Source organism: Mesorhizobium sp. FG116, from assembly GCF_057809835.1.
In genome coordinates this window covers 57,672-113,800 of record NZ_JBMDKS010000018.1, presented here as the reverse complement: position 1 = coordinate 113,800, position 56,129 = coordinate 57,672, and the positions used below count along the sequence as shown (strand labels likewise).

Here is a 56,129-nt window from a genome sequence, read left to right as displayed (position 1 = left end):
AGCGACCCGGCGTTCGCTGGCCTTTCATCATGCCACCGGCATGATGAATTCGCTTCGCGAACCGGCTGCTCACCCCCGTAAACGGGGAGAGGAGCGCAGCTTCCGCGCCCACGCTACATACCCCCCATCCGAGCCGCAAACGGACCACCTAAAATCCCCTCTCCGTTACCTCGATAACGCAAACTTCCACAGGATCGATAAAATTCGACCGATCCCCCGAAATCTTCCCTAATGTCTGTGTGCCATGCATTGAGCCATGAACGCACGGCCTACTCTTGAACTGGTGAAGCAGATCGAAAGCAGCGGTGAGATTCCGCCGCCGCAACTGCGCCGCCTGCAGGTCGAGCCGCCGCCGCTGGCACCGAAACTGCCGCGCTTCCTTCCAGATGCCCTGCCGCTGTTGACCTATGCCGTCATTCTCGTTCTGGCGGGCGTCGGCCACCTGAGCGGCGCGCCGCGCTATGTCACGTTGAGCCTTCTTGTAACGGTTGCTTGCGGCCTGGCGATGCACTGGCGCATCCGCCACACCGAGAACAAGGCCAACCGCATCCGCGACACCAACGTGGCCCGCAGCCGCGCCGAGGTCGAGACGCTGGCCGACCGCATGTGGGAGATGCAGGAAAGCGAGGAACGCTTCCGCGGCCTGATCGATGCGCTGGGCGACCTCGTCGTGCATCGCGACCGGCAAGGCAACATCGTCTACACCAACAAGGTCTTCGCCGATCTGGTCGGCGTCGATGCGCACGACCTGCCCGGCATGACGCTGGCCGAACTCGGCATCGACATCGGCATCGTTCCCGACGCCGCCTTTTCAGACCATGACTGCCTGAGCTCCACCGATGTCGGCATCCGCACGCCGAACGGCCAGCGCTGGTTCTCGTGGATCGAGCTTTCCGTGCGCGACAAGGAAAGCGGCTCGGTATCGCACCGCGCCATTGCCCGCGACATTACCGACCGCAAGCGCGCCGAATCGTCGCTCATCACGGCGCGCGAGCGGGCCGAGTTCGCCAGCCAGGCCAAGTCCCGCTTCCTCGCCACGGTGAGCCACGAAATCCGCACGCCGATGAACGGCATCATGGGCATGGCGAAACTTCTGGCCGACACCGATCTGTCGCCCGAACAGCGCACTTATGTCGGCGCGGTTTCCACCTCGGCCAGCGCGCTTCTGGCGCTGATCGAGGACCTGCTCGACTATTCCAAGATCGAGGCCGGCCGCTTCGACCCCGAGCCGCAGACGATGTCGGTGCGCGAACTGGCCGACAACATCGTCGAGCTCTTGGCCTCGCGCGCTTATTCCAAGGGCATCGGCCTCGGCTGCCACGTCGCGCCGAACGTACCGCAGACGATCAGCGCCGATCCGGGCCGGGTGCGGCAGGTGATGCTGAACCTGATCGGCAACGCCATCAAATTTACCGACAGCGGCGGCGTATTCCTGAGCATCACGCGCCAGTTGACCGACGGGGCCGACCGCATCCGCTTCACCGTGACCGATACCGGGCCCGGCATGCGGCAGGTGGACCTTGAGCGCATCTTCGAGGAATTCGAGCAGGTCGATGGCACGTCGACGCGCAGGCATGGCGGCGCGGGGCTGGGGCTCGCCATTTCCAAGCGGCTGGTAACGGCCATGGACGGCACGATTTCGGTGTCGAGCACCATCGGCAAGGGCGCGGAGTTCGTCTTCGAAATCCCCGCCACTGAGGCGACCGAACCGCCGCACAATCGCGACAATATGCTGGCCGGGCGCAGCGTGGTGATCGTGTCCAGGAACACGGTAGAGGCAGAGGCGATTGCCAGCACCATCCGCGCCTATGGCGGCACGGTCACCCTTGCCGAAACGCCGGCAAGGGCGAGCGCGCTGGCCAACGGCTCCAACGTTCTGATGGTTGACGCAGCAATCGAGGAAAGCGACGGGCGCGTGCTGAAGCAGTTGCGCCAGACGGGCTTTGCATCGAGCGAAGCCGTGACGCTGATCGCGCCGACCGATCGCGGCCGGTTGGGCGAATATCGCGCCAACGGCTACGCCAGTTTCCTGGCGCGGCCGGTGCGCGGCGAAACCCTTTTGCGCGTGCTGGTTGCCGGCCAGACGGCGGTGGTGGCGGCCGCCAATCCGCAGAAACGCGGCACCACGCGCGGCAAGGCCCCGGCCAAGCGCGGCCCCGGCCTGTCTGTGCTGATCGCCGAGGACAACGAGATCAACGCCATGCTTGCCCGCGCGACCTTGCTGAAGGCGGGCCACCGGGTGGACGTGGTCGGCAACGGCAAGGAAGCCGTCGAGGCGCTGGTCAGCATTGGCCGCCGCAACCGCTACGATGTCGTGCTTATGGACCTGCACATGCCGGTGATGGACGGCATGGATGCCATCGCCATCATCCGCCGGCACGAGGAAGAACAGGGCCTGCCGCCGATCCCGATCATGGTTCTGTCCGCCGACAGTCAGGAAAAGACCCGCCATGCGGTGCTGGCGCACGGGGCTTCGGGTTTCGTCACCAAGCCGCTCGACCCGCAGGCGCTGGTGGACGCCATTCAGGAACAGCTCACGGCCTGAGCGTTTTTCCGCTCGGTGCCGGTGCCGATCCTGAGCCGGCTTGGCCTGTTCATTTCCCGGCCAATCATTGCCCATCACACAGTATCACGCTACTGTCACAATCCTGTTGCACCACCATCGTATCCCCGCGCCAAGAGGGATGGCTCGAAGGAGAATCACTCGTGCAGTCAGCGATTCGGCAAGGTGATGCCAAGCCCGAAGCCGGCCCGGCCCTGGTATCGGCGCAGAAGTCCACACCCTTCGTGCCGGGCGCGCCGCTTGGCCGTATCGGCAATCTGGAAGTGCGGCTGGCCCGCAACGACGCGGAGATCGCAGCCGCGCAGGAAATCCGCTACCGCGTATTCTACGATGAACTGGGCGCCGGCAAGGGCCGGCTCCATCTGCTCGACCAGCGCGACATCGATCATTTCGATCCGCTGTGCGACCACCTTCTGGTATTCGACACCAGCCTTCCCGGCCCCGAACATCGCCGCATCGTCGGCACCTATCGCCTGTTGCGGCAGGAAGCGGCGGTTGCTGCCGGCGGCTTCTACTCCGAAGGCGAGTTCGAGCTGACGCGTCTGGTGGCGCGCCATCCGGGCCAGCGCTTCCTTGAGCTTGGCCGCTCCTGCGTTTTGCCGGACTATCGCTCCAAGCGCACCATCGAGGCGTTGTGGCAGGGCATCTGGGCCTACATCAACCACTACGAGATCGGCGTGATGACCGGCTGCGCGTCCTTCCACGGCACGGTGCCGGCGGCGCACGCCGAGGCGCTGACCTATCTCGCCCACCACTGCCGCACGGACGCTGCCTGGGACGTGCGCGCCTTGCCGCACCGTTACTGCCCGATGGATCTGATGCCGATCGAGGCGGTGAACGCCAAGGCGGCAATCGCCGCCATGCCGCCGCTGGTGAAGGGCTACCTGCGCGTTGGCGCACGCATCGGCGACGGCTGCGTCATCGATCATGATTTCTCGACAGTCGATGTGCTGGTGGTGATGCCGGTGAAGGAAATCGGCGCGCGCTACGTCAACTACTATGGCGGCGATGGCCAGCGCTTCGCGGCCTGAATTTTTCGAGCGCTACGGAATGTCTTCGGGATTGCGGCCGGGCCGGCTCTTGTAAGCCGGGAACGACCAGCCGAATTTCAGCGCGCCTCCACGCACGATGAAGGCTGCCAGGAATCCGCCGATCTCCGACAGGAGCGGCGGTAGGCCGGCAAGATCGCCGAGCGTATAGGCAGCGGCCCCCACAAGCGCCGCCGTCACGTAGACCTCGGGCTTGAGCAGCACCGACGGTTCGCCGGCCAGAAGATCGCGCAATATGCCGCCGAAAGTCGCCGTCAGCATGCCGGTTATGATTGCGACCAGCGGCGAGCCGGTGATGGCCAATCCCTTGGCAGCGCCCATGACCGCGAAGGCGGCAAGGCCGATGGCGTCGAGCCAAAGCAACAGCTTGTAGCGGGACTCGACCCGGTGCGCGGTGAAGAAGACAAGCACCGCGACCGCCGCACAGATCAGCACATAGTCTCGGTTGCTGACCCAGAACACCGGCACATTGAGGATGAGGTCGCGGAAGGTGCCGCCGCCGATGCCGGTGACGCTGGCCAGGAACAGGAAGCCGATGATGTCGAGTTGCTTGCGCGAGGCGGCAAGCGCCCCTGTCGCCGCGAACACGGCAACGCCTGAATAATCGAAGAGCGTGATGGCGTTCATGGGACGCGGTTCAAGAGGGCAGTAGGGCAGTAGGGCAGTAGGGCAGTCAGAATTTACCGGATCGCGCTAGGGCGCAAGGCCCTGCCGCCCTCCCCTTACGCGTCCTTTTCGGCCTGCTCGTTGACCGGGCCCGGTTCAGCGGTGCTGGCTGCGGGCTTGGGGCCACCCTTGGAAACGCCCACCATGGCCGGGCGCAGCACGCGGTCACCAATCGAATAGCCGGGCTGGACGACCTCGACCACCGTACCTGTGGCGATTTCCGGATTTGGCACTTCGAACATGGCCTGGTGGAAATTCGGATCGAACTTCTCGCCCTTCGGTTCGAGCTTTTTGACGCCATGGCGCTCGAGCGTGCCGATCATGCCGCGCGCGGTGATATCGACGCCTTCGATCAACGCCTTGAACCCGGCGTCGCCCGACGCCTTGGCTTCGGCCGGAATGGCATCAAGCGCGCGCTGCAGGTTGTCGGCCACCTGAAGCATGTCGCGCGCGAAATTGGCGATCGCATAGGCGCGCGCATCCTGCACGTCGCGCGCTGTGCGACGGCGCAGGTTCTCCATTTCGGCAGCGGCGCGCAGCGCCCGGTCCTTCAGTTCCTCGTTTTCCTTCAAAAGCCGCATCAAGGCTTCGTAGTCGCCTTCGACGCCACCTTCGGTGCGTTCGACAGCGTCTTGCGTGGCCTCGGTCTCGTCGGGCGCGCGTTCGTCTTTTGCCTGGTCGCTCATCGCGTTTTCCATCATCTCAACGGTTTGGAAGTTGCGCCCGATATCGAGGTTCGGCAGCCAAAAATCAAGGGGTGCGCTGTCTTGTGCAGGCCTATCGGGCCCCTATCGGGCATTGAACTCGACCTGCTGGGACAATGTTCCAGATTAAATCAAATTTTACCCTGTTGACGGCTAGCGTTTGCATTCGTGCTGCAATGCGGGAACCATCTGCGACAACAGGGAGTTTCGAAGCCAGTAAAGGATTTGAAACGATGACCCGCACAGCCAGCAAGACAAGTGCCAGCGAGAAGCTGGGCGAACTGGCCCGCACGATCAGGAAGCAAGCCGCAATGCCGACGACGCGGCGGCAATTGCGCGAAATGCCTGCCTTCAAAGTGGTCAACGATATTCCCCAGCATCTGCAAGCCCTCCTCGACGAGCTGAAGGACGCGGAGAGGAAAGCCGGCATCTAGAGTTCGAAACCGGGCCGGTACCGGGCACGGATTTCGCATACGTGACAATAAGACCATTTGCCGACCCCGTTTCATCTTGTCGGGCAGAAGCTGGCTGTCTAAGTTTTCTGATGAACATGATTTCCCCCGAAGCGGTTGCAAGCAGCAAACGCGCCTGGATCAAGATTTTGGCGCGCTACAAGAAGCCTGACCGGCGTCGCAGCGCCCTTGAACTCGCCATCACCTTCTTCCCGTTTGCAGCCATCTGGGCCTTGACGTGGGCGGCCTACGCCTATGGCTACTGGTGGGGCCTCGTGCTGATCATTCCGGCTGCCGGCTTTCTCGTGCGCCTGTTCATGATCCAGCATGACTGCGGCCATGGCTCCTTCTTCGCCAACCGCCATGCGGACGACTGGACCGGCCGGGTGCTCGGCGTCCTGACGCTCACGCCCTATGACTACTGGCGGCGCGCGCATGCGGTTCACCACGCCAGTGCCGGCAACCTCGACCAGCGCGGCATGGGCGACATCAAGACGCTGACCGTCGGTGAATATCGCGCGCTGCCGCTGCGCCGCCGGATCGCCTACCGGCTCTACCGGCACCCGCTCGTGATGTTCGGCATCGGCCCGACCTGGCTGTTCGTGTTTGAGCAGAGACTGCCGGTGGGCATGATGAAGGATGGCATGACGCCCTGGGTTTCCACCATGGCCACCAACGTCGCCATCGCGTTTGCCGTTGCCTTCACCGCCTGGTTCGTCGGGCTCGGCGCATTCCTCGTCGTCCATCTGCCGATCGTCATTCTCGCCGGGTCAATCGGCATATGGCTGTTCTACGTGCAGCACCAGTTCGAGGAAACGGAGTGGGCAAGGGAGCCGGACTGGGAGTTCCAGCACGCGGCCTTGTACGGATCGTCCTATTACGACCTGCCGGCCCTGCTGAGCTGGTTTACCGGCAATATCGGCATCCACCATGTGCACCATCTGTCCGCCAAGGTGCCTCACTACCGGCTGCCCGAGGTGTTGCGCGATCATCCGGAACTGAAAACCATCGGCCGCATCACGCTGATCGACAGCTTTCGTTTCGTGAAACTGGCGCTGTGGGACGAAACGCGCGGCAAACTAGTGACCTTCCGCGAAGCGCACGCGGCAGGCTGAGCCTGTTCGATAGAGGCTTACGGCAAAGTCACGTGCCGGGCGTGCGCCGCCACGAATATGTGCTGCCGGGCGAGGCCGGCTTGGCGGCAGGCTGGTAGTAGAGCGGCAAGCCGCCGACATCGCCGCTTTCAAGCCGCTTCAAAAGCACCGGGTTGGAAATCTCGAACTCGGTGAAGCCGACGCGCAGCATATGCGGCAACTGGTCGACCAGAACCTTGCCGATGGCGCGCACCGCGCCCGCAAAGCCATGGCGGCTGCGCAACAGCTCAGCCTTTGAAAAGCTGCGTCCATCGGTGAAGGCCGGGAACGCCAGCGCCACCAGCGAAAGCGTGTCGAGCAGGCCGGCAATGGCCTCCAACTGGTCGCCCGGCTGCAAGACGACGCCGAGCCGCTCCTTGGCGAGTTCCCGCTCCTTCGGATCGAGGTCGAGGAACGCCTGCAAGGGCAGGATGAAGCGGCCATTGCCTGAAAGTGCTTCCGCACTTTCGGCATGGGTCCACTCGTCCTCGCGAAAACCCTGCGGGGTCCAGAGGCGGACTTCTGTCTCTGGCGTCTGATCAGTCATGCAGGCGCATCCTAAGGGTTACTTGAGCGTGATCCAGTACGAAAACCGGTGCCCACTTTTCGGGATCATGCTGCGTATTTGTTTGAGCATGATCTTGTCCGAAAACCGGTACCCACTTTTCGGGATCATGCCGCGTATTTGTTTGAGCATGATCCTGTCCGAAAACCGGTACCCACTTTTCGGGATCATGCTTTAGAGAGAAGCGTCGGTCAGCGAATTTTCCAATCCGGAGAGATGAATACCGCATTCGGTCTTGGCATGACCAGCCCAGCGGCCGCTGCGCGCATCCTGCCCCTCTTCGACGGGCTTCGTGCATGGGAAGCAGCCGATCGAAAGATAGCCATAGGCGACCAGCGGGTTCGACCGCAAGGCATGCGCGCGCATATAGTCCGCCTGATCCGACGTTGTCCAATGCGCCAGCGGATTGATGCGGATGCGCGGCCCGACGGCCTCGAAGACCGGCAGCGCGGCGCGCGTCGACGCCTGATGACGCTTGCGGCCCGTGAACCATGCCCGGAACGGCTCGACGCCGCGCGCCATCGGCTCCACCTTGCGCACATCGCAGCAGGCATCGACGTTGGTTTCGTGTAGGCGCCCGGTCGGATCGATGCGCGCCAGCGCCGCCTCGTCCGGGGTGACGACGCGAATGTCGGTCAACCCGAAATCGGCGGCGAGCGCGTCGCGGTAGGAAAGCGTTTCCTCGAAATGCTTGCCGGTATCGAGAAAGACGATCGGCAGGCTGCGGTCCACCTGCGCAATCAGGTGCAGCAGGACCGCCGAATCCGCGCCGAACGAGGAGACCGCAGCTATCTTTCCGCCAAACAACTCCGAGACCGCGCGTTCGATGATCTCGGCCGCAGAGAGGTGGCCATAGAGCGCATCAAGACCCGCTGCCTCGGCAGCGACACCGCTTTCTGCTTGGGCAACGCCATCAAGCGGCCCTGGCTTCTGCTCCATAGAGAACCTCCTTGAACGGCGCCGGACCAACCCGGCGGTAGACGTCGAGGAAGCGTTCCGTTTGATCGTTGCGAATGGACAGATAGGTTTCGACCAGCGTTTCGACCGCATCGACGATCTCGTCAGGGCCGAAGCCGCGGCCGATGATCTCGCCGACCGTGGTGTTCTCGTCGGCGGAGCCGCCGAGCGTGATCTGGTAAAGCTCGGCGCCCTTCTTCTCGACGCCGAGAATGCCGATATGGCCGACATGGTGATGGCCGCAGGCATTGATGCAGCCGGAAATCTTGAGCTTCAGCTCACCGATCTCGCGCTGCCGTTCGAGCGAGGAAAACCGCCTTGCGATCTGCTGCGCCACCGGAATGGAGCGGGCATTGGCCAGCGCGCAATAGTCAAGGCCGGGGCAAGCGATGATGTCGCTGATGAGGCCGGCATTGGCGGTGGCGAGGCCGATTTCCACCAGCCCGTCATAGACCGCCTTGAGGTCGGCGCGCGCGACATGCGGCAGGACGAGGTTCTGCTCATGGGTGACGCGCACCTCGTCATTGGCGTAGCGCTCGGCAAGGTCGGCAACGGCTTCCATCTGGCTGTCGCTGATGTCGCCGGGGGTCTCGCCGATGCTCTTCAGCGAAATCGTTACCGCTGCGTAATCGGGATTGCGATGCGTGGTGACGTTCTGGCCGAGCCATTCGCCAAAGGCGCGGGAATCAAGCTTTGCCAAGCGCACAATTTCGTCGCCCTCGGGACGCGGCGCAAGCTGCGGCGGCGCGAAGTAGGACTGGATGGCGGCGACATCCTGTTCAGGCAGCTTCAGCTCGCCATCCTTCAGCGCCTGCCATTCGGCCTCGACCCAGCTTGCCAGCTCTTCCGTGCCGGTTTCGTGGACGAGGATCTTGATGCGCGCCTTGTACTTGTTGTCGCGGCGGCCATGCAGGTTGTAAACGCGCAGGATGGCCGTGACGTAGGACAACAGGTGTTCCTGCGGCAGGAAATCGCGAAGCTTCTTGGCAACGATGGGCGTGCGGCCAAGCCCGCCGCCGACATAGACGGCAAAGCCAAGCTCGCCCTGTTCGTTCTTCTTCAGGTGCAGGCCGATGTCGTGCGTCTTGATAGCGGCGCGGTCGCGCTCGGCACCCGTCACCGCGATCTTGAACTTGCGCGGAAGGTAGGAAAACTCCGGATGGACCGACGACCATTGACGCAGGATTTCCGCGTAGGGACGCGGATCGGCAACCTCGTCGGCGGCCGCACCGGCGAAATGATCGGCGGTGACATTGCGGATGCAATTGCCGCTGGTCTGGATGGCGTGCATCTCGACGGTGGCGAGATCGGCAAGGATAGCCGGCACATCCGACAGCGCCGGCCAATGGAACTGGATGTTCTGGCGCGTGGTAAAGTGGCCATAGCCCTTGTCGTATTTGCGGGCGATGTGGGCCAGCATGCGCAACTGGCGCGGATGCAGCGTGCCGTAGGGAATGGCGATGCGCAGCATGTAGGCGTGCAGCTGCAGGTAGACGCCGTTCATCAGCCGCAGCGGACGGAACTCGTCCTCGGTGATTTCGCCAGCCATGCGGCGCTCGACCTGGTCGCCGAACTGCGCGACGCGGGCCTTAACAAAATCGTGGTCGAACTCATCATAGCGATACATGGTCGTGGTTCCGTTGGCCGTTTGTTTGCTGCGTTTCCCGAGCATGACCTTGTCCGAAAACCGGGGCCACTTTTCGGGGTCATGCTCTAGGCGGCTTGTGGGATGCGGGCCTGCTTGCCGAGGTCGTTGCGAATGGTCGGGCCCGCGGCGCGGATACGCTCGCGCAGCCGGGTTGGGTGGATCGTGCCGTCGATGACCTCGATGTCGATGAGGTTGACGTCGACGACAAGATTGTCTGCGAGCGCCTTGTTGCCGATGGCTTCGAGCGCTTCGGCACTTTCCTTGTCATGGGCAATCAGCGCCTCGGCGATGGTCTCGACCCAGACGCCGTCGGCGTACCAGACGGCCTCGCCGTCGCTCAGCCGGTTCGCGGTCAGAAGCTTCATGCGTTCACTCCTTCGATGGCGGGGCGAGCGTGGAGAGCCTTGCCGACGGCAAGCGCTTCGGAGTTGGCAAAATTGGCACCGGCAACGGCGTCGCCGATGATGGTCATGACGGGACCGTCGAGATCGTCGCGCACCTGCAGCGACGGCAGGTCGGCCAGCGTGCCGTGGAACTTGCGGCGAATGCCGAGGCTGGCATTTTCGACCACGGCGACAGCGGTGTCGGATGCGAGGCCGGCATCGATCAGGCGGCCCGCGACTTCGGCAGCAACGGAGCGACCCATATAGACGGCGACGGTGGCACCCGAGATGGCAAGCTTGGCCCAGTCAGGCAGCGAATTGCCCTTGAGGTCGTGGCCGGTGGTGAACACCATCGAGGAGGTGACGCCGCGCAGCGTCAGCGGCAGTTCGAAATCGGCGGCAGCGGCGAAGGCCGCGGTGACGCCCGGCACGACCTCGTAGGAGATGCCGGCATCGCGCAACGCCGCCATTTCCTCACCGGCCCGGCCGAAAACCAGCGGATCGCCGCTCTTGAGACGAACGACGCGCTTGCCCTCGCGGCCGAGCTCGACCAGCAGGGAATTGATTTCGGCCTGCGTCTTGGAGTGGCAGCCCTTGCGCTTGCCGACCGACACGCGCTCGGCATCGCGGCGGCCCATGGCGACGACGGCTTCCGGCACCAGCGCGTCATAGAGGATGACGTCGGCTTCCATCAAAAGGCGCTGCGCACGAAGCGTCAGAAGGTCTTCCGCGCCGGGGCCTGCGCCGACCAGCGCGATATGACCCGATGAACGGCCGGAGGTGACGAGCAGATGCGAGGCGGCCTCATGCGCCTCGACAAGACGACCTGCGGCAAGCGCCTGCGCCGGCGCACCGGTGAAGAACTCGCTCCAGAAGCGGCGGCGGGCAGCGCCTTTCGGCAACAGCTTTTCGGCGGCGTGACGGAAGGAAACGGCAAGCGAGGCAACCGCGCCGAGCGAAGGCGACAGCATCTGGTCGATGCGGGCGCGGATCATCTGGGCAAGCACAGGCCCCGCCCCTTCGGTGCCGATGGCGATGGCGACGGGCGCGCGGTTGACCAGCGCAGGCGTGAAGAAATCGCACAGTTCAGGACGGTCTACGGCGTTGACCGCGATGCCGAGGCGGCGCGCATCTTCCGCAACGCGGCGGTCGAGGATTTCTTCGCCGCTGGCGGCAAAGACCACGACCGCGCCTTCGAGATGGGAAGGCTCATAGGGTGCTGCGACATGGGTCGCGCCGTTGGCCGCGATCCAACCGGCCAGTTCGGCAGAGGCGTGTTCGGCAATGATGCGAAGCTCAGCCGACGACTGGCCAAGCAGCCTTGCCTTGGCAAGCGCTTCCTCGCCGTCGCCGACGATGGCGACGGTTTTCCCTTCGACCCGCAGGAACACGGGGAAAGCATTCAGCTTGGGTGTGTCATGCGGCATTGCGGTAAAGTCCTGAACAGGCTGGCATTTTTAGCCGTGTGCAGGAAAGAGCAGAAGAAACGCACTCGCGCGCCGCTTGAATGAATGCAATCTGTTTTCTGAAAGCGGCGAAGGGCGAAGAATAAATTTCCCATATGGCGCGAAAGCGCCCTGCCCGGCCCGCGACGGAGGCCCGTTATTGCTGCATAAAACAGGAAGGCGGCCAACCGCGCAAAGGCGATTTTTCTAAATTCTACCTTTTTTGTAGAATTAAGCCCGGTCCTTGATTTGAGGCTCGCGCGCTGCGCCTAGACGTGCTGGCCGCCGTTGATGTGGATTTCCGAGCCGGTGACGTAGGACGACTGGCCGGAGCACAGGAAGAAGATGATGTCGGCCACTTCCGCCGTGGTGCCGAGCCGGCGCAGCGGGATTGTCTCGACGATCTTTTCGGTGCCCGGTGACAGGATTGCCGTGTCGATTTCGCCCGGCGCGATAGCATTGACGCGGATGCCGTGCGGACCGAAATCATGCGCCATCTCGCGCGTCAGCGAACCGAGCGCGGCCTTGGAGGTGGCATAGGCTGTGCCGGCGAACGGATGCACGCGGCTGCCGGCAATCGAGGTGACGTTGACGATCGAGCCCTTTGCCGTCGAAAGCTCCTTGAACAGGCCGCGCGCCAGCATGATCGGCGCGAAGAAATTGACCTGGAAAACGTCGCGCCAGACATGCATCGGCGTATCGATCGAGTTCATGCGGGTGCCGCCCGATATCTTCGGCGAGATGCCGGCATTGTTGACCAGCGCGTGCAACTGGCCGCCATGCGATTCGAGCCGGTGGCGGATTTCCGCAACGGCGACGCCGACATCTTCCTGGTCGGCAAGATCGACCTTGATGTGGTCTTCAGGTCCGGCCGGCCACGGGCAATCCTCGGCAAACGCCTGCCGCGAGCAGGTTATGACGCGCCATCCTTCGCGCGAGAAGCGCTTGACGGTGGCGTGGCCGATGCCGCGGCTGGCACCGGTCAAAACAATGGTCTTTCGTGCGTCCATATCGGCCATGCGTTGTTCTCCGGCGCACACATGTAGCCGAACCGATCCGCGCTGGCGAGGGGGTGGCAGCGCTGCCCCAGCGGACAAGCGGGGCTGGCTTGGAAAGGTGCTTGGAAAAACTGGCGGCTGTTAGAAAAGGGTTGGCGGTGGCCGCCGCCTCACATCTGCCTGTCGCCACCTTCTCCCCGAAAACGGGGAGAAGAACCAAAGGTCAGCCGCCGGTCAAAAGGTCCAGGATCGAGCCGTTGCCCTTTTTCGTCGGGCCGCCGACATCGCCGGGCGGCACCGGGCGCTTGATCGAAGCGGTAGAGCCGTTGTCGCTCGGCATTGCCAGTTTGCCGCCATTGTCAGCCACCGGCACGTTGCGGGCTGGCTTGTTGGCGGGAACCAGCGGAGCGGGGTCTGCGCCCACATCGACGGACGGAACCTTGCGGACCGACCCACCATCGACGATTGCATCGGACGGCTTCGACTTCCATGTGCCGGGCAAGGGCGCGACCGGCACGCCTTCATGCGCGGCGACCATGAACTCGTGCCACGCCTGCGCCGGAAGCGCGCCGCCGGTGACCTTCTTCATCGGATGGCCGTCGTCGTTGCCGAACCAGACACCGGTGGTGAGATTGGCGGTGTAGCCGACGAACCAGGCATCGCGCGAATTCTGACTGGTGCCAGTCTTGCCGGCCGACGGCCAGGCAAACGCAGCCTTGCGCGCGGTGCCTGTCTCGACCGTTCCGGTCATCATCGCATTCATCATGCCGACGATCTCCGGCTTGATGACGCGCGGCGCGCTGCCGCCGGAATTCTCGTAAAGCACCTTGCCCTTGGCGGTGGTGACGCGGCGGACGAAATGCACCGGCGGGCGGTAGCCGCCATTGGCGAACGGCACATAGGCGGCGGTCAATTCAAGCGGCGTGACCTCGGACGTGCCGAGCGAAATGGTGACGTTGTTCTGCAGGTCGGACTGGATGCCCATGCGCCGGGCAGCCTCGACCACAGCGTCGGGGCCGACTTCCATGGTAAGCTGCGCCGCGACGGAATTCAGCGACTTGGCCAAAGCCGTCGCCAGCGTGACCTTGCCGTAGTACTTGCCGCCGTAGTTCTCGGGCTTCCACTTGCCGATGCGGATCGGCGCGTCGTTGCGCACGCTGTCCGGCGTACGTCCGGATTCCAGCGCGGCCATGTAGACGAACGGCTTGAAGGCCGAGCCCGGCTGGCGACGCGCCTCCGAAGCACGGTCGAACTGGCTGGTCGAATAGTCGTAGCCGCCGACCATCGCCCTGACCGCACCGGAATTGTCGATGGAGACGAGCGCGCCCTGGCTGACGTCGAGCTTCTTGCCATTGGCGTCGATCAACTGGCGGATCGACTTTTCGGCAAGCCTCTGCAGATTGAGGTCGATGGTGGTATCGACGATGATATCGCCCTCCACCTCTCCGATCAGATCCGGCAACTCTTCCATGACCGTGTCGGCGACGTAGTTTTCCGAGCCCGTCCAATAGGACGGCGAGCGCGTGGCCGGCGCACTCATGGCAAAGGTGTATTCCTTGCCAGAGATCATGCCTTCGTCACGCATCGAGGCAAGCACCAGTTGCGCCCGCTCTTCGGCAGCCTTGGGATCGCGCGCGGGCGAAAGTCTGGACGGGGCCTTGAGCAGGCCGGCAAGCAACGCCGCCTCGGAAAGCGAGACATCACGCGCGCCCTTGCCGAAATAGCGGCGCGAAGCCGCCTCCACGCCATAGGCGCCCGAACCGAAATAGACCCGGTTGAGATACATGGCGAGGATCTGGTCCTTGGTGTGCTTGTGCTCCAGCCAGAGCGCCAGAAGCACTTCCTGCACCTTGCGCTCAATCGTGCGGTCGGGCTTGAGGAAGAGGTTCTTGGCAAGCTGCTGGGTCAGCGTCGAGCCGCCCTGCGAGAAGCGGCCGCTGAGCGCGTTGGTGACCATCGCGCGGGCAAGGCCGATCGGGTCGATGCCGAAATGCGAATAGAAGCGGCGGTCCTCGATGGCGATGACCGCCTGCGGGATATAGGGCGACATGCCCTGCAAGCCCACCGCTTCGCCGCCGCTCATGCCGCGATTGGCGACGAGTTGGCCATCGACGGAGACGATCTTGATGTTGGGCGCTCGTTCGGGGATGGACCAGGTGGTGGCCGACGGCATTTTGGCGCCGTAGTAAACGACCATGCCGGCGGCAGCGATGCCGCCCCAGATGGCAAGCACGAAGCACCAGTAGGCGAGCCGTGTGAAAATGCCGAACAGGCCGCGCCGCGAGCGACGCCGGCTGGAACGCGATGATTTCACCTTGGATGACTTGCGTTTTGCTGAGGCCTTGCGGGTGGGCACGACGCGATCCTCCTCGCGCACCGAAAAGCCTAGAGAAGCGGCGCCGCGCGCCGGTTCGTCAAAGCTAGGCTCGATGCGTCTGTTGCTGCGGTTCGCCATGCCTCGATATTGCCCGTCCCCTGCCGATGGCGATCGAGGTGAAGGCTAGATGCGGCGATTTAAGGGCACGTTAAAATCGTTAAAATTAAAACTATTTGGTTTCAGACGGTTAGACGGAATCCGATCCGCCACTGGGATCCGCCACTGGAAGGAGGCATTTGTGCGCCGGCTGTCCTGCGATGCCAAGCGTGGCATATCCACTCGGGTCGGTTCCTAAAACTTGCCGGAGGCCGTGCGCTCCGGCAGGGCGAATTGCAACTCGCCAGCCGCCAATCTGTTCCCCGCAGCGATGGAAGAGCGCCCTGCCAAGAGGCCGAACAACCGCTTCTGCAAGGCAAACATGACCAGACCCGAGAGAACCCCAACGGCGATGGCCAGCACTGTGAAGGCCGGCGTGGACTGCGCAGGGTGCGGCAACAGCCATTCGGGCAAGATCCGGTGAAACAGGTAGATGTGGTAGCCGGCAGCCGAGACCGGCAGCACGCAGTTGACCAGCCAGCCCGGCAAGGCGATGCGCGGTACATAAAGCAGCACAAGCACCGCCCCGGCAACCGACGCGAACTTGACCCAGGACCCGGTCCAGTTGCCTCCCCACCAGGCAAACAGCGCACACAGGGCCGCTGCGATCAATCCCAGAACCGAGCGCCTTGACGAGGAGTCGGCAAAGTAGACGCACCAGCCCAGCACAGCCAGATGGAACACGTCCGGCAAGGTAAATATCCGCGCGCCGCCGATGTTCCAGACAAAGGGCGTCAGCAATTTCGCTGCAACCGACAGGGCAAGCAGGATCATGCCAAGAGCGAAAGGCTGCGAGCCGGCAAAGCGCCTCAGCGGGGCAATGCAGAACAAGGCCACCCACAACAGGACGATCTGGGCGTAGGCCTCCACGAACCAATAAAGATACGGCATCATGTGCGCCGGCTTGACCAGGCCAAGATTGCCGATGAGCAGGAAGGACGGCCACAATATCTCGCCTCGCACCAGCGAAAAGCCGACCACGATAGGCAGATAGATCGCGAGGTTGGCGGCAAGCGGGCTGAGTACCCCGGCCATGTCGCCGGCGAACAGCCGCTGACGGTGAAAGCGCGCGAGGCCGTATCCGACCATCATGACCAGGACGGCCGCACCGCCGGGGATGGGCCACAAGGTTGCATGGTGCACGACTATGAGCAGGATGGCCGCCGCGCGCAGGACCAACTGGCTGTCGATCGAGGAAGACCGGTTGGCGCTGCGATTCATCTGCCCGAGCGCTGCAACGGACGTGACCTCCCATCCCTCGGGCAGGTGCCCGAGTTCGCGCTCGAGGGTCAGCGAAAGCTGAACGTAGAGCAGCGAATCGCCGCCGAGACTTTCAAAAGTGTCGTCGGGGCCGACAGGGCGCGGATAGAAAGCGCGCTGGAAGGCGGCAAGGATGCCAGTGCCCGGCTTTTCCCGCAGCGCCCCCAGGCGAGCGGAAACGGCGGTATAGTCGATCTTGCCGGAAGGAAGCCGCGGCAAGGCCTTGGCCCTGACGACCTCGAGATGCGACCGTGGCAGGCCGCTTGCCGCCATCATCGCCTTGAGCACCTCGGCATCGGAATGGTGCGAGGTAACCAGCGCAAGGATGCGCTCGTCGTTGCCGGCCACAGCGGCGGTGATCCCGGCGTTTTCGAGCGCCGCCTCGACCGCGCCGTGGCTGATGCGCAAGCCAGCGATCTTCGACATGCGCCTGCGGCGACCGACGATGCGATAAAGGCCATGACTATCGCGTTCGGCCATATCGCCGGTACGCAGTTCGGTGACCTCGTGGCCTTTCGCGAGATCGGCGCGGGCAAGAGCGTAACCCATCATCACGTTGGGCCCGCGATAGACCAGTTCGCCCGTTTCGCCGGTGCGCTCGATTGGCCGTCCGTCGTCATCGACAAGGCCGAGTGTACCGCCGGGAATTGCAATGCCGATCTTTTCGGTGTTGCCGGCAAGCTGATCGGACGGAACATAGGCAATGCGGGCCGTGGCCTCGGTCTGGCCATACATCATGAAGAAGCGCTGGCCAGCAGCGGCAAGGTGGTGCCGGAAGGTTTCGGCAAGGGCCGGAGCCATGCGCCCGCCGGCAACGGTCATGAAACGCAGCGAGGGTAGTTCGTGACGGCGAAAGCCGGTTCGTTCCATCAACTCGAATGAATAGGGCACGCCGCTGATATTGGTGCAGCCGGCATCGCGCATCTCCTCGGCAAAGCCGGCATCGGAGGCACCGGTTTCGGGGAAATAGACACTGGCTCCGACCGCAAGATGGGAGTTGAGCACCGACAGCCCGTAGGAATAGTGGAACGGCAGGATAAGGGCCGCCCGGTCGTTGGACTGAAGTTCGAGGTAGCAGCCGATGGATCGGGCGTTGCCATCGACAGCGGCGGCGGAAAGCCGGACATGACGGGTCTTGCCAGTGCTGCCCGAAGTGCCGAGCAATACCGCCAGATCGGCGTGCAGATCGTCACGCGCCCTGCCCGTCTCGGCAAGGCAGCGCCAGCGCCCATCGACGCGCCGGCAAACGATTTCGGGGGCGAAATCGTCGATGAAATCGTCCAGCGCCTGCCGGTTGCATGATGGCAGCAGTGCGACGGCATGCTGGCCGTGAAGTGCTGCGAGATAGGCGATGACGGCATGTTCCGTCGGCTCTGCCACCACGGCGACAAGCTTCTTGCGCGGACCGAATTCCCTGGCTTGCGAAGCAACCCGACGCGCGAGATCGGCGTAGGAAATCGGCGCACGATCGGGAAAGATCAGCGCGGGCCGTTGGCCGAATTCTTCGAACCGTTCAAAGCTATGCATTCCCCCGGCTCCCGACTGCCAGGGCCAGCAAGGGCCCCAGACATGATCGGGAAAGCGGCTACCCTAATTCATGAGTTATTGCATCATGTATTAGCAGATTGCCGGTGCACATTTTTGTGCACCGGGGTGGGGATCAAGGCACAAAAAGTCAGGTATCGGTTGGCGACGGCTTTCCGGGCGCAAGAAAGCGCTGGCGATACCCTGAATGGGAGGGCTCAGGCCGCCGCGTGCACGTGCCGGCCCTTTCCGCCCGCCTTGGCGCGGTAGAGGGCGGCGTCCGCAGCGTGCAGCACGGCCATCGCCTCGGTCAGCGAGCCGTCGATGCAGGCGCTGCCGATGCTGGCGCCGATGGTGACGGTCTCGCCATTCGGCAAGGTGAACGGGGCAGTCATGGTCTCGATCAATCTGGACGCGATGCGGGCGCAATCCTCGTCATTGGCCTTCGGCAGCAGGAACAGGAATTCATCGCCGCCCATGCGGAAGATCGCATCGCCGAGACGCACGCTGTCCAGCATGCGGTGTGATGCGGCCCGCAACAGGAAATCACCCGCCGGATGGCCATACTGATCGTTGACTTCCTTGAACCCGTCGAGATCGAGGCTGAGGAAGCAGTAGCCCGCCTTGGGAGGAGCGCGAGAGTCGAGCTTGGCACGACGCTCGGCGAAATGCATGCGGTTGAAAAGGCCGGTCAGTTCGTCGGTTATGGCCATCGTGTGAGCCCGGCGCTCCGCCTTGATCATGCGCAGCATCGAGGCATGGTTCTGTTCGATGAACAGATAAAGGCTGGCGATCCAGGGGATGATCAGCATGGCGGCAACCGTCATGCCGGGAATTGGAGAACCGGCAAGCCCGGCCGCGAAGGGCGCGGCAATGAGGATGAGCAGCAGCAAAGCGTGCCGGGGCGTTGCCGCGTTGCGAGAGCTGACGACGCAGGCTGCGGCAGTGCCGATGATCGCCGACACAACGATGAGGGGCACGATGCCGCTTGCCATGCACAGGTAGATGGCAACGCCCAGAAGCAGGCTCCACAGCGCCCCAAACACCAGGAGCTTGTTGGCGCATTCCCTTCGCTTTTCCTGGGAAGCGACGTTTGCTTCGACCATCACCTTCCAGCGAAGGGCCGTAAGCAGAAGCTCCGCAGCAGCCCACAATATCGGCCAAGTCGCCGAGGTGTGATAGATCACCATGGCCGCCAGGGCGATGGTGCTGATGGGCGCGATCAGAATGGCTGCGCGGCGGTCCAGGATGGTCTGGAAAAGCTGGTCCCGCTCATAAGGGTCGGACGTCAGCGGCGACGCCATCAGATATTGAAGAACGGTCCGCGTCACTCTGCGGAGGGATATGAACCTGTTGCGCATGTCTCGCGTGCAAATATCCGTAGGAATGACCGAGGCGACCGGACCAGCCGATCCAGACCATAATGGTGCCGGAGTGCCCGGGGTTCCATCCAAATCGCCCGCTTGGGTTTATGGTTCGTATAGAGCGGTTTTCCCCGGCTTTCGTGCCAACGCGTGCAGCATGCCGATGAAGGTGACAGCCCAGGCGGCAATTGCCGCGTAGAAGAATGCACTTGCAACCGGCCCCAGAAGGTTGAACTCCATGGCGCGGTCAAGCTGAAAGGTGCAGGCCGCATACATGCCAAGCGGAAACACCGCGCCCCAGTAGAGCGGATCGTAGCTGACCGGAAAGCGGCGATAGATGTAACGCCAGACGCCGAGCAGGAGCAGCATCGGTATCCACCATGTGCCGGTGGCCCAGTAAAGCACGGTGAAGCCCTTGATGAAGGGCAAAAGCGACACCAGGAACTGCGCGCCGGGCGCGTTTTCGATCAGCAGCGAGCCCGCCAGCGTCGAGATCGCCATTGCACCCATATTGATCCAGTAGGGCGGCTCGAGGTCGCCCGGCGAAAGCGAAAAAAAGGTGTAGCGGTAGAAGATCAGCGCCATCAGCCAGATGTAGAACATGCCGCCCCAGAGCCACATCGACAGCGCCAGAAGATTGAGTTCCAGCCGCCACGGCTGATCCACATGCGCTGCCAGAAGCACGCTCGAAACCGCGACCGATTGCGTGGCGACGACCGCCAGCAGCCAGCCGCCATTGATGCCGGTGCCAAGCGTCGGCTTCTCGCCCTTGACGGTGAGCGCGGTAAAGATGGTGTAGGTCAGGCCCAGCCAGAGCAGGACGGTGACCAGCCACAAAAGCGTGCCGATGAAACGGTCGTCGGCAAGGATGATGAACTGGCTGGCCATAATGCCGGTGGCGGCGACGGCGGTGAAATAGCCGGGACCCGAAAGATGGCCGATCATGTCGCCGAAAAAACGGCGCGGGTGGCGCCATGCGCGCAGCAGATAGAGAACCCACAGCACGCAATATTGCAGCCCGTTCAGGTAGAACAGCGCCCGGGCGATGCCCGGAAATCCCATCATGAAGGCCGCCAGCGAGACGATGCCCGTGGCCATCACCAGGCCGAAATAACCCGGCGACATATCAGCCAGGCGGTCGAGCCAGCGTTCTCTGGACTGAGACTGAGACAATGCGAGAATCTCCCCTCGCATTCCTTATCCGGCTTGGCGGCCAAGGCAAACAGGCATGGCTCGCGCCGTCGCCACGCACAAGGCCGGAACGCCCAAAGAAAAGGCCGCCCGAAGGCGGCCAAGGAAGGGTATGGGAGCTGCTGGACCAAGAGAAGGGATCAGCAAGTACTCATTATGCATATTTCCTGAGAGGAAGCAAGTTTTCATTTGGATATAATTTAAAAAATTTGCCGGCGATTTTCGGCAGGCTTCACCGGAACGCAAAAAGGCACTGCCGTCGCCCGGCAATCCAGGCAACAGCCTCAATGGCCTGCTGCGACAGGCCGGCCTCGTGTGAGCAATGGTGAGAGGCTCTAGCGGACGACGAGCACCGGAATCTTGCTGTGGGCGAGAACCTCGGCGGTCTGGCTGCCCAGGATCAGGCGGCCAAGCCCACGGCGGCCATGCGAAGCCATGACGATGAGGTTGCAGCCGCGCGCCTCAGCCGCTTCGATGATGGCGTCTGCCGGCCAACGATCGGGGACATGCAAGGTATCCGCCGTGACGCCGGCCCGATCCGCAGCCGCCTTGGCCGACACCAGCACGCCCTTGGCGAAGGATTCCTGGCCGGCCTCGTAGCGGTTGATGTCCTCGGGACCCGCGACCCATCCGGTTGCCGTTGCACCAGCCATCAAAGGGAAAGGTTCGGTCACGGTCACGATGGTCACCTTGCTCGACAGGGCCTTGGCCAGCGACAGGCCGTGGTCGAGCCCGTTCTTCGCGACATCTGATCCATCGGTTGCGATAAGGATGTGAGTGTACATGGCCTGCCCTCGTTTCCATGCCAGCGAGCAAACCAGAGCAAATCTTCGACGGCAAGCGGGCAGGCCGCGTAAAATTGCCTCGGCCGGCAAGCCCGGACAAAGCGGCGACGCAGGCCGATTTGCCTACGCCGCCGTGAGCCTGCCAAACTTCAAATTGCGTCTGCGCGCCAACGCTAGCTGAACGTCTCCCGCAGACCGGCGAAGAAGCCGCGTCCGGTCACAGCCGCGCTGACGCAGGATGCAGCCCTCGAAGCCTGCATCGTCGCGCCGACATGGCAATAGCAGACGATTTCGTGGAGCTGGTTGTCCGTCAGCTCGAAAAAGCGCTTGGCTTCGCCATATGTATCGTCCTGCAGTCCCTCTTCGCGCAGGAGTTCATCCTCGAAGGCAACGGAGATCGGCGAATTGTCGCCGCGCATGGCATTGCGTTCCAGCGGAGCCCGATATTCCGTTCCAGTAAGCGCTGTGAGAAGCCGTGCCGGTTCACGTTGAAGCAACTCCGACCAGCGATTGAGGCGCTGGTTGCGGTCCATTGTTGGCCGTACCGGATCAATTCGGACCTCGGCTATCGCCTGTAGCTGGTCCTTTGTTTGGTGTCTCATGGCAACCTCCTTTCGAAAGGTGGTGGCCCCAAGTCCGTGCTTCGAATTATACTGCGAACGCGCTGAAAGGTCATCAGCAACGCTGATCACATTCGCGGGGCCGCAGCCTCTCGCAAACCGATCCCAATCAATTTGATCCGCTCCGGCCGGTCCGCATTATTTTTGCCATGAATTGGCTTTTGATTGGAACCTTAAGGCGTAGCCGTCGTTATATCCGGTTGCCAGCCATAACAATAAAAGTCGGTATCGACTATCGAAGGGAGGTGTTTGATGGATCGCCTACAATTCTTCTCGCCTGTCCGCGTGTCACGAGGGCCCGGCCAATCGGTCGAGGAGATCGATAATGTCGTCGAAGCGATGGTGTTCCTGCGCGAATGGCCTGTTGGCCGTCGCGGCCCGGTCTATCGCTGCGCGTTGAACTGCTGCTCGGCGGCAATGGCCGCCCAGATGAGCGCGGAAGAAGCAAGAAAGTCATTTGCCGGTTTCGCCCGCATTACCGGGCTTCTGATCGACGGCGGACCGTCGCCGGTTGTGGCTGACCGGTACGCCGGGCAAAGACGCGCGGTAGGCTAACTTTCAAGCGCGTACAGATCGCCGTCCGACGGGGGCGGCGAAATTATGTTCAGTTCTGCTGTATCGAGATGCCGCTGTCGTCGATCTTGAGTTCGACGCCCGCGGGCTTCGATTCTTCGCGGTAAACGTAGACGCCCAAGGCGATGACCGCGACGACGAGCGCGCCGATGATGAGGTAAAGCGTATTCCTGTTCAAAGGCGCGCTCCTTCGCGGATAACTCAGGCGGATTTTACGAGACGGATCAGGAACAGCAGGATCACCGCGCCTAGTGTGGCGTGAATGATCGCGGCCACGATACCGCCGCCAAAAGCAAGGCCGATCGTCGGAAACAGCCAGCCGGCAATAAAGGCACCGACGATGCCGACGACGATGTTGCCGAGCAGGCCGAAGCCGTAGCCCTTGACGATAAGACCGGCCAGCCAGCCGGCAATCGCACCGATGATAAGGAATATGATGAGACTTTCCGCACCCATGGCATTCCCTCCGAGAACAAATGGCTGAGGCGAAGCAGCGCTCCGAATCAACCTCCAGTTTCAACAGTCACAACGTATGGGAAAGCTGGCAACGCCGCCAGCACTTACATCCGGTGCCCCGGACCGCTAGTCTTCCTCGTCGTCGGACGAGGCGGGACGCCAGCTTGTCGGCTCGATTTTCTTTTGCGTGCTGCTGTCGGTGTAAGCCCACCATGCGCCGTCGCCGGCATCAAAGCGCGCCGGCGATTCATTCATGACGCCGTCGCCATCCGTCCAGTAGACGGTGACTTTCGACCCATCCTTGGGCGCAGTGGATATCGGCTGACGTTCGGGCATTCTCATCCCCCTCTTCTGACCGGCACAACGCTACAGGGTGAAAGAGGTTCCGCCCTCAGCTATGGGCGAAGATATCCTCTTCGTCCCAGCCCATGAGGTCGAGTTTCGCACGGGTCGGCAGGAAGCGGAAACAGGCTTCGGCCTCTTTCGTGCGGCCGTCGCGTGCAAGACGCCCGGCCAGCACATCGCGCAGGCGGTGCAGGTAGAGCACGTCGGAAGCCGCATATTCGAGCTGTTCGGGCGAAAGCGTCTCCGCCGCCCAATCCGACGACTGCTGCTGCTTGGACAGGCTGACACCGAGCAACTCGTTGCAGATGTCCTTCAGGCCGTGGCGGTCGGTATAGGTGCGGGTCAGCCGCGAGGCGATCTTGGTGCAGAAAACCGGCTCGGCCATGACACCGAAGGCCTGATAGAGCACGGCGATATCGAAGCGTCCGAAATGGAACAGCTTGGTGACCTTGCGGTTGCGCAACAGGCTGACGAGGTTCGGCGCGCGCTTTTGCCCAGCCGCGATCTGGATGACGTCGGCGCTGCCGTCGCCCGGCGAAATCTGCACCACGCACAGCCGGTCGCGATGCGGGTTAAGCCCCAGCGTCTCGGTGTCGATGGCAACCGCATCGACATCGTAGTTGGCAAGGTCGGGAAGGTCGCCCTTGTGGAAACGGATATTGTTGTTACTCATGACGATCTCACCGTGTCAGCGCGTCGAGGATGCGCGCCCAGGAACGCTGCCCCTTGTGGAATGAAGAAAGCTCGTACTTCTCGTTCGGCGAATGGATGCGGTCGTCGGAGAGACCGAAACCGACGAGCAGCGATTCCATGCCGAGATAGGTCTGGAAATCGCCAACGATGGGGATCGATCCGCCCATGGCGATCATGACGGCAGGCTTCGGCCATTCGTCCGACAGCGCCTGCTTGGCCTTGGTCAGGAAGGGCGAGTCGTAAGAAAGCTGGATTGCCGGCGAGCCGCCATGCTTGTGGAACTCGACCGAACAATCGGCCGGCAGGCGCTCTTCGACGAACTTGCGGAAGGCGGCGCGGATCTTGTCCGGGTTCTGTTTGTGGACGAGACGGAACGACACCTTGGCCGACGCCTGTGCGGCGATGACGGTCTTGAAGCCCTTGCCGGTATAGCCGCCGATGATGCCGTTGAATTCGGCGGTCGGGCGCGCCCAGACCAGTTCGAGCACCGAACGGCCCTTTTCGCCGGCAGGCACCGAAAGGCCGATGGGTCCGAGGAAATCGTCTGCCGTTTCGCCAAGCGATTCCCACGATTTCAGGACCTGCGAAGGGGTTTCCTCGACGCCGTCATAGAAGCCCGGAATGGTGATGCGGCCGGTGTCGTCGTGGATGTCGGCAAGGATCTTGGCCAGGATGCGGATCGGGTTGGCGGCGGCGCCACCGAATTCGCCCGAATGCAGGTCGCGGTCGGCGGCATGGATGGTGATTTCCTCGCCGACGAGGCCGCGCAGTGCAGTCGAGATGGCGGGCGTATCGCGATCCCACATGCCGGTGTCGCAGACCATTGCGAAATCGGCCTTGAGTTCAGCCGCGTTGGCTTCGAGGAACGGCTTGAGCGATGGCGAGCCGGACTCTTCTTCGCCTTCGAACAGGAGCGTGATCTTGCACGGCAGAGCGCCATGCACGGCCTTCCAGGCCCGGCAGGCTTCGACGAAGGTCATCAGCTGGCCCTTGTCGTCGGCCGAGCCGCGGCCGGTGATGACCTTGTGATCTGGCCCGATTTCCTTGATGGCCGGCGCGAACGGATCGCTGTTCCAAAGTTCGAGCGGATCGACCGGCTGCACGTCGTAGTGGCCATAGAACAGCACGTGCGGGCTGCCGGCGGGGCCATCGTGGTGGGCAACGACCATCGGATGGCCGGGCGTGTTGCGCACGCTGGCGTCGAACCCGATGGTCTTGAGGTCCGCGACCAGCCACTCCGCGCCCTTGCGGCATTCGGCAGCGTAGGCTGGGTCGGTGGAGATCGACTTGACCTTCAGGAGGTCGAACAGGCGACCCAGCGACTGGTCGAGCGATTGGTCGAGGCGATCAAGTACGGGTGCAAGTGCGGACATTTTTGGAAAAGCCTTTCGATTCTGCGGCGGCACCCTAAAGCATGATCCCAAATGGTGGGAGCCGATTTTCCCAATTGATCATGTTTAAATTGGCTGTTTCCAGGCCTCAATTGCCCGAAGCACCGACCACTCCCCCTATTGAGAGGGATAAGCACACTATCGGATGCAGTGCGTGCGGCCAGATGGTCATATAGGAATTTAATTTGAAACAACGGTCAATTCCGCTGGAGAGACAGGAAGAGAAGCAAGAATGCCTGGTCTTACCGTGGCGCTCTATCACGCCATCGTTCCATCCGAGAGCAGTTTCGAGCGCGGCCTAGGGATAGCGACACGCCCTGAGGTGTTTGAAGCCCAAATTGCGCATCTCGCCGAGAACTACGATGTCGTAGACCTCGATGCTGTCCTGAGCGGCAAACTCCCGCGCAGGCCCCTCTTGATCACGTTCGATGACTTCTACGCGTCGGTTTTGACGTTTGCCAAAAGCGTCTTGAAGCCAAGAGGCTTGCCTTCCGTCTTTTTTGTCAATCCGGACATCGTGGGGCGTGATGCAATAGGCCTCGATAACGTGATAGCCTTCTGCGTCAATCGATTTGGTATAAAGGCCGTCTGCGAAGCGGCCAATCTCCGCTCACAATCGATATCCTCCATCGATGATCTGATTGAAGGTCCGATGTCACAAATGTCTGCCGCCAAGCGGACAGAGCTGAAAGCCCTACTCCTTGAAAATTTTTCCCCGGGTGCCGAAGATTTCAAAGAGAGAAATTCCGTCATCGATGCCGCGGACTTGGCCGAGTGCGCCACGCTCGGTATCGAAATCGGAAATCACACTGCAACACACGTGCATTGCGGCGCGTTGAGGCCAACTGAACTTCGCACTGAAATTGCCGAGGCGCGCCTCAAACTCGAAGCAATGTCGGGCAGGACCGTTCGAGCCTTCAGCGTACCATACGGTTCGGAGCGAGACCTCACCGCTCCCGTACTAGAGGCAATTCGTGAAAGTGGTCACAAGGCCATTTTCCTTGTTCATGGGCGATCCAATATTTCCCGGATAGCTCCCGACATCTGGTATCGAACCAGCCTGCACAACGAAAAGCCCTCTGACCTCTTTCGCAAGCTGACGATTTTTCCGCTGCTGCGAACCGTGAAGCAACACCTCTTCAAATGACCGACAGCCGATCGATCGTGGTGATTACCGCAGACGGCCCAGAGCACATATATGTGACCAACATCATATGCGCGCATTTCGACGTTGCGGCCATTTTCGTGCTGGAGCCCAGTCCTTCCAACAATCGTTTCAATGTCTGGCGAAGAGGCATCGGGACGATCTTGGACAAGCTTATGTGGCGCGCACTGCTTTTTGCCCTCAACGACAGGAAGGCCAGAAAGCAAGCTCTCCATAGCGTATTAGGTCACGAGAGCCTCGCCTTCGCGCAATCCGGTCGAGTAGTTCGCGTGCGCGCTGACGAACGTGAAAAACTAACGGCATCCATCACGGATATCGCCCCCGACATTCTGGCCGTCTACGGGACCGGAAAAATCCCAAATGAAATCCTGAATTTGGCTGACCAGGTTGCACTGAACATGCACACCGGCATCAGCCCATACTATCGCGGAACAGCGTGTGCATTTTGGCCCATTGTCAACAACAATGCCGAATTGGTGGGCGCCACAGTGCATGAATGCACGGCAGCAATGGATGGCGGAAAAATCTTCTTTTCGGGCAAGGCCCGTCTTTACAGGCACGATAGCCTCCACATGATTTTTGCGCGTGCCGTCAAGGTCGGCGCGCAGGCATATGTGGAAGTACTGAAGGCGGCGATGGATGGGACGCTGGAAGGCAAAGCCCAGGACCTCTCGATCGGGCGCGAGTATCGTGGATACATGCGAGGGTTTCGGGCCGAAATTCTCGCACGTCGCAACTTACGGCGAATGCGGAAATTCTGGAGCAACGAAAGCTCGGGAGCCAGCCAAAGGTAACGGCGGACGGCCAAAAAAATGCCGCCGTGGCGGAGGGGGAACCACGGCGGCGGTACTCAAACGGTGCGGCAGCCCGGAGAGGGGGATAGGCTGCCGCATTGTCCGGTATCGGCGGGGGACGGGCCTAACTCCGGACTTCGGCGAAAACTGCCGATGACATCTATCTGTGGATTCGAACATGGCGATTCAAGGGCACGAAGATTACAAGTTTGTAACATGGCCGTGATCGAGCTCACGCTGTCAGGAAGTTGACGGCTGGCTGTTTCGAAAACGCCTTTGCGATGGACCGCGAAGCAGCATCACGCTATCCATTCGGCCATGAAAAAAGGCGATCATCTCTTCCTTGTCGACGGCTCCGGCTACATCTTCCGCGCCTACCATGCGCTGCCGCCGCTGAACCGCAAATCCGACGGCTTGCCGACCAATGCCGTGCTCGGTTTCTGCAACATGGTGTGGAAGCTGATGCAGGATGCCCGCAACACCGACGTGGGCGTGACGCCGACGCATTTCGCGGTGATTTTCGACTATTCGTCGAAGACGTTCCGCAATGACCTTTATCCCGAATACAAGGCCAATCGCTCTGCTCCGCCCGAAGACCTGATCCCGCAATTCGGCCTTATCCGCGAGGCCACGCGCGCCTTCAGCCTGCCCTGCGTTGAAATGGAGGGCTTCGAGGCCGACGACCTGATCGCCACCTACTGCCGCATGGCGGAAGAAGCGGGCGCGGATGCCACCATCATTTCGTCCGACAAGGACCTGATGCAGTTGGTGCGCCCGACCGTGTCGATGTACGACCCGATGAAGGACCGCCAGATCTCGATCCCCGAAGTGATCGAGAAATGGGGCGTTCCGCCGGAAAAGATGATCGACTTGCAGGCCCTGACCGGCGACTCGGTCGACAATGTGCCGGGCGTGCCCGGCATCGGCCCGAAGACGGCGGCGCAACTTTTGGAGCAGTTCGGCGACCTCGACACGCTTCTGGCCCGTGCAGGCGAGATCAAGCAGGACAAGCGCCGCCAGTCGATCATCGACAATGCCGACAAGGCCCGCATTTCGCGAGAACTGGTGACGCTGAAGCGGGACGTTCCGGTGACGGAACTGCCGGACAGCTTCCAGCTGGAGCCATCCAATGGTCCGAAGCTGGTCGCCTTCCTGAAGGCTATGGAGTTTTCGACGCTGACCCGCCGCGTTGGCGAAGCAACGGGCACCGAGGTCAGCGAGATCGAGGCGGCCGATGTGCCGGTCGAACGCGCAGATACGGCGCATGGGCCGGACGTGGGTGCGGGAGCAACACCCCCCTCTGGCCTGCCGGCCATCTCCCCCTCAAGGGGGGAGAATGATCAATCGCCAACGTCGACACTGCCGATCTCCCCACCTGAGGGGGAGATGGCCGGCAGGCCAGAGGGAGGTACAACCCCTTCCCTGCTTTCCGCGCTTCGCTCGGAAGCAGCGGTCGCAGCCAAAATCGACACCAGCGCCTATGTCGCCATCCGTGATCTTGCCACCTTGAAGGCGTGGGTGGCGGACGCGATGGAGACCGGGCTGGTCGCCTTCGATACCGAGACGACATCGCTCGATCCGATGCAGGCTGAACTGGTCGGGTTCTCGCTGGCGACACGGCCGGGCCATGCCGCCTACGTGCCGCTTGCGCACAAGAAGGGGCAGGACGACCTGCTTGGCGGCGGGCTGGTGGAGAACCAGATCCCCATTCGCGAGGCGCTTTCGGCAGTGAAGCCGCTGCTCGAGGACAAGTCCGTCCTCAAGATCGCGCAGAACCTGAAATACGACCTCGTGATCATGAACCGCTACGGCATCGATGTCGCGCCATACGACGACACGATGCTGATTTCCTATGCGCTCGACGCCGGCACATCCGGCGGCCACGGCATGGACGCGCTGTCGGAGAGATGGCTTGGCCACAAGACCATCGCCTTCAAGGACGTGGCGGGTTCCGGCAAGAGCTTCATCGGCTTCGACCAGGTCGATATCGACAAGGCGACCGCCTATGCAGGCGAAGATGCCGACGTGACGCTGAGGCTATGGCAGGTTTTGAAGCCGCGCCTTGCCGCGAAGGGCCTGGCCTCGGTCTATGAGCGGCTGGAACGGCCTCTCGTGCCGGTGCTGGCGAAGATGGAACAGCGCGGCATCACGGTGGACCGGCAGATCCTGTCCAGGCTGTCCGGCGAACTGGCGCAGGGTGCTGCGCGGCTGGAAGAGGAAATCTACGGACTGATCGGCGAGCGCATCAATATCGGCTCGCCCAAGCAGCTTGGCGATATATTGTTTGGGCGCATGGGCCTGCCCGGCGGTTCCAAGACCAAGACCGGCCAATGGTCGACCTCGGCGCAACTGCTGGAAGACCTTGCCGCAGAAGGCCACGAATTGCCGCGCAAGATCGTCGACTGGCGCCAGCTGACCAAGCTGAAATCGACCTACACCGACGCTCTGCCCGGCTTCGTCAATCCTGAGACCAAGCGCGTCCACACCTCCTACGCGCTGGCGGCGACGACGACCGGGCGGCTGTCCTCATCCGATCCCAATTTGCAGAACATTCCGGTGCGCACGGCGGAAGGGCGCAAGATCAGGACCGCCTTCATCGCGGAAAAGGGCAACCGGCTGATTTCCGCCGACTACAGCCAAATCGAGCTGCGCGTGCTGGCCCATGTCGCCGACATTCCGCAACTGAAGCAGGCCTTTGCCGACGGGGCGGACATCCATGCCGCGACAGCATCGGAAATGTTCGGCGTTCCGATCGAAGGCATGCCGTCGGAAGTGCGCCGGCGTGCCAAGGCGATCAATTTCGGCATCATCTACGGCATCTCCGCCTTCGGCCTCGCCAACCAGCTTTCCATTCCGCGCGATGAAGCGGGCGCCTACATCAAGAAATACTTCGAGCGCTTTCCCGGCATTCGCGACTATATCGAGACGACGAAGGCCTACGCCCGCGAAAACGGCTATGTCGAAACCGTGTTCGGCCGGCGTATCCACTATCCGGAAATACGGTCTTCAAACCCTTCGGTCCGCGCCTTCAACGAGCGCGCCTCGATCAATGCGCGCCTGCAAGGCACGGCTGCCGACATCATCCGTCGCGCCATGGTGCGCATGGACGATGCGCTTGCCGAGGCGGGCTTGTCTGCCCGCATGCTGTTGCAAGTGCATGACGAACTGATCTTCGAAACGGCCGAAGCAGAGGTCGAGGCGACAATCCCCGTGGTGCGCTCGGTCATGGAGAACGCGGCGATGCCCGCTGCCTCGCTGTCGGTGCCGCTGCAGGTCGACGCCCGCGCCGCCGACAACTGGGACGAGGCACATTGAGGCCGATTTGCTAGCCGTCTCGCTGGAAACCCTTGCCTCCTTCGCACTGGCGTCATTCCTGATCGAACTGACCCCGGGACCGAACATGACCTATCTGGCCTTGGTGTCGGCGCAGGATGGCCGCCGCGCCGGCTTCGCGACAGTGGCGGGCATTGCGCTCGGGCTTGCGATCATCGGCGCGATTGCAGGTTTCGGCGTGGCCGAGCTGATCCAGGCATCAACCCTGGCCTATGAGACATTGCGCTGGGCCGGCGTGCTGTTCCTGCTCTACCTTGCATGGGAAGGCTGGAGCGCGGGAACAGATATCGTCTCGGCAAGCAGCGTCGATCACGAGCGCTATTTCATTCGCGGCCTGATGACCAACCTGCTTAACCCGAAGGCGGCGGTGTTTTATGTCGCGGTGTTGCCGACCTTTGTCGAGGCGGGCAAGCCGGTGCTGGCCCAGACCGCCCTGTTGACTGCGATCTATGTCGCGGTGGCAACGCTCGTGCATGCCGTGATCGTCATTCTTGCCGGCTCGCTGGAACCCTTCCTCAACGATCCGAGACGCGAACGCATCGCGCGGCGCGTCTTGTCGGCACTGTTGGCTGTTGTCGCCTTGTGGTTTGCGTGGACGACGGCGCGCTGACCGATCAGGCAGCAGCTTTCTGGCATTTGGCGCAGGTGCCGCGAAATTCGATTACGGCTTTCTTTGCAGCAAAGCCGGTGGAGCGCACCCAGTCATCAAGCTTGTGACCGACATCATGGTCGGAAAACTCGGTGACCTGCCCGCAGCTGTCGCAGATGGCGAAAGCCGTCATAGAGTGATTGTGGTCATGCGGTTCGGCGCAGGCAACGAAGGCATTGAGGCTTTCCAGCCGATGCACCAGCCCTTCCTTCACCAGAGTGTCGAGTGCCCGGTAGACCTGCAAGGGGGCGCGGAAGCCGCGCTCGCGCAACTGGTCGAGCAGCGTGTAGGCGCTGAGCGGCGCGCTCGCTGCCTCGAGCTTTTCCAGCACGCAAAGCTGGTTCTTCGTCAGAGCATTCCTTGCCGCCATGGTCCTGCCTTCGGGTCCAGCCACGGCGCACGAGGCGCGTGGCTCAACCTGACATAACCATTCGCGGCACTTTTTGCTACCGTTTCAGGGCCGTGACGACCTCGAGGCTCATCGAAGCGCGTCTATTTGCGCGTCGGACCTTCGCGTTCGGCCGACCGCGCCCACAGGTTGATGTTGGCATCGCGGGCGTAGGTGTCGATCTCGGCCAGTTCGCTGTCGGAGAATTCGAGATTGGCGAGAGCCGCAACGCAATCCTCGACCTGCTCGGGACGGCTGGCGCCGATCAGCGCCGAGGTAACCCGGCCTTTGCGCAGCACCCAGGCCAACGCCATCTGCGCAAGCGTCTGGCCGCGGCGGCCAGCAATCGCATTCAGCGCCTTGATGTTGGCAAGAGCCTGTTCGCTGAGGAAAGACTGGCGCAGCGACTTGCCTTGCGCCGCGCGGCTGCCCTCGGGAACGCCGCCAAGATACTTGTCGGTGAGCATGCCCTGGGCCAACGGCGAAAACACGATCGACCCGACGCCAAGCCCATCCAGCGTATCGAGCAGACCGTCCTCCTCGACCCAGCGGTTGAGCATCGAGTAACTGGGCTGGTGGATGAGGCATGGCGTGCCGAGGTCACGCAGGATGGCTGCGGCCTCGCGGGTGCGCTGCGAATTGTAGGACGAGATGCCGGCGTAAAGCGCCTTGCCGGAGCGCACGGCCTGACCGAGCGCGCCCATGGTTTCCTCAAGCGGCGTCTCGGGGTCGAAGCGGTGCGAATAGAAGATATCGACATAGTCGAGCCCCATCCTTTTCAGGCTCTGGTCGAGGCTGGAAAGGAGATACTTGCGGCTGCCCCACTCTCCATACGGACCCGGCCACATATCGTAGCCGGCCTTGCTGGAGATGATCATCTGGTCGCGGTAACCGGCAAAATCCGTGCGCAGGATTTCCCCGAAGGCCCGCTCGGCCGAGCCGGGAGGCGGGCCGTAATTGTTGGCGAGATCGAAATGGGTGATGCCGAGATCGAAGGCCTTGCGCACGATGGCCTGCTTGGTGCGATGCGGCGTGTCGTCGCCAAAATTGTGCCAGAGGCCGAGCGAGATCGCCGGCAGCTTCAGGCCAGAGCGCCCGCAACGATTGTAGATCATTTCGCGGTAGCGGTTTTCGGCTGGGGTGTAGGGCATGGGACATACCTTTGGATCTGACGCAACTTGAGCTGTCGAATTTGTAGATGGTCTAGCCGGCCTTCCGCAGCAGTGCGGACGCCTGCCTGACGCCAAGAGCGGCGGGCCGTTCGCAACTTGTCTGCATGGCGACGAACTTGCCCGTCTCACCGGATTTCAGAAGTCCCGTCATCACCTCGACCGTATGCAGCGCAAGATCGAGCGAGCAGCGGTGCGGACGGCCTTCGAGGATGGCCAGCGCCATGTCGGCAAGCCCGGCGGTACGATAGTTGGCCATCATGCCATGCGGATGCTGTTCATTGGCGACGCCGAACGGATGCGGCCATTTCGGCAGTGTCTTCACCGGCTTTTCGCCCTTGGTGTAGACCACCTCGCCGCCGAAGAAATTGGGATCCGGCACGAAGATGCTGCCGGTTTCGCCGTAAAGCTCCATCGGGGCATGACCGTGGCTCCAGACGTCCCAGCTTGAATCGAGCGAAATCACCGCGCCATTCTCGAAATGCAGGATGCCGTGCACGGTGGTTGGCGTGTTGACTGGGATCTTTTCGCCGGCGCGCGGCTTCGACGTGATCGTGCGTTGCTTGGCAGGGATCGACGTGATCGCGACCACCTGCTTCACCGGCCCGATGAGCTGGATCAGGTCGGCAATGTAGTAGGGTCCGAGATCGAGCACCGGGCCGGCCCCCGGCTGGAAGAAGAAATCCGGGTTCGGATGCCAGCTTTCCATGCCGTGGCTCATGACATGGCAGGTGCCGCTGGTGATCGCGCCGACCTTGCCGGCGTCGATGAGATGGCGGACGAACTGGTGCGACCCGCCAAAGAAGGTGTCTGGAGCGGAGCCGACGCGCAGGCCCTTCTTTTCGGCCCGCTTCTTGAGATCGAGACCATCCTTGACCGAGAGCACGAACGGCTTTTCCGAATAGACATGCTTGCCCGCATCGAGGATCTGGCGCGAGACCTCGTGGTGCACCGTCGGGATGGTCAGGTTGACGACGATGTCGATATCCTTGGCGGCGAGCAGGCCGTCGACCGTTTCGGCGCGAAGAGAGAATTCCTTGGCGCGGGCTTGGGCGGCAGCCATGTTGAGATCGGCGCAGGCGCGCATTTCGATACCGCGAAACAGCGGCGCGAACTTGAAATAGGTCGCCGAAATATTGCCGCAGCCGATAACGCCGATACCGAGAGATTTTGCCAATTACGCCTCCTGCCACGCTTGAGCAGCTTCGATCGAGCGACGCGCGAACCGCGCTATGTCGTTCGGGTTGTCCTGCTCCATGACAAAGTGCCGTGCACTGGTACGGGAGCGCACGGCGGCAAACAGCGCCGGCCAGTCAATTGTGCCATGGCCGACATCGGCCCAGCCGTCTTCGTCAAGCCCCTCGCCTGGCCTCGCCATGTCCTTGACGTGGATTGCCACGATGCGCGCGCCGTAGCGGTCGAACCAAGGCAGCGGGTCGGTGCCGCCGCGCACCACCCAGGCAACGTCCATTTCCCAGCCGATATCAGGCGCGGCAGCCAGAATGTGGTCCATCGGCACCGAGCCGTCCGGTAGTGGCTCAAACTCGAATTCGTGATTGTGCCATCCGAATTCGTAGCCATGCCGCCTGGCCGTCTCGCCGACCCTGGCCAGCCGTTCGCCGAAATGGCGCCAGCCGGCAGCATCCTTGGGCCGCTGGTCCGCCTCCAGGTAAGGGCAGATCAGAAGCTTGATGCCGAGCGTATCGGCAATGGCGCGCACGCCATCGAAATCGCCTTCAAGCGCCTCGATGCCGAAATGACCGCTCGGCATGGCGAGCCCTGCCCGGTCCATGGCGGAGCGAAATGCGGAAGGCTGGTCATAGACGCCGCCATAGCCTTCGACTTCGCGATAACCGAGACCGCCGAGCAGATCGAGCACCTTCTCCCATGGCTGGAAGTTGCGGGCGCTGTAGAGCTGGAACGACCATGAAACGGCGGACCCAGCCGAGCCCCGTTCGGCTTTTCCCATCACACTCTCCAAATTCCGCAAACGCCGAATTGATGCCCGGCAGCCTATCTTTGAGCGGAGCCGGGACTGCCGTCAACACGTCAACAGCACCGTTCACCGTAAATTTCAATCGATTAACCCATCTGGATCAATCGGATTTGAGCGGGAAATGCCCTCAAGGGCGGATATCGATCGCCCCTTCGACCTTCTTCATATCGAAGTCGGAAACGAGGATATCGATGCGGACAGTCCAGCTTCCGGCTATGGGAATGACGAGGTTGTCCACGCGCCAGGTGCCGTCGCCGGGCTTGGTTGCGGGCCGCCTCAGCGGCTCGATGCCGGAATCGGGCTTTGACAGGACAAGCGTGACTTCCTTGGCATTGAGCGGACCGAAATCGCCGTCGAACATCAGGATCGAAGCGGCGACTTCGCCGGTGTGTCCCGGCGTGATGGTCAATTCCGCCATCGCCTCCGGCGTGTGGAAATGCGCAATGGCCGGCTGGGCCGCGGCGATGGCCAGAGCACGCGGCGGCGGCGTGAAACGCCAGCCGGCGGCAACCCCGAAGATCAGCACTGCGAGCAGGATTTCCGCGCAGATCGAGCGGACAAGGCGCGCGCTGGCCGGCGCATCGCCGCTTTCCGCTGGTACGGTCAGCCGCCAGCGGTTGAACGCGGCAAGTGCAAACAGAATTGAAAGCAACGCCAGCTTGGCGACAAGGAGCCGCCCATAGGCCGTGTCGATGAGCGCCGATAGCTTCTCGACCTGGATGACTGCCAGCACGACGCCTGCACCAACCAGCAGCGCGAACACCGGCAAGACCGAGCGCGAGAAGCGCCGCAGGAAAGCACCGGACATAGGAGCCCTGCGCCACAGTGCGAGGCCGAGCGGCACCAGCACACCGGCCCAGAAGGCGATGGTGACGCCATGCAGGAACACCATCGGCCGCGTCAGCCACTGCGGTTCTGCGGCACTGGCATGGCCGCTTGCGGCAAGCGCGACGCCCGCTCCGGCAAGGGCAAGAAGCGTCAACGGCTTGCCGACACGCGGCAAGACCAATCCAAGCAAGGCCACCACCAAAGCCGCCAGCGCGACCAGCACGGTGGAGCCGTAACTGGTGGCAAAGCCGGTTTCCCACACCGCCGGCAGAGTGATGGCGTGCAGCCGCGCGCCCAGCGCATCAAGGCCCTGCAGGCCGAGCGAAGCGGGCGCCGCCAACAGCCCGGCAAGCAAGGCCGTGCCGACAAAACGCTGCCCATCGCGCCCGCCCTTGGCCAGCCATGCGATGGCAAAGGCTCCGCCGATGCCGAGGAACAATCCGATGTAGAGCGCCACCTTTGCGCCCCATAACAGTGAGCGCACCAGCCAATCCACCGGCTCCGCAGTCTGCGGGGCAGTGCTGGGGGCACCGACGGAAAACAGCAGCGAACCGGCAACAGGGTGGCCGTCCTCGGAGACGACCCGCCAGCTCAGGACATGCGTGCCCTGGCCAAGTGGCTGCGGGTTGGCGACCACCACCGTCTGGCCTTCGAGGCGCGATGAGGTCAGCGGCAGCGACGTTCCATCCGGACGCACCAGCGTCAGCACCAAGGGCGACACCGGTTCGCTGAAGGTAAGCGAGAATGACGATGGGCTGTTCGCGATGACCGTGTTGTCTGCCGGTTCAGCATTGATGAGCGCGGCATGCGCCGCCGCCGGGTTGGGCGCGATAAAAACTGCAAACAGCAGCAGCGACGCCAGCAACCAGGAAAGGACCTGGATGGGCGACATTGAAAGGGCGCTTGGCCGCTGCTGTCTGATCATGATGTGCTGACCGATAAAGGTGTGGCGCGCCGTGTGAAACAGCGCGCCACGCTTCGATTACTTCTTGGGCAGGAGCTTGATGCCGGGAGCCGGGAATTCAAGCGAATCCGCATCCGCGCCGGCCTTCGGGATTTCGATCCAGCGCTCGGCCTTGTCGCCGCATTCCTGCACGACCGGGAACGACAGTGTTTCGCCGACCGGCAGGCCGGCGGTCAGGAAGCCGCGCAGTACGAACTCGTCGTAGAATTCGTCGGGCAACTCGCCGCCGCTCCACACGACTTCCTGCACACCCTCGGAAACCTGATCGCCGTAATACTCGTAGGACTGGGCGTATTTGCCCTTCACGGTTTCAAGTTTCCAGCCGGCCTTGGGCATCGGCTTCACCGAAATGAAGCCCTCGGGCACTTTGACCCTGACCGCTGTCGTGGCAGCACCTTCGCAGCCATGCGGGACGCGCAGCACTGCCTTGTAGGTCGAGCCGACGGCGGCTTCCTGGGTTTCAAGCGTGATGTGGGCGGATGCGGTCGCGCAACCGAACAGGGTGAGTGCGCCGAACGAGACGAGACGAATGACAAGATTGGACATGGTAGCCCCCTATGGGAATGATTTGAGTTCTGGAAAAAATCAGTGTTCGCCGGTCGAGCCGATGGCTTCGACCGAGAACTTGACGTCGATGCTGCCGGCCTTCTCGAAGGTCAGCGTGGCGGAGAAGCTGTCGCCCTGTTTCGGCTGCTGCTTCAGGCCCATGAACATCAGGTGATAGGCACCGGGAGAAAGCTCGACCTTTCCGCCGGCCGGGATTTCAACGCCGCCTTCGACACGGCGCATGGTCATGACACCATCCTTGACCGCCATTTCGTGGACTTCGGCCTTGTCCGAGATTTCGGACACGATGCTGACAAGCCTGTCCGGCGTGTTGCCGTTGTTGGTGATGACGAGATAGCCGCCGGCAACCTTGGCGCCGGAAGGCGTGGCCCGCGACCACGGATGTTCGATTTCAAGATCGCCGACCTTGAACTCATGCGCCGCAGCCATGTGCGAACCGGCAAAGAGCATGGCCAAAGCCAGCATGACGATGCCGAGAACGGCGGTTGAGGTAAGATGGCCTGGGCCTGGTTGCGCGGTACGCGCAATGGCAAGGGATCTGGACATGGGATTGCTCCACGACTGGTGTCGCGCCCGTTTGAAGGGCTACGACAATTCGATCATTTGGATGGATGGGCTGGCGGGAAGTTCCAGCCTGCGCCAATTCAACTCAGGCCAGAGCCGGAGGTGCGCGCGGATTCGACGGCGAGCGAGGCCGTTCGAAGGCGAGATGATCGGGCGCGGACGGCGAGAAAACCACCGTCTCGTAGCTAAGCGGGGCGAAGAGCGATGAGGTTGCGGGCGGTCCCGCAAGAACAGAAGCGGCAAGGTTGCAGCCGAGGACGCAACAGGAGGGCGTGTGCTTCTGCTGCGGGCTATCGGGCAGTTCCCCGATGGCGCCATGCGTACAGATGACATTGCCGAAAGCGTCAAGCTGGGCCGTTTGCGGACCCGCTGCAAGCGCGAGGGTTCCAAGCACGGACTGCATGACGAGGAACCAGGCAGCGGCGAGCGCTACCGGAAAACTCCATCGTCTGTTGCGACCGTACACGTTCAGTCCCGCCCTCTTTCGGACAACACCTATCATGGGAACGATCACCGGCAAGCCGACAAATTGCCGCCGCCGTCGTTCACTTGGCGGTGATATCCTCCATGTGCCGCCGCAACGTTGTGCTGGCACACATTGGGCGGCGAAAAATCAGAGCTTTGTCCAGGCGCCGTTGCGTTTCGAGGATTTTACGCAGGCCTCGATGAACGCCATGCCCTCGACGCCATCCTGCACGGTTGGAAAGATGACGTCCTTTGGCGGCTTGCCGCCCTTCGTTCGCGCAGCGCGAATGGCGCTCGCGGCTTCACGGTAGATGTTGGCGAAGCCTTCCAGATAGCCTTCCGGATGACCGCCGGGCACACGCGTCAGGCGCGACGCGGATTGAAGCGCACCGGCCCCGCCACGCGTAAGCAGCCGCTTCGGTTCGCCAAACGGCGTGTACCAGAGGTAGTTCGGATCGGCCTGCACCCATTCGATGCCGCCCTTCGAGCCGTAGACCCTGAGCTTCAGTCCGTTCTCGTGACCCGGCGCGACCTGGCTTGCCCACAGCATGCCCTTGGCGGGCACAGCCTTGCCCACGGCCTTGAAACGCAACAGGACCTGCAGATTGTCGTCCAGCTGCCGCCCCGGCACGAAGGCATCGAGATCAGCGGCAAGGCTGTCCAGTTCAAGCCCGCTGACGAAACGGGCAAGGTTGTAGGCATGGGTGCCGATGTCGCCGGTCGCCCCACCCGCGCCCGCCTGTTTTGGATCGGAGCGCCATGCCGCCTGCTTGTTTCCGCTAGCCGACAGGTCATCGGTCAGCCAGTCCTGCGGATATTCGACCTGGACGATGCGGATATCGCCAAGCTGGCCCTTGCCGACCATTTCGCGCGCCTGCCGCACCATCGGATAGGCAGTGTAGTTGTGTGTGAGCACGAACACCTTGCCGGTCTTTTCGACCAGCGCCGCCAGCTTCTTCGCCTCGGCAAGGGTCGCGGTCAGCGGCTTGTCGCAAATGACGTGGATACCGGCTTCAAGAAATGCCTTGGCGGCAGGAAAATGCACATTGTTCGGCGTGACGATGGCGACGGCCTCGATGCCGTCGGGTCGCTTGGCCTCGGCCTTGGCCATCTCGGCAAAGGAGGCATAGCTGCGTTCGGGCTCGAGACCAAGTTCGGCAGCGGAAGCCCTGGCGCGCTCCGGGTTCGAGGACAGCGCGCCGGCGACCAGCACGAACTCGTTGTCGAGGCGGGCAGCGATGCGATGCACCCCGCCGATGAAAGCGCCCTGCCCGCCGCCGACCATGCCAAGCCGGATCGGCTTATAGACCGGTTCAACCTTTTTGCCGCTGACCATCGCCGCTCTCCGGAGTTGCAGGTTTACTCGATACCCATCATCTTGCGCAGCGCAGCGCGGTCCGTGCTGCCGCCGGCAAAATCGTCGAAGGCCTTCTCGGTGACGCGGATGATGTGGCTTTCGATGAAGGGAGCGCCTTCTGCCGCGCCAACCTCGGGATGCTTGAGGCAGCACTCCCATTCCAGAACGGCCCAACTGTCATAGTCGTACTGCGCGAGCCTGGAAAAGATGCCGGAGAAATCGACCTGTCCGTCGCCGAGCGAACGAAAACGGCCGGCGCGGTTCAACCAGCCCTGATAGCCCGAGTAGACGCCTTGGCGGCCGGTCGGATTGAACTCGGCGTCCTTGACGTGGAACGCCTTGATGCGCTCGTGATAGATGTCGATGAAAGCCAGATAGTCCATCTGCTGCAACAGGAAGTGCGACGGATCGTAATTGATGGCGCAGCGTGGATGGCCGCCGACGGCATCCAGAAACATCTCGAAGGTTGCGCCGTCGAACACGTCCTCGCCCGGATGGATCTCGAAGCCGACATCGACGCCGTTGTCCTCATAGACATCGAGAATCGGCTTCCAGCGTTTGCCGAGTTCGGCAAAGGCTTCCTCGATGAGACCCGCCGGCCGCTGCGGCCACGGATAGAGATAGGGAAAGGCCAACGCGCCGGTGAAGCTCACCGAGGCTTTCAGGCCGAGATTGCGCGAGGCTTTGGCTCCGAATTTCATCTGCTCGACGGCCCAGGCCTGCCGCGCCTTGGGGTTGTTGTGGACGCTCGCCGGCGCAAAGGCGTCGAACTGCGCATCATAGGCAGGATGGACGGCGACGAGCTGGCCGATCAGATGGGTGGAAAGCTCGGTGATCGCGACGCCCGCCTCGGCGCAGATGCCTTTCACCTCGTCGCAATAGGCCTTCGAGGTGGCTGCCTTTTCGAGATCGAAGAAGCGCGCATCCCATGACGGAATTTGCACGCCCTTGTAGCCGAGACCCGCAGCCCACTTGGTAATCGATGCCAGCGAATTGAAGGGAGCGGCGTCGCCGGCAAATTGCGCCAGGAAGATCGCAGGTCCCTTGATTGTCGTCGGCATGGCATTCTCCTTCGCGCCGGCTTGGCAACGGCATATAACGCCGAACACGACGCTGCTTCAAAGCCGATCTGGGAATTTCAATCGGTTCATAACAGGCTTTTAGTGTCTGCCAAGGGCGGATTTCCCCGCAACGGCCTACATGTCGACGATCCTGTCGACGTGTAAGCTTGTGCCTACTTGTCTTTGGCCGCCTTGCGCAGGTCAACCCGCCGGATCTTGCCCGAAATGGTCTTGGGCAAGGCTTCGACGAATTCGATCTCGCGCGGGTATTTGTAGGGCGCGGTCAGGTTGCGGCAGAAATCCTGGATATCGCGCGCCAGTTCGTCGGAGGGCTCGAAGCCATTGGCGAGCATGATGTAGGCCTTGACGATCTCGCCGCGCGTGGCGTCGGGCTTGCCGACGACGGCGCTCTCGGCAACTGCCTTGTGCTCGATCAGCGCGCTTTCAACCTCGAACGGGCTGATGCGATAGCCTGCCGACGATATCAGGTCGTCCGAGCGCCCGACGAACCACAAATAGCCGTCCTTGTCGCGCCGGGCCGTATCGCCGGTGTAGTACCAGCCATTGCGGAACGCTGCGGTGTCGAGCGCACCCTTGTCCTTGTAGTAGCCGCGGAAAAGCCCGTTGGGAAACGGTTCCGTGATCTTGACCGCGATATGGCCGACCTCGCCTTCCGGCTGGCGGTTGCCATCGTCGTCCACCACATCGACGTCGAAGCCCGGCACCGGTTTGCCCATCGAACCGTGGCGCACTTCCTCACCCGGGAAATTGGCGACGATGTTGATCGTTTCGGTCTGGCCGTAGCCGTCCGCGATCAGCGTTCCCGTCGCTTCCTTCCATACCCGCATGACCTCGGGATTGAGCGGTTCGCCGGCGCTGAGCGAGCGGCGTATGCTGGAAAGATCGTATTGCTTGAGGTCCTGCTGCGCGAATAGGCGGAACACTGTGGGCGGCGCGCAGAAGGTCGTGACCTTGAGCTTGCCGATCAGGCGCAAATGGAGATCGGCGTTGAAGGCCGTCTCGCCATTGTAAAGCACCGTCGGCGTGCCGAGCAGCAATTGCGGAAACAGGATGCCCCATGCCGCCTTGGCCCAGCCGGTGTCGGTAAGCGACCAATGCGTATCCTCACGCCGCAGGTCCATCCAGAACAGGCCGGTCGCCGCATGGGCGAGGCCCGAACCATAGTCGCGCGGCACCATCTTCGGCATCGAGGTCGTGCCGGAGGTGAAGTAGGCCATCATCATGTCGGTGCTGCGGGTTTTCGGAAACGCAGCGCGATCGATCAGCGGCGAGGCGTCCGCCAGCAAGGCATCGAGCGACAGCCAGCCCTCGCGGGCGCCGTCAACCACGATGAAGGTGGTAAGCGAAGGGCATTCTGCGCGGATCGTATCGACCTTGGCGCAATGTTCAGAGGTGACGACGACGGCGCGCGCGCCGGAATGATTGACCCGGTAGGCGATGTCGTGCGCGGTGAGCAGGTTGGTGCCCGGCATCGAGACGACGCCTGCCTTCATGCAGCCGAACAGCACCGTGTACCAGGCGGGCACCCGCCCGACGACGACGCAGGCAAAATCCCCCGCTTCGATCCCAATGGTGCGCAACGCATTTGCAAAGCGGTTCGAGCTTTCGCTGAAGAAGGAAAAAGGGAGACGCTCTACCGTCTCGCCGTCACGCGAAACCGCGATGATGGCGGTGTGGTCGTCGCGCGTGGCCCAATCGTCTATGACGTCGAAAGCGAAGTTGAAATGCTCCGGCATGGCAAGGGAGTAGTTCGCGCGTGCCTTGCTGTAGTCGCGCTCGACCGACGAAAAATCCATTCTGATCCTCCCGACCGAATTGGCGCCCCATCTGCGAGAACCGCAGCAAGCTATCGAAATATACTGCACTGCACCATACGGCGCATCGCCATGTCATGGCAAATGGTTGAACCACACGCTCAAGCAGCGCCCAGAATCATGTCGGACGCCTTTTCGGCGATCATGACGGTGGGCGCATGCGTGTTGCCGGAAACGATGGTGGGCATGATGGAAGCATCGACCACGCGCAGACGCTCCATGCCATGCACCCTCAGTTGAGGATCGACCACCGACTGCGCATCGGTGCCCATCTTGGCCGTGCCCACCGGGTGGAAGATTGTGGTGGCAATGTCTCCGGCGGCGCGCGCAAGTTCTTCCGTCGTGCTGAGATGCGTTCCCGGCTTGAATTCCTCCGGCCTGAATTCGCTCATGCGCTTCGTGGCCATCAGCCGCCTTGCATGCATCACCGATTGCGCCGCGATCTCGCGGTCGGCATCGGTGGAAAGGTAATTCGGTGCGATGGATGGCGCAGCGTTTGCCTCGGCGGAGCGGATGCGCACATGGCCGCGCGATTGAGGGCGCAGATTGCAGACCGACACTGTGATGGCAGGGAACGTGTGCAGAGGATCGCCGAATTTCTCCAGTGACAGGGGCTGCACGTGGAACTCGATGTTGGGCGTGTCGAAGCGCTCGTCGGAGCGCATGAAAATGCCGTATTGGCTGGGCGCCATCGACATCGGCCCGGAGCGTTTCAATGCATATTCAAGCGCAATGCCTGCCTTGCCCCACAAGCTTGCCTGACGCTCGTTGAGGGTGCGCGCGCCCGTTATGCGAAAAGCCGTGCGGATCTGCAGATGATCCTGCAGGTTCTCGCCGACGCCCGAAAGCTCATGCACGACATCGATGCCGTTCGCCTTCAGCAAGGCGGCGGGGCCGACGCCGGAAAGTTGCAAGAGTTGCGGCGAATTGATCGCACCGGCTGACAACAGAAGTTCGCGCCCGACCCGCGCCCTGGCGAGGCGACCATCGGCACCGCGATAGAGGATCGCGCTGGCGCGGCGACCGTCAAAGACGATGCGTTCGGCAGCCGCGTGCGTCGCAACGCGCAGGTTCGGGCGGTTTCGCACGGGCTTGAGAAAAGCGCGGGACGCGCTGAAGCGCACGCCGTTCTTCTGGTTCACCTCGAAATAGCCGGCGCCTTCGTTGTTTCCGGTGTTGAAGTCGTCCGTCGAGGGAATGCCGAGTTCGGCCGCTGCTTCGGTGACCGCATCGAGGATAGGCCAGCTCAAGCGCTGCCGCTCGACCCGGAGCGGTCCGCCCTGCCCGTGGCTGGCATCGCTGCGGCTGTAGTGATCTTCGGAACGGCGAAACAGCGGCAGCACGTCATCCCAGCCCCAGCCGGGATTGCCCAGTTGACGCCATTGATCGTAGTCGCGCGCCTGGCCGCGCATGTAGATCATGCCGTTGATGGAGGAGCAGCCGCCGAGAACCTTGCCGCGCGGATAGAGCAGCGAGCGGCCATTGAGGCCTTTTTCCTCGTCGGTGTTGTAGCACCAGTCCGTGCGCGGATTGCCGATGCAGAAAAGATAACCGACGGGAATGTGAACCCAGTGATAGTTGTCGCTGCCGCCGGCTTCCAGCAAAAGCACGCGGTTGCGGGGGTCGGCGCTCAATCGGTTGGCAAGCACGCAGCCGGCCGAGCCGGCACCCACGATGATGTAGTCCCACTCGCCCTGGTCCACGGCATCAACATCGCCATGGCCGCTATTCTTGTCACTGCGCATGCGAAACTCATGGGCGAGAACGGCGTTTCCCGCAATCAGACTTAGGTCGTGAACTCATTTATCGCGGAGGCCACTGTGGCCGAGGTAACGCACGGTGTTAGACAAAAGTCACCGTTCTCAGACGCACGATGCGAATGCTAGCATCGCAATGCACGCATATCGACACGGTCGCCACTACGCGGGTTCCGCCAACGGAATACCTATAACAACCAAGGTTCTTCCGTGACGACGCCACGACTGGACGGCTATTTTTGACATATCGGCAAGCTTCGGCGATCGCCCGCGGTTTGCCCACAGGGAGGTAGTTAAGTGAAAATTTTGTCTCTGGTATCGGCAGCGCTGCTGGCTGCCACGGTGATCCCGGCTTCGGCTGCCGAGATTTCCGACGGCAAAGTCAAGATCGGCATTCTCAACGACCAGTCCGGCGTCTATGCCGACTTCGGCGGCAAATGGTCGTTCGAAGCCGCGAAGATGGCGGTCGAGGACTTCGGCGGCACGGTGCAGGGCGCACCGGTCGAGGTGATCACCGCCGATCACCAGAACAAGGCCGACATCGCCTCCAACATCGCGCGCCAGTGGTATGACACTGAGCAGGTCGACTCGATCATGGAGTTGACGACCTCGTCGGTCGCACTTGCCGTTCAGGGCATCTCCGCCGAAAAGAAGAAGATCGACATGGTGACCGGTGCGGCAACCGCCGACCTGACCGGCAAGGCGTGCTCACCCTACGGCTTCCACTGGGCCTACGACACGCATGCGCTCGCAGTCGGCACCGGCGGCGCGCTGGTCAAGCAAGGCGGCGACACCTGGTTCTTCCTGACCGCCGACTACGCATTCGGCTATTCGCTCGAGGAACAGACGTCCAACTTCGTCAAGTCGCAGGGCGGCAAGGTGCTTGGCGCAGTTCGCCATCCTCTGGCGACCACCGACTACTCGTCCTTCCTGCTGCAGGCCCAGTCGTCGGGCGCCAAGGTCGTCGGCCTCGCCAATGCAGGCCTCGACACCGCCAACGCCATCAAGCAGGCAGCCGAATTCGGCATCGTTGCCGGCGGCCAGCGTATGGCAGCTTTGCTGTTCACCCTGTCCGAAGTGCACGGCCTCGGCCTCGAAGCGGCCCAGGGCCTGACCCTGACCGAAGGCTTCTATTGGGATCGCGACGATGAATCGCGCAAGTTCAGCCAGCGCTTCTTCGACAAGACCGGCCGCATGCCCAACATGATCCAGGCTGGCACTTATTCGGCCGTCCTGCAGTATCTGAAGGCGATCGACAAGGCAGGCACCGACGAGACGGAAGCCGTCGCCAAGGAACTGCACTCCATGCCGGTCGAAGACGTATTCGCTCGCGGCGGCAAGGTCGGCGCCAACGGCCGCATGATCTATGACATGTACCTGATGGAAGTGAAGAAGCCTTCCGAAAGCACCAAGCCTTGGGACTATTACAAGGTGGTGGCGACGGTTCCGGGCGACGAAGCCTACATCAAGCCGGCCGAGAGCGGCTGCCCGCTGGTCAAGTGATCGCAAAGGCCGGCACGACAGTGGCGTCAGTTGCCAACCAAGAGCAGCCGCGGGTGGTGCTTTCCGCCCGCGGCCTGCGCCGTGATTTTGCCGGCTTCATTGCCGTCAACAACGTGGATCTCGACATCCATCACGGCAAGATCCACGCCTTGATCGGCCCCAACGGGGCCGGCAAGACCACAGTATTCAACCTGCTTACCAAGTTCCTGCAGCCAAGCGCCGGCAGGATCGAACTTCTGGGGACCGACATCACCAACACCTCGCCCGCCAAGGTGGCGCGGATGGGACTGGTGCGCTCGTTCCAGATCTCGGCAATCTTTCCCTTTCTCAGCGTTCTCGACAATGTGCGCGTCGCGCTGCAGCGCCCGAACGGCCTCGGCATCCAATTCTGGCGTTCGCTATCGGCGCTAGACAGCTTGACGCCACGCGCCGAGGAGTTGCTCCGCTCGGTTGGGCTGGATGACGCCAGAAACAAACTGGCCGGCGATCTCTCCTATGGCCGCAAGCGCGTTCTGGAAATCGCCACGACGCTGGCCCTCGACCCCAAGGTGCTTTTGCTCGACGAACCGATGGCCGGCATGGGCCACGAGGACGTCGGCATGGTTTCCAACATCATCCGCTCCGTTGCCGGCGACCGCGCTGTTTTGATGGTCGAACACAACCTGACCGTGGTCGCTGATCTGTGCGACTGGATAACGGTGCTGCAACGCGGCGAAATCCTTGCAGCCGGCGACTATGCGACCGTCAGCCAGGACGAGCGCGTGAAGGTTGCCTATATGGGGACGGAACATGACTGACGCCCCCCTGCTTTCCGTGCGCGGCCTCAACGCCTGGTACGGCGAAAGCCACGCGCTTCATGGCGTGGACCTCGAAGTCTTTCAGGGCGAGACGGTGACGCTGCTCGGCCGCAACGGCGTCGGCAAGACGACGACGCTGCGCTCCATCATGGGCCTTATCCGCAAGCGGACCGGAGAAATCTCCTTCGACGGCAAGGACCTGATGCGCATGCCGCTGCATCACACCGCGCGGGCCGGTCTGGGCTATGTGCCCGAGGAGCGGGGCATCTTCGCCACGCTGACGGTGGACGAGAACCTCATCCTGCCGCCCGTGGTCGCCAAGGGCGGCATGAGTGTGGAGGAAATCTTCGACCTGTTTCCAAACCTGAAGGAACGCCGCAACAGCCAGGGCACCAAGCTCTCCGGCGGCGAGCAGCAGATGCTGGCGATTGCGCGTATGCTGCGCACCGGGGTAAAGATGCTGTTGCTCGACGAACCGACCGAGGGCTTGGCCCCGGTCATCGTGCAGCGCATTGGCGAATTGCTGGCGACGCTGAAGCAGCGCGGCATGACCATCCTGCTGGTCGAACAGAATTTCCGCTTTGCCAGCCGCATCGCCGACCGCTTCTACCTGATGGAGCACGGCAAGGTCATGGCCGGCTTCCCGGTTGGCGAACTGCCAGACCGGATGGAGCAACTTCACGAAGTGCTGGGCGTGTGAGGCCGACATGACAATGATCTTTGGCATCCCCCTGCAAGCGTTTCTCGGCCAGTTGCTGGTCGGCCTCATCAACGGTTCGTTCTATGCGATGCTCAGCCTCGGGCTCGCCATCATTTTCGGCCTGCTGCGCGTCATCAACTTTGCCCATGGCGCCCAGTACATGCTGGGCGCTTTTGTCGGCTATCTGCTGTTGACCCATATGGGCATAGGCTACTGGCCGGCACTGCTCATCGTGCCGATCATTGTCGGCATCACCGGCATCGTCATCGAGCGGCTGGCGCTATCGAAGCTTTACGACATCGACCCGCTCTACGGCCTCCTGTTCACCTTCGGCCTCGCCTTGGTGATCGAAGGCATTTTCCGTTATTATTTCGGCGTGTCGGGCAACCCGTATTCGGTGCCGGACCTGCTTGCCGGCGGCACGAACCTCGGCTTCATGTTCCTGCCCAACTATCGCGGCTGGGTCGTGGTAGCATCGCTCGCCGTGTGCCTTGGCACATGGTTCGCCATCGAAAAGACCAAGCTTGGCGCCTATCTGCGCGCCGCGACGGAAAACCCGCGCCTCGTGCAGGCCTTCGGCGTCAATGTGCCCCTTTTGCTGACGCTGACATATGGGCTCGGTTCCGCGCTAGCGGGCCTCGCCGGCATACTGGCGGCCCCTGTCTATCAGGTCAGCCCGCTGATGGGATCGAACCTGATCATCGTGGTGTTTGCCGTCGTCGTCGTCGGTGGCATGGGTTCCATCATGGGAGCCATCGTCACCGGCTATATGCTGGGCCTTGCAGAAGGTTTGACCAAGGTCTTCTACCCGGAAGCCTCCAACATCGTGATTTTCGTCATCATGGCCATCGTGCTTCTCGTGCGCCCCGCCGGCTTGTTTGGAAAGGACGCCTGACATGGCCGAAATGACGCTCAGCGACGCCCGCACCAAGGCATCTGCAAGGCTGGAATGGGTGCTGATTGCCATCGGCATCGTGGCGCTGCTCGCCGCGCCCTTCTTCATCTATCCGATCTTCATGATGAAGATGCTGTGCTTTGCGCTGTTTGCCTGCGCCTTCAACCTTCTGCTCGGCTACACCGGCCTTTTGTCGTTCGGCCATGCCGCCTTCTTCGGCGGCGCCGCATATTTCACCGCGCATGCGGTCAAGGTCTGGGGCCTGCCTCCGGAAATCGGCATATTGATCGGCGTCATCGGTGCGGCCGTCCTCGGTCTCATCATGGGTTTCTTCGCCATCCGTCGCCAGGGCATCTACTTCGCCATGATCACGCTGGCGCTTGCCCAGATGTTCTTCTTCTTCTGCGTGCAGGCAGGCTTCACCGGCGGCGAGGACGGCATACAGGGCGTGCCGCGCGGCCTGCTTTTCGGACTTGTCGACCTGCATAAGGAATTCAACATCTACTATTTCGTGCTGGTCGTTTTCCTGCTTGGCGTGTTCGCCATCTGGCGCATCGTCAACTCACCCTTCGGCATGATTCTGCGCTCCATTCGCGAGAACGAGAACCGGGCCATATCGCTTGGCTATTCGGTCGCGAACTACAAGCTGGCCGCCTTCGTCATGTCGGCGGCGCTGTCGGGGCTTGCCGGCTCGCTCAAGGCAATCATCTTCCAGTTCGCAACGCTGACCGATGTTGCCTGGCAGATGTCGGGCGAAGTGATCCTGATGACGCTTTTGGGCGGTATCGGCACCATGGTCGGCCCGATCATCGGCGCGGGGCTGGTCGTCGGCTTGCAGAACTCGCTTGCCACGTCCGATTTCCCAGTGACGATCGCCACCGGCCTGATCTTCATGGTGTGCGTGCTGATCTTCCGGCGCGGCATCGTCGGCGAGCTTTACGCCCGCGTGCTCAATCCCTCCGGGCCGAACAAGGGCTAGGGTCAGGCGCTGCGGGCCGCCGCGGGAGGCATTTCGCCATAGGAGCGTGGCGACGTGGAAATCGCCTGCGAGGCGACCCGCGTACCGTCCGAAAGGCTGGCGGCAAGCGACTTGCCGCGGGCAAGCGCTGCAAGAAATGCGGCGTTGAAAACATCGCCTGCGCCGATGGTGTCAACGACATCGACCTTCGGAGCGGCGGCGGAAATCAGCTTGCCATCGGGACCCATCGCCTGCGCACCGTCAGGGCCACGCTTGACCACCACGGTCGCGCCATCAGCCATCACGGCACGGATCGCGCGTGCGGCTTCCACAGTATCGCCAACGCCTGCAAGCGTCGTCGTCTCGATCTCGTTGAACAGGGCAATGCGCGAACGCGACAGCCAGCGGCGGGCCAGCATTTTGTTTGCGTCCGTCCAGCCATCGGTCGGCCAACCGGTATCGAGAGCCACCGAAATATCGTGGCGGTCGGCCCAGTCGAAAAGAGCGTCGTAGTCCTTGGCCAGCAAGGGAGTCAGGAACGAGCCGCACACCAGCAGAAAGCCGCCGGCAAGCCGCTGCCCGTCAAGCACAGAGAAGGCATCGGCAAGGCTGAAACGCGGCAGATGGCCGAGCGTGGTGAAAAAGGTCCGCTCGCCGTCGGGATGCGTGATGCCGACTGAAACCGTCGTGCTTTCACGGCAGACGGGCCACTTGTCGGCATAGCTGCCGAAGGCTGCCCGCAGCCAGATGCCGAACTGGTCGGAGCCGATGTTGGAGGCGATGTCGAAATCGACGCCGAGCGCCTGCCACGCAAGGGCGGCATTGCCCGCCGCACCGCCGACGCGCAATTCGTCATGCTCCACGATGAATTCGGTTCCGGACTGCGGCCAAGGCGCAACCGGCCCCATGATGAGGTCGACATTGACGTTGCCGATCACTGCCAAGGGCCGCATTCATTCGCTCCGTGTAATCTTGGTTGAACGCACGGGCGTACCGGCGTTCTCGACGCGCTCATCGGCGAAGGCAATCATCAAGCGCTGCGCAACCGGCAGCATGGCGAAGATCGCAGCCATTCCCGATGCAGGTGAAAAGCGCAGGCTTACAGCACCATCCACCGGTCCAGACGATGAGGAATCGAACATGACGACCGGCGCGCCGGCCTCGATCACGGACGACGCCATGGCGGTCACAAGACCTGCGGTGGCATCGTCACCGCGAAACAGGATAACGCCGATCCCGGGCCCGAGCATTTCCATCGGCCCGTGGCGCAACTGGCCGCCCTCCAGCGAAAAGCAGGGGCGGCGCGACAGTTCGACCAGCCCGAGCGCCAGCGCTTCGGCGACGCCTTGCAGGCGTCGGCCGGATGTGACGACGGTGGCAACATTGCGAAGAGCGGCAAGCGCCGGCTCGATGTCGGCTTCAGATGGTGCTTCCAAAGCGGCAAGCGCCGACGCCGGATCCTGGCCGAGTGCGGCCAGAACGGCGAGGTGCAGGGCAAAGGTTACGGTCAGGCTGCGCGTGGCCGCAAAGGCAAGTTCGGTTCCACCCGCGCCAACCAGACAGGTAGCGGTGCGGGCAAGGAACGAGCCGCCTTCAAGGGTCAGCCCAAACGTGTCCTCGGTTCCGCCGGTTTCGGAAAACCACCTGACGACCTCGGCGCTTTCGCCCGACTGGGAACTGATCAGCACCGTCCTGCCGGTCAGTGGCAGCGGCTGGCCGAGTTGTTCCGACAATGGCAGCGCAACGGCATCGATGCCGAGGTCGCGGTAGAGCGGCTCGACTGCGCGATTGACCGCATGCGAGCCACCCATGCCGAGCAGAAGCGCGCGGCCCGTTTTCTTCAACGAAGCGGCGACCTTGGCGGCGGCCTCGGTGGCTTGCCCAAAGGACGCAAGCGCATCGCTGCGCTGGCGCGCCATCTCGCGATCGATGGCGACGAGCCCTGCCGGCCGCGCTTTTGTTGTCACTGCCGTCATCCTTTGACGCCTCCACTGGTCAGGCCGGAAATGAGGGCGCGCTGCATGACGAGCCCGATGAAGACCGGCGGCAGCGCAGCCAGAACGCCTGCGGTTGCGATCAAGCCGTAGTCGGCGATGCGGCCACCGGCGAGATCGGCGATGGTGACCGTCAGGGTCTTGGCGCGCTGGTCGGACGTGAAAAGCAGCGCATAGAAGAACTCGTCCCAGGCAAGCAGGAAGGCAAACAGGGCCGAGGTCGCGACGACAGGCATGGCGAGCGGCAGCGTGATGCGGCGCAGCGTCTGGAACAGATTGGCGCCGTCCATCATCGCCGCCGCCTCGATCTCGCGCGGGATGGTGTCGAAGCCGGATTTCATCAGCCATGTCGTGAACGGCGCCAGGATGGTGAGGTAGACCAGCGCCAGCCCGAACACGTTGTTGAGCATGCCAAGATGGGCGAGACCCATATAGAGCGGCACCGCCAGCGCCACCGGCGGCAGCATGTAGGTGGCGATGACCATGGACAACGACCAGCCGACCGATGGCGTGCGCGACACCGCCCAGCCGGCCGGAATGGCTACGGCGAGGGCGGCGAGCGTCGCCATGCCGGCGACCTCGATGCTGTTGCGCAAAGCCGCGGTGAAGGCAGCGCCGGCGCTGTTTTCGACCGTCGAGAGCAACAGCTTGTAGCGCGAGAAATCAGCCTCTTGCGGCCACCAGTGCAACGGCTTGGCAGAAAGATCGGTTGCAGGCGAAATGCTCATGACGAAGAGCCAGGCGACGGGGGCAAGGATCACCACCGCAAGCAGCAAGGCACAGGCATGGACGAAGATGGTGAAGGCAAGGCTCTTCGGTCCCATCAGCGTGCGCTCCCCGCAGTCTTGCGCACAAGGACGGCATAGCTGGCGGCCAGAACGGTAACGAGCAGCGTCACGATAAGGGCAAGCGAGGCACCAGAACCGGCCCGCTGGAACGAGAAAGCTTCCTGATAGACGAGGATCGACAAGGTGCGCGTGCTGTTGGCGGGGCCGCCGCGCGTCATCACCCAGATGATGTCGAACACCTTGAAGGCCTCGATGGTGCGCAGCACCAGCGCCACCATCAGCGGTCCGACGATGAAGGGCAGCGTGACGAAACGAAAGCGCGCGAAGGGTCCGGCACCATCGACCAGCGCGGCGGCCCTGATGTCGCGCGGCACGGCCTGAAGGGCTGCCAAGGCGATCAGCGTGACCAGCGGAAAATTCTTCCACGTATCGGCGATGATGAGCGCCGTCATAGCCGTCGCGGGTTCACCCAGCCACGAGCGGTAGCTGTCGATGATGCCAATCTGCGTCAGCGCGGCGTTCAGCGCGCCGTATTCCGGATTGTAGATCAGCCGCCACAGCGTCGCGTTGACCACCGTGGGCAGGGCCCAAGGCAGGATCATCAATGCGCGCAGAATGAAACGGCCGTGGAATTCCTGATTGAGCAACAGGGCAGTCAGCACGCCGATGACCATTTCGACTGCAACCGAAACGATGGCGAACCATGCGGTCGTGTAAAGCGTGCGCTGGAAATTGGAGCTCGACAGCATCTTCGCATAGTTGTCGAAACCGACGAATGTCCCGCTCGTCCCGACCAGCTTGGCGTTGGTGAACGAAAGGCCGATCGTATCCACCAGTGGCCAGCCGATCACGGCGATCATGACCGCAAGGAGCGGCAGCATCAGCAGCCACGCACGTGTTGTCATGAAGGGGCCGGACATGAATGCTTGGTTCCCGGAATAAAAAGCCCGCCTCAAACCGCGCTGCCGTGCGCGGTCCGGATCGGGTGTCGATTTGTGAAAAGGTTCCGTGACGGCGACAGCGTCACGGAACCCCGAGGCGATGCTAGAGGCCGCTGTTTTCCGCTGCGGTCTTCAAGGCATCTTCAGGCGAAGCCTGGCCGAGCAAGGCTTCCTGGATGGCCTGCTGCAACGCCGTCGACAGTTCCTGATACTTCGGCGTGGTCGGGCGCGGATACATGGCGGCGAGACCCACCTTGGCCGCAGCGATCAATTCTTCCTGGCCCTTGGTCACAGCCGGATCGTCATAGGACGATGCCCAGATCGGCAGGCTGAGCTTGGCATACTCATTCTGCGTCGCCTGCGAGGTCATGAAGGCAACGTATTTCCACGCCTCGTCGGGGCTCTTGCTGGTGCTGGTGATGCCAAGCCCCATCGAGCCATTCATGGCCGAAATGTCGCTCTTTCCGGCGACGCCCGGCGCGGGCACGATGCCGACCTTGCCGGCGACCTTGCTTTCCTTCGGATCGTTGGCGAGGTTGTACATATAGGTCCAGTTAAGCGCGAAGGCGGCTTCGCCGTTCTGGAATACCTTGCGCACGTCCTCTTCGAGGAATTCCTTCGAGTTCGGGTTGGTGAGACCCGACTTGTAGCTCGCGACCATGTAGTTCAGGGCGTCGAGACCGCCGCCTGTCTGGAAGTCCGGCTTGCCGTCCTTCAGGAACTCGCCGCGATAGGCGCTGACCAGCGTAGTGTAGTCGCAGATCGCGGCTTCCGCCTGTGCCCAGCTCCAGGCGATTGGCGTTTCAAGTAGGCCCTTGTCCTTGATCGTCTTGGCCTGTTCAGACAATTCGTCCCACGTCTTCGGCGGCGCGGTGATGCCCGCCTTCTCGAGGATTTCCTTGTTGTAGAACAGGTACTTGGTGTCGAGGATCCAGGGAATGCCATATGACTTGCCGTCATACTGGACCGTGGTCCATGCCCCCGGCAAAACGCCCTTCTTCATCTCGTCGGTGATGCGCGAGGAGACATCGACCAGCACGTTGTTGGTGGCATATTCGGCCGGCCAGATAACATCGAACAAAACGACGTCGTAGCCGCCGGACCCCTGCGCAAGAACGGTCTTGTCGTGCAGGCCCTCATAGGGAACGAATTCAAGATTGACCTTGATGTCCGGGTTGGCCTTGGTGAAAGCCTCCGTCATGGCGCGCACGTCGGCCTCACTGTAGGCGGCCTGCGCCATAAACAGCGCATTGAGCGAGGTTTCCGCGAAAGCGTGCGGCATCATCAGGCCACCGGCGAAGGCAACACCCAGCAGCATCTTGCTTGTTGTTTTCAGCATTCCTGTTCCTCCCAGATTGGTAAGTGCAACTGCCGGATTGACCGACCCACCGGCCCCGGCGATACGACTGCGGTATTCCGCCCTCCCTGGCGGCGTTGTTATCTCATCCGCTATTAAGTCAAACCACTTGACTTAATTTGTTCTGCAATCCTTTACTGGTGTCAAGGGGAAATTCGGAGGTGGCTGAAATTCGCGAAATCCGGGCGAAAGGCGGCAGCAACCAGGAAGGCACGAGCGCGCACAACCGCCGGGTCATGATCGAGGCTTTGCGGCTGAACGGAGCGCTTTCGCGCGCCGACCTTGCCCGGGCGACGGGGCTTACCAAGCAGGCCGTTTCGAACATCATCGAGGAGCTTGAAGCGGACGGCTTCGTCGCCGCGCAGGAAGCGGTGCGCAAGGGCCGTGGGCAGCCTTCTACGCCCTATACGCTCGTTCCTGAACGCGCCTTCGCCATCGGACTGCAGATCGACCGCTATCTAACCCGCGCGCTCGTCGTCGATCTCGTCGGGAATGTGCTTGTGCGCGAACAGGCACCGCTGCCGCCAAGCCCGGCTGAGGGCGTTGCGGTCATTCTGGGCCTGATCGCCTCAGTGCGTCGCCAACTGTCCAAAGTTTCCGCAAAATCGGAGCAACGGCTTGTCGGCCTCGGCGTCGCCATGCCGGGACCGTTCGGCCTCGATACAAACGGCGACGATACGTGGTCGATGGATGCCTGGCAGGCCTATCCCCTGCTGGAAACGCTGGCCAGCGGAACCGGTCTCGATGTCGGGCTGCAGAACGATGCGGCGGCCTGCGCGACGGCGGAGCGGCTTGTCGGCGCGGCCAATGGCGTCGACCATGCCGTCTGCATCTATGTCGGCTATGGCATCGGCGCCGGGCTGATCCTGAACGGCGACCTCTACCGGGGCGCCAATGGCAATGCCGGTGAAATCGGCATCGCGCTGCTTTCGCCGCGAGGCGCGGACCGGATGCCGTTCGAGCACCAGGCTTCGCTGGCTCCGCTTTACAAGCAGGTCGGTCTCGATCCGGCCGATCCCGAGCTTCACGAAAAGATACTGGCAATGTCTGCCGGCAAAGACCAGCGGCTTGAAGCCTGGCTCGAGGCTGCGGCGGCCGATCTGCGCTGGAGCATCCACCTCGTCGAAACCATCTTCGACCCCGACACGGTGATCATCAGCAGTTCCGCGCCGGAGCCCCTGACCAACCGCCTGTTCGAGGCGATGCAGCCCTTGATCCCGTCGATTTCCGACCGGCCGAACCGGACGCAGCCCCGGCTGAAGCTTGGCATCATTGACCCGTGGTCGATCGCGCTTGGAGCAGCCGCCGAACCGATCAGCGGTGAATTCGATCCGCGCTTTTCGGCGATGCTGAAACCCCGATCCGAGGGTTGAGGGTTGCCTGAAAGGCGTCCGGTTGGAACTCCCAGGAATATTACCTCGCGAGAATTGCGCAGACCCGGAAATCTGGATAGCTTTGACCAAAAGATAAAAAATCCAAGCCGAACCATAAATTGGATCCAGCCAGGGGAACTAGCCATGACGCGCACTATCCTTTCTCAGTTTTCGCCATCTCGCCGCACCGTGCTCAAGGGCATGGGCGCAGGCGCCACGCTTGCCATGACCGGTGGCTTGGCCACCCGCGCATTCGCCGCCGACCCGATCAAGGTCGCCGCCGTCTATACGGTGCCGGTGGAGCAGCAGTGGGTGAGCCGCATCCACAAGGCGGCGAATGCTGCCAAGGAACGCGGCGACATCGAATATGTCTTTACCGAAAACACCGCCAACACCGACTATGAGCGCGTGATGCGCGAATATTGCGAGGCAGGCCACAAGCTGATCCTCGGCGAAGTGTTCGGCGTGGAAGACGCGGCCCGCGCCGTGGCGAAGGACTATCCCGACGTCGCGTTCCTGATGGGATCGAGCTTCAAGCCGGATGCAGCGGCAGCGCCGAACTTCTCGACCTTCGACAATTTCATCCAGGACGCTTCTTACCTTTCCGGGTTGATTGCCGGCGCAATGACCAAGTCGAAGAATATCGGCATGGTCGGCGGCTATCCGATCCCCGAAGTGAACCGCCTGATGAAC

Annotated in this window: 52 protein-coding genes (1 of these 52 only partly in view); 16 read left to right on the top strand and 36 right to left on the bottom strand. The window is 62.3% G+C overall.

The features are described 5' to 3' along the window. The first annotated feature begins 256 nt into the window (after positions 1–256). Positions 257–2,545, top strand: a complete 2,289-nt coding sequence (locus tag ACODTY_RS15300; RefSeq protein WP_488995069.1) for an ATP-binding protein — start codon at positions 257–259, stop codon at positions 2,543–2,545. A 212-nt stretch (positions 2,546–2,757) separates the two neighbouring features. Then, positions 2,758–3,594, top strand: a complete 837-nt coding sequence (olsB, locus tag ACODTY_RS15295) for a l-ornithine N(alpha)-acyltransferase (RefSeq protein WP_488995073.1) — start codon at positions 2,758–2,760, stop codon at positions 3,592–3,594. 12 nt (positions 3,595–3,606) lie between these two features. On the opposite strand, the gene ACODTY_RS15290 is transcribed toward olsB, so the two are convergent. Continuing rightward, positions 3,607–4,239: a trimeric intracellular cation channel family protein gene (locus ACODTY_RS15290; RefSeq protein WP_488995068.1), complete on the bottom strand. Its 633-nt coding sequence runs from the start codon at positions 4,237–4,239 to the stop codon at positions 3,607–3,609. Positions 4,240–4,334: 95 nt separating this feature from the next. Beyond that, a complete protein-coding gene (gene grpE, locus ACODTY_RS15285; protein WP_488995072.1) occupies positions 4,335–5,006 on the bottom strand; it encodes a nucleotide exchange factor GrpE in 672 nt (223 codons plus the stop codon). Between the two features lie 209 nt (positions 5,007–5,215). On the opposite strand from grpE, the gene ACODTY_RS15280 reads away from it, so the two are divergent. Then, a complete protein-coding gene (locus ACODTY_RS15280; protein ID WP_488995067.1) occupies positions 5,216–5,416 on the top strand; it encodes a hypothetical protein in 201 nt (66 codons plus the stop codon). Between the two features lie 110 nt (positions 5,417–5,526). Next, positions 5,527–6,549 carry a fatty acid desaturase gene (locus ACODTY_RS15275; protein ID WP_488995066.1) on the top strand — a complete coding sequence of 341 codons (1,023 nt, stop codon included), beginning with the start codon at positions 5,527–5,529 and terminating at the stop codon, positions 6,547–6,549. A 28-nt stretch (positions 6,550–6,577) separates the two neighbouring features. Here ACODTY_RS15275 and ACODTY_RS15270 read toward each other — a convergent pair whose 3' ends face one another. The 12 genes from ACODTY_RS15270 to ACODTY_RS15215 all read right to left on the bottom strand — a co-directional run bounded on the left by ACODTY_RS15270 (position 6,578) and on the right by ACODTY_RS15215 (position 21,762). Continuing rightward, positions 6,578–7,114 (bottom strand): DUF934 domain-containing protein, encoded by a 537-nt coding sequence (locus ACODTY_RS15270; protein WP_488995065.1) that lies wholly within the window; start codon positions 7,112–7,114, stop codon positions 6,578–6,580. Between the two features lie 192 nt (positions 7,115–7,306). After that, entirely contained in the window at positions 7,307–8,071 is a 765-nt protein-coding gene (locus tag ACODTY_RS15265; RefSeq protein ID WP_488995064.1) for a phosphoadenylyl-sulfate reductase, read from the bottom strand. After that, positions 8,046–9,716 carry a nitrite/sulfite reductase gene (locus ACODTY_RS15260; protein WP_488995063.1) on the bottom strand — a complete coding sequence of 557 codons (1,671 nt, stop codon included), beginning with the start codon at positions 9,714–9,716 and terminating at the stop codon, positions 8,046–8,048. Before ACODTY_RS15260 ends, ACODTY_RS15265 begins: the two co-directional genes overlap by 26 nt. Before the next feature lie 86 nt (positions 9,717–9,802). After that, positions 9,803–10,102, bottom strand: coding sequence for a DUF2849 domain-containing protein (locus ACODTY_RS15255; protein WP_488995062.1), 300 nt, complete (start codon positions 10,100–10,102; stop codon positions 9,803–9,805). After that, the gene (gene cysG, locus ACODTY_RS15250) at positions 10,099–11,547 is read right to left on the bottom strand and encodes a siroheme synthase CysG (protein ID WP_488995061.1); all 1,449 of its coding nucleotides are present in this window, start codon (positions 11,545–11,547) and stop codon (positions 10,099–10,101) included. Before cysG ends, ACODTY_RS15255 begins: the two co-directional genes overlap by 4 nt. Before the next feature lie 287 nt (positions 11,548–11,834). After that, positions 11,835–12,584 (bottom strand): SDR family NAD(P)-dependent oxidoreductase, encoded by a 750-nt coding sequence (locus ACODTY_RS15245; RefSeq protein WP_488995060.1) that lies wholly within the window; start codon positions 12,582–12,584, stop codon positions 11,835–11,837. A gap of 202 nt (positions 12,585–12,786) precedes the next feature. Further along, entirely contained in the window at positions 12,787–15,018 is a 2,232-nt protein-coding gene (locus tag ACODTY_RS15240) for a transglycosylase domain-containing protein (RefSeq protein WP_488995059.1), read from the bottom strand. A 213-nt stretch (positions 15,019–15,231) separates the two neighbouring features. Continuing rightward, positions 15,232–17,823, bottom strand: coding sequence for an AMP-binding protein (locus ACODTY_RS15235; RefSeq protein ID WP_488995058.1), 2,592 nt, complete (start codon positions 17,821–17,823; stop codon positions 15,232–15,234). A 215-nt stretch (positions 17,824–18,038) separates the two neighbouring features. Next, positions 18,039–19,124, bottom strand: a complete 1,086-nt coding sequence (locus ACODTY_RS15230; RefSeq protein WP_488995057.1) for a GGDEF domain-containing protein — start codon at positions 19,122–19,124, stop codon at positions 18,039–18,041. 165 nt (positions 19,125–19,289) lie between these two features. Next, positions 19,290–20,357: a tellurite resistance/C4-dicarboxylate transporter family protein gene (locus tag ACODTY_RS15225; protein WP_488995056.1), complete on the bottom strand. Its 1,068-nt coding sequence runs from the start codon at positions 20,355–20,357 to the stop codon at positions 19,290–19,292. A gap of 353 nt (positions 20,358–20,710) precedes the next feature. Next, positions 20,711–21,160 (bottom strand): universal stress protein, encoded by a 450-nt coding sequence (locus tag ACODTY_RS15220; protein ID WP_488995055.1) that lies wholly within the window; start codon positions 21,158–21,160, stop codon positions 20,711–20,713. 173 nt (positions 21,161–21,333) lie between these two features. Continuing rightward, a complete protein-coding gene (locus ACODTY_RS15215) occupies positions 21,334–21,762 on the bottom strand; it encodes a hypothetical protein (protein WP_488995054.1) in 429 nt (142 codons plus the stop codon). 270 nt (positions 21,763–22,032) lie between these two features. On the opposite strand from ACODTY_RS15215, the gene ACODTY_RS15210 reads away from it, so the two are divergent. Next, positions 22,033–22,335, top strand: coding sequence for a DUF982 domain-containing protein (locus ACODTY_RS15210; protein WP_056234228.1), 303 nt, complete (start codon positions 22,033–22,035; stop codon positions 22,333–22,335). A gap of 49 nt (positions 22,336–22,384) precedes the next feature. Here the strand turns inward: ACODTY_RS15210 and ACODTY_RS15205 are convergent, their stop codons facing one another. From ACODTY_RS15205 to ACODTY_RS15185, 5 genes are all read right to left on the bottom strand, one after another. Next, complete coding sequence (locus tag ACODTY_RS15205; RefSeq protein ID WP_488995053.1) at positions 22,385–22,531, bottom strand: hypothetical protein; 147 nt, start codon at positions 22,529–22,531, stop codon at positions 22,385–22,387. A gap of 23 nt (positions 22,532–22,554) precedes the next feature. Further along, on the bottom strand, positions 22,555–22,809 hold the full coding sequence (locus tag ACODTY_RS15200) for a GlsB/YeaQ/YmgE family stress response membrane protein (RefSeq protein WP_056234232.1): 255 nt from the start codon (positions 22,807–22,809) through the stop codon (positions 22,555–22,557). Positions 22,810–22,935: 126 nt separating this feature from the next. Continuing rightward, positions 22,936–23,145 carry a hypothetical protein gene (locus ACODTY_RS15195; protein ID WP_488995052.1) on the bottom strand — a complete coding sequence of 70 codons (210 nt, stop codon included), beginning with the start codon at positions 23,143–23,145 and terminating at the stop codon, positions 22,936–22,938. 55 nt (positions 23,146–23,200) lie between these two features. Then, complete coding sequence (locus ACODTY_RS15190) at positions 23,201–23,827, bottom strand: ribonuclease D (protein WP_488995051.1); 627 nt, start codon at positions 23,825–23,827, stop codon at positions 23,201–23,203. Between the two features lie 7 nt (positions 23,828–23,834). Next, a complete protein-coding gene (locus ACODTY_RS15185; protein ID WP_488995050.1) occupies positions 23,835–25,220 on the bottom strand; it encodes a M20/M25/M40 family metallo-hydrolase in 1,386 nt (461 codons plus the stop codon). A gap of 250 nt (positions 25,221–25,470) precedes the next feature. Between ACODTY_RS15185 and ACODTY_RS15180 the strand changes: the two genes are divergently transcribed. The 4 genes from ACODTY_RS15180 (at position 25,471) to ACODTY_RS15165 (ending at position 31,140) form a co-directional block, all read left to right on the top strand. Further along, the gene (locus ACODTY_RS15180) at positions 25,471–26,385 is read left to right on the top strand and encodes a polysaccharide deacetylase family protein (RefSeq protein ID WP_488995049.1); all 915 of its coding nucleotides are present in this window, start codon (positions 25,471–25,473) and stop codon (positions 26,383–26,385) included. Then, complete coding sequence (locus ACODTY_RS15175; RefSeq protein WP_488995048.1) at positions 26,382–27,197, top strand: formyl transferase; 816 nt, start codon at positions 26,382–26,384, stop codon at positions 27,195–27,197. Before ACODTY_RS15180 ends, ACODTY_RS15175 begins: the two co-directional genes overlap by 4 nt. Positions 27,198–27,515: 318 nt before the next feature. Continuing rightward, entirely contained in the window at positions 27,516–30,512 is a 2,997-nt protein-coding gene (gene polA / locus ACODTY_RS15170; protein ID WP_488995047.1) for a DNA polymerase I, read from the top strand. A gap of 7 nt (positions 30,513–30,519) precedes the next feature. Continuing rightward, positions 30,520–31,140, top strand: coding sequence for a LysE family translocator (locus tag ACODTY_RS15165; RefSeq protein WP_488995046.1), 621 nt, complete (start codon positions 30,520–30,522; stop codon positions 31,138–31,140). 4 nt (positions 31,141–31,144) lie between these two features. Here the strand turns inward: ACODTY_RS15165 and ACODTY_RS15160 are convergent, their stop codons facing one another. The 12 genes from ACODTY_RS15160 to ACODTY_RS15105 form a co-directional block, all read right to left on the bottom strand. Beyond that, entirely contained in the window at positions 31,145–31,549 is a 405-nt protein-coding gene (locus ACODTY_RS15160) for a Fur family transcriptional regulator (protein ID WP_488995045.1), read from the bottom strand. Positions 31,550–31,671: 122 nt separating this feature from the next. Continuing rightward, the gene (mgrA, locus tag ACODTY_RS15155) at positions 31,672–32,718 is read right to left on the bottom strand and encodes an L-glyceraldehyde 3-phosphate reductase (RefSeq protein ID WP_488995044.1); all 1,047 of its coding nucleotides are present in this window, start codon (positions 32,716–32,718) and stop codon (positions 31,672–31,674) included. A gap of 52 nt (positions 32,719–32,770) precedes the next feature. After that, on the bottom strand, positions 32,771–33,913 hold the full coding sequence (locus ACODTY_RS15150) for a Gfo/Idh/MocA family protein (RefSeq protein WP_488995043.1): 1,143 nt from the start codon (positions 33,911–33,913) through the stop codon (positions 32,771–32,773). After that, the gene (locus ACODTY_RS15145) at positions 33,914–34,705 is read right to left on the bottom strand and encodes a sugar phosphate isomerase/epimerase family protein (protein ID WP_488995042.1); all 792 of its coding nucleotides are present in this window, start codon (positions 34,703–34,705) and stop codon (positions 33,914–33,916) included. Positions 34,706–34,859: 154 nt separating this feature from the next. Next, positions 34,860–36,485, bottom strand: coding sequence for a copper resistance CopC/CopD family protein (locus ACODTY_RS15140; RefSeq protein ID WP_488995041.1), 1,626 nt, complete (start codon positions 36,483–36,485; stop codon positions 34,860–34,862). Positions 36,486–36,542: 57 nt separating this feature from the next. Then, on the bottom strand, positions 36,543–37,070 hold the full coding sequence (locus ACODTY_RS15135) for a YcnI family copper-binding membrane protein (RefSeq protein WP_488995040.1): 528 nt from the start codon (positions 37,068–37,070) through the stop codon (positions 36,543–36,545). Positions 37,071–37,109: 39 nt separating this feature from the next. Continuing rightward, positions 37,110–37,556, bottom strand: a complete 447-nt coding sequence (locus ACODTY_RS15130; RefSeq protein WP_488995071.1) for a copper chaperone PCu(A)C — start codon at positions 37,554–37,556, stop codon at positions 37,110–37,112. Between the two features lie 184 nt (positions 37,557–37,740). After that, entirely contained in the window at positions 37,741–38,121 is a 381-nt protein-coding gene (locus ACODTY_RS15125) for a DUF2946 family protein (protein WP_488995039.1), read from the bottom strand. Between the two features lie 147 nt (positions 38,122–38,268). Next, a complete protein-coding gene (locus tag ACODTY_RS15120) occupies positions 38,269–39,456 on the bottom strand; it encodes a Gfo/Idh/MocA family protein (protein WP_488995038.1) in 1,188 nt (395 codons plus the stop codon). A gap of 23 nt (positions 39,457–39,479) precedes the next feature. After that, on the bottom strand, positions 39,480–40,538 hold the full coding sequence (locus ACODTY_RS15115) for a sugar phosphate isomerase/epimerase family protein (RefSeq protein ID WP_488995037.1): 1,059 nt from the start codon (positions 40,536–40,538) through the stop codon (positions 39,480–39,482). Positions 40,539–40,711: 173 nt separating this feature from the next. Beyond that, entirely contained in the window at positions 40,712–42,355 is a 1,644-nt protein-coding gene (locus ACODTY_RS15110) for an acetate--CoA ligase (protein ID WP_488995036.1), read from the bottom strand. 119 nt (positions 42,356–42,474) lie between these two features. After that, entirely contained in the window at positions 42,475–44,118 is a 1,644-nt protein-coding gene (locus tag ACODTY_RS15105) for a GMC family oxidoreductase (protein ID WP_488995035.1), read from the bottom strand. Positions 44,119–44,427: 309 nt separating this feature from the next. Here ACODTY_RS15105 and ACODTY_RS15100 point away from each other — a divergent pair, with 309 nt between their 5' ends. Genes ACODTY_RS15100 through ACODTY_RS15080 form a run of 5 tightly spaced genes read left to right on the top strand, consistent with a single transcriptional unit; the run spans position 44,428 to position 49,004 of the window. Further along, entirely contained in the window at positions 44,428–45,633 is a 1,206-nt protein-coding gene (locus ACODTY_RS15100) for an ABC transporter substrate-binding protein (RefSeq protein WP_488995034.1), read from the top strand. A gap of 20 nt (positions 45,634–45,653) precedes the next feature. Then, positions 45,654–46,430 (top strand): ABC transporter ATP-binding protein, encoded by a 777-nt coding sequence (locus ACODTY_RS15095; RefSeq protein ID WP_488995070.1) that lies wholly within the window; start codon positions 45,654–45,656, stop codon positions 46,428–46,430. Further along, positions 46,423–47,130, top strand: coding sequence for an ABC transporter ATP-binding protein (locus ACODTY_RS15090; protein ID WP_488995033.1), 708 nt, complete (start codon positions 46,423–46,425; stop codon positions 47,128–47,130). Before ACODTY_RS15095 ends, ACODTY_RS15090 begins: the two co-directional genes overlap by 8 nt. Before the next feature lie 7 nt (positions 47,131–47,137). Continuing rightward, positions 47,138–48,025 carry a branched-chain amino acid ABC transporter permease gene (locus tag ACODTY_RS15085; protein ID WP_488995032.1) on the top strand — a complete coding sequence of 296 codons (888 nt, stop codon included), beginning with the start codon at positions 47,138–47,140 and terminating at the stop codon, positions 48,023–48,025. Between the two features lies 1 nt (position 48,026). Continuing rightward, a complete protein-coding gene (locus ACODTY_RS15080; protein ID WP_488995031.1) occupies positions 48,027–49,004 on the top strand; it encodes a branched-chain amino acid ABC transporter permease in 978 nt (325 codons plus the stop codon). A 2-nt stretch (positions 49,005–49,006) separates the two neighbouring features. On the opposite strand, the gene ACODTY_RS15075 is transcribed toward ACODTY_RS15080, so the two are convergent. The 5 genes from ACODTY_RS15075 to ACODTY_RS15055 form a co-directional block, all read right to left on the bottom strand. Further along, complete coding sequence (locus ACODTY_RS15075; protein WP_488995030.1) at positions 49,007–49,936, bottom strand: PfkB family carbohydrate kinase; 930 nt, start codon at positions 49,934–49,936, stop codon at positions 49,007–49,009. Further along, positions 49,937–50,959, bottom strand: coding sequence for an SIS domain-containing protein (locus tag ACODTY_RS15070; protein WP_488995029.1), 1,023 nt, complete (start codon positions 50,957–50,959; stop codon positions 49,937–49,939). It abuts the gene before it with no gap. Continuing rightward, the gene (locus ACODTY_RS15065) at positions 50,956–51,801 is read right to left on the bottom strand and encodes a carbohydrate ABC transporter permease (protein WP_488995028.1); all 846 of its coding nucleotides are present in this window, start codon (positions 51,799–51,801) and stop codon (positions 50,956–50,958) included. The genes ACODTY_RS15070 and ACODTY_RS15065 overlap by 4 nt, the downstream gene beginning before the upstream one ends. Then, positions 51,801–52,685 carry a carbohydrate ABC transporter permease gene (locus ACODTY_RS15060; RefSeq protein WP_488995027.1) on the bottom strand — a complete coding sequence of 295 codons (885 nt, stop codon included), beginning with the start codon at positions 52,683–52,685 and terminating at the stop codon, positions 51,801–51,803. The genes ACODTY_RS15065 and ACODTY_RS15060 overlap by 1 nt, the downstream gene beginning before the upstream one ends. 124 nt (positions 52,686–52,809) lie before the next feature. Next, positions 52,810–54,045, bottom strand: a complete 1,236-nt coding sequence (locus ACODTY_RS15055) for an extracellular solute-binding protein (RefSeq protein ID WP_488995026.1) — start codon at positions 54,043–54,045, stop codon at positions 52,810–52,812. Between the two features lie 179 nt (positions 54,046–54,224). Here ACODTY_RS15055 and ACODTY_RS15050 point away from each other — a divergent pair, with 179 nt between their 5' ends. Further along, entirely contained in the window at positions 54,225–55,436 is a 1,212-nt protein-coding gene (locus ACODTY_RS15050; RefSeq protein WP_488995025.1) for an ROK family transcriptional regulator, read from the top strand. A 144-nt stretch (positions 55,437–55,580) separates the two neighbouring features. Beyond that, positions 55,581–56,129, top strand: partial view of a BMP family protein gene (locus ACODTY_RS15045; protein WP_488995024.1) — the 5' portion only. It continues 486 nt past the right edge of the window; the window shows 549 of its 1,035 coding nt (coding positions 1–549); its start codon is at positions 55,581–55,583; its stop codon lies off the right edge, out of view.

Bases quoted from the DNA above. Each gene is read 5' to 3' on its own strand.
- ACODTY_RS15130 (WP_488995071.1), bottom strand. From the start codon at position 37,556: ATGCTGGCTTTGGCCATGCTCTTTGCCGGTTCGCACATGGCTGCGGCG.
- ACODTY_RS15235 (WP_488995058.1), bottom strand. From the start codon at position 17,823: ATGCATAGCTTTGAACGGTTCGAAGAATTCGGCCAACGGCCCGCGCTG.
- ACODTY_RS15190 (WP_488995051.1), bottom strand. From the start codon at position 23,827: ATGAGTAACAACAATATCCGTTTCCACAAGGGCGACCTTCCCGACCTT.
- ACODTY_RS15290 (WP_488995068.1), bottom strand. From the start codon at position 4,239: ATGAACGCCATCACGCTCTTCGATTATTCAGGCGTTGCCGTGTTCGCG.
- ACODTY_RS15215 (WP_488995054.1), bottom strand. From the start codon at position 21,762: ATGAGACACCAAACAAAGGACCAGCTACAGGCGATAGCCGAGGTCCGA.
- ACODTY_RS15260 (WP_488995063.1), bottom strand. From the start codon at position 9,716: ATGTATCGCTATGATGAGTTCGACCACGATTTTGTTAAGGCCCGCGTC.
- ACODTY_RS15145 (WP_488995042.1), bottom strand. From the start codon at position 34,705: ATGGGAAAAGCCGAACGGGGCTCGGCTGGGTCCGCCGTTTCATGGTCG.
- polA (WP_488995047.1), top strand. From the start codon at position 27,516: ATGAAAAAAGGCGATCATCTCTTCCTTGTCGACGGCTCCGGCTACATC.
- ACODTY_RS15075 (WP_488995030.1), bottom strand. From the start codon at position 49,936: ATGCGGCCCTTGGCAGTGATCGGCAACGTCAATGTCGACCTCATCATG.
- ACODTY_RS15085 (WP_488995032.1), top strand. From the start codon at position 47,138: ATGACAATGATCTTTGGCATCCCCCTGCAAGCGTTTCTCGGCCAGTTG.
- ACODTY_RS15140 (WP_488995041.1), bottom strand. From the start codon at position 36,485: ATGATCAGACAGCAGCGGCCAAGCGCCCTTTCAATGTCGCCCATCCAG.
- ACODTY_RS15135 (WP_488995040.1), bottom strand. From the start codon at position 37,070: ATGTCCAATCTTGTCATTCGTCTCGTCTCGTTCGGCGCACTCACCCTG.
- ACODTY_RS15060 (WP_488995027.1), bottom strand. From the start codon at position 52,685: ATGTCCGGCCCCTTCATGACAACACGTGCGTGGCTGCTGATGCTGCCG.
- ACODTY_RS15120 (WP_488995038.1), bottom strand. From the start codon at position 39,456: ATGGTCAGCGGCAAAAAGGTTGAACCGGTCTATAAGCCGATCCGGCTT.
- ACODTY_RS15175 (WP_488995048.1), top strand. From the start codon at position 26,382: ATGACCGACAGCCGATCGATCGTGGTGATTACCGCAGACGGCCCAGAG.
- ACODTY_RS15240 (WP_488995059.1), bottom strand. From the start codon at position 15,018: ATGGCGAACCGCAGCAACAGACGCATCGAGCCTAGCTTTGACGAACCG.
- ACODTY_RS15185 (WP_488995050.1), bottom strand. From the start codon at position 25,220: ATGTCCGCACTTGCACCCGTACTTGATCGCCTCGACCAATCGCTCGAC.
- ACODTY_RS15245 (WP_488995060.1), bottom strand. From the start codon at position 12,584: ATGGCCGATATGGACGCACGAAAGACCATTGTTTTGACCGGTGCCAGC.
- ACODTY_RS15200 (WP_056234232.1), bottom strand. From the start codon at position 22,809: ATGGGTGCGGAAAGTCTCATCATATTCCTTATCATCGGTGCGATTGCC.
- ACODTY_RS15275 (WP_488995066.1), top strand. From the start codon at position 5,527: ATGAACATGATTTCCCCCGAAGCGGTTGCAAGCAGCAAACGCGCCTGG.
- ACODTY_RS15160 (WP_488995045.1), bottom strand. From the start codon at position 31,549: ATGGCGGCAAGGAATGCTCTGACGAAGAACCAGCTTTGCGTGCTGGAA.
- ACODTY_RS15115 (WP_488995037.1), bottom strand. From the start codon at position 40,538: ATGCCGACGACAATCAAGGGACCTGCGATCTTCCTGGCGCAATTTGCC.
- ACODTY_RS15210 (WP_056234228.1), top strand. From the start codon at position 22,033: ATGGATCGCCTACAATTCTTCTCGCCTGTCCGCGTGTCACGAGGGCCC.
- ACODTY_RS15055 (WP_488995026.1), bottom strand. From the start codon at position 54,045: ATGCTGAAAACAACAAGCAAGATGCTGCTGGGTGTTGCCTTCGCCGGT.
- ACODTY_RS15080 (WP_488995031.1), top strand. From the start codon at position 48,027: ATGGCCGAAATGACGCTCAGCGACGCCCGCACCAAGGCATCTGCAAGG.
- ACODTY_RS15300 (WP_488995069.1), top strand. From the start codon at position 257: ATGAACGCACGGCCTACTCTTGAACTGGTGAAGCAGATCGAAAGCAGC.
- ACODTY_RS15105 (WP_488995035.1), bottom strand. From the start codon at position 44,118: ATGCGCAGTGACAAGAATAGCGGCCATGGCGATGTTGATGCCGTGGAC.
- ACODTY_RS15270 (WP_488995065.1), bottom strand. From the start codon at position 7,114: ATGACTGATCAGACGCCAGAGACAGAAGTCCGCCTCTGGACCCCGCAG.
- cysG (WP_488995061.1), bottom strand. From the start codon at position 11,547: ATGCCGCATGACACACCCAAGCTGAATGCTTTCCCCGTGTTCCTGCGG.
- ACODTY_RS15265 (WP_488995064.1), bottom strand. From the start codon at position 8,071: ATGGAGCAGAAGCCAGGGCCGCTTGATGGCGTTGCCCAAGCAGAAAGC.
- ACODTY_RS15090 (WP_488995033.1), top strand. From the start codon at position 46,423: ATGACTGACGCCCCCCTGCTTTCCGTGCGCGGCCTCAACGCCTGGTAC.
- ACODTY_RS15280 (WP_488995067.1), top strand. From the start codon at position 5,216: ATGACCCGCACAGCCAGCAAGACAAGTGCCAGCGAGAAGCTGGGCGAA.
- ACODTY_RS15230 (WP_488995057.1), bottom strand. From the start codon at position 19,124: ATGGCGTCGCCGCTGACGTCCGACCCTTATGAGCGGGACCAGCTTTTC.
- ACODTY_RS15110 (WP_488995036.1), bottom strand. From the start codon at position 42,355: ATGGATTTTTCGTCGGTCGAGCGCGACTACAGCAAGGCACGCGCGAAC.
- ACODTY_RS15180 (WP_488995049.1), top strand. From the start codon at position 25,471: ATGCCTGGTCTTACCGTGGCGCTCTATCACGCCATCGTTCCATCCGAG.
- mgrA (WP_488995044.1), bottom strand. From the start codon at position 32,718: ATGCCCTACACCCCAGCCGAAAACCGCTACCGCGAAATGATCTACAAT.
- ACODTY_RS15255 (WP_488995062.1), bottom strand. From the start codon at position 10,102: ATGAAGCTTCTGACCGCGAACCGGCTGAGCGACGGCGAGGCCGTCTGG.
- ACODTY_RS15065 (WP_488995028.1), bottom strand. From the start codon at position 51,801: ATGGGACCGAAGAGCCTTGCCTTCACCATCTTCGTCCATGCCTGTGCC.
- ACODTY_RS15195 (WP_488995052.1), bottom strand. From the start codon at position 23,145: ATGCCCGAACGTCAGCCGATATCCACTGCGCCCAAGGATGGGTCGAAA.
- ACODTY_RS15220 (WP_488995055.1), bottom strand. From the start codon at position 21,160: ATGTACACTCACATCCTTATCGCAACCGATGGATCAGATGTCGCGAAG.
- ACODTY_RS15070 (WP_488995029.1), bottom strand. From the start codon at position 50,959: ATGACGGCAGTGACAACAAAAGCGCGGCCGGCAGGGCTCGTCGCCATC.